The 57,671-nt window shown below is 39.4% G+C and carries 48 protein-coding genes, 1 pseudogene and 1 CRISPR repeat array (1 of these 50 running past the window's edge); of the genes and pseudogenes, 21 read left to right on the top strand and 28 right to left on the bottom strand.

Annotated elements, in window-relative coordinates; all coding sequences use genetic code 11:
- The 6 genes from FBQ94_RS00720 to FBQ94_RS17405 form a co-directional block, all read left to right on the top strand.
- Window positions 1–783: the 3' portion of an acetyl ornithine aminotransferase family protein gene (locus FBQ94_RS00720; RefSeq protein WP_007220864.1), read on the top strand. It extends 558 nt beyond the left edge of the window; the window shows 783 of its 1,341 coding nt (coding positions 559–1,341); the start codon falls outside the window, past its left edge; its stop codon occupies window positions 781–783.
- A gap of 247 nt (window positions 784–1,030) precedes the next feature.
- On the top strand, window positions 1,031–1,672 hold the full coding sequence (locus FBQ94_RS00715; protein ID WP_007220863.1) for a TrkA C-terminal domain-containing protein: 642 nt from the start codon (window positions 1,031–1,033) through the stop codon (window positions 1,670–1,672).
- Window position 1,673: 1 nt separating this feature from the next.
- A complete protein-coding gene (locus FBQ94_RS00710; protein ID WP_007220862.1) occupies window positions 1,674–2,360 on the top strand; it encodes a response regulator in 687 nt (228 codons plus the stop codon).
- A gap of 2 nt (window positions 2,361–2,362) precedes the next feature.
- Window positions 2,363–4,132: a two-component system histidine kinase PnpS gene (pnpS, locus tag FBQ94_RS00705; protein WP_007220861.1), complete on the top strand. Its 1,770-nt coding sequence runs from the start codon at window positions 2,363–2,365 to the stop codon at window positions 4,130–4,132.
- A 155-nt stretch (window positions 4,133–4,287) separates the two neighbouring features.
- A complete protein-coding gene (locus FBQ94_RS00700; RefSeq protein WP_007220860.1) occupies window positions 4,288–4,974 on the top strand; it encodes a hypothetical protein in 687 nt (228 codons plus the stop codon).
- 77 nt (window positions 4,975–5,051) lie between these two features.
- Window positions 5,052–5,573: a PH domain-containing protein gene (locus tag FBQ94_RS17405; RefSeq protein WP_007220859.1), complete on the top strand. Its 522-nt coding sequence runs from the start codon at window positions 5,052–5,054 to the stop codon at window positions 5,571–5,573.
- Between the two features lie 23 nt (window positions 5,574–5,596).
- Here FBQ94_RS17405 and FBQ94_RS00695 read toward each other — a convergent pair whose 3' ends face one another.
- The gene (locus FBQ94_RS00695) at window positions 5,597–6,988 is read right to left on the bottom strand and encodes a sugar transferase (RefSeq protein ID WP_007220858.1); all 1,392 of its coding nucleotides are present in this window, start codon (window positions 6,986–6,988) and stop codon (window positions 5,597–5,599) included.
- Between the two features lie 105 nt (window positions 6,989–7,093).
- A complete protein-coding gene (locus FBQ94_RS00690) occupies window positions 7,094–8,608 on the bottom strand; it encodes a B12-binding domain-containing radical SAM protein (RefSeq protein WP_040543555.1) in 1,515 nt (504 codons plus the stop codon).
- Window positions 8,609–8,882: 274 nt separating this feature from the next.
- Here FBQ94_RS00690 and FBQ94_RS00685 point away from each other — a divergent pair, with 274 nt between their 5' ends.
- The 3 genes from FBQ94_RS00685 to FBQ94_RS00675 all read left to right on the top strand — a co-directional run bounded on the left by FBQ94_RS00685 (window position 8,883) and on the right by FBQ94_RS00675 (window position 11,396).
- Complete coding sequence (locus FBQ94_RS00685) at window positions 8,883–10,442, top strand: YifB family Mg chelatase-like AAA ATPase (RefSeq protein ID WP_007220856.1); 1,560 nt, start codon at window positions 8,883–8,885, stop codon at window positions 10,440–10,442.
- Window positions 10,443–10,692: 250 nt separating this feature from the next.
- Window positions 10,693–10,962 carry a type II toxin-antitoxin system Phd/YefM family antitoxin gene (locus tag FBQ94_RS00680; protein ID WP_007220855.1) on the top strand — a complete coding sequence of 90 codons (270 nt, stop codon included), beginning with the start codon at window positions 10,693–10,695 and terminating at the stop codon, window positions 10,960–10,962.
- Window positions 10,959–11,396: a type II toxin-antitoxin system VapC family toxin gene (locus tag FBQ94_RS00675; protein ID WP_007220854.1), complete on the top strand. Its 438-nt coding sequence runs from the start codon at window positions 10,959–10,961 to the stop codon at window positions 11,394–11,396. The genes FBQ94_RS00680 and FBQ94_RS00675 overlap by 4 nt, the downstream gene beginning before the upstream one ends.
- A gap of 565 nt (window positions 11,397–11,961) precedes the next feature.
- Here the strand turns inward: FBQ94_RS00675 and cas1 are convergent.
- The 9 genes from cas1 to csx29 all read right to left on the bottom strand — a co-directional run bounded on the left by cas1 (window position 11,962) and on the right by csx29 (window position 28,997).
- Window positions 11,962–14,277, bottom strand: coding sequence for a CRISPR-associated endonuclease Cas1 (gene cas1, locus FBQ94_RS00670; protein WP_007220853.1), 2,316 nt, complete (start codon window positions 14,275–14,277; stop codon window positions 11,962–11,964).
- Window positions 14,278–14,719: 442 nt separating this feature from the next.
- Window positions 14,720–14,887, bottom strand: a complete 168-nt coding sequence (locus FBQ94_RS00665) for a DUF5615 family PIN-like protein (protein WP_007220852.1) — start codon at window positions 14,885–14,887, stop codon at window positions 14,720–14,722.
- Window positions 14,888–14,892: 5 nt separating this feature from the next.
- A complete protein-coding gene (locus FBQ94_RS00660; RefSeq protein WP_007220851.1) occupies window positions 14,893–15,135 on the bottom strand; it encodes a DUF433 domain-containing protein in 243 nt (80 codons plus the stop codon).
- Between the two features lie 342 nt (window positions 15,136–15,477).
- A CRISPR array of direct repeats spans window positions 15,478–16,683; the repeat unit is 36 nt; unit sequence GTACCGTGACATTAATTCCTTCCTTTAGTCTTCAAG.
- 647 nt (window positions 16,684–17,330) lie between these two features.
- On the bottom strand, window positions 17,331–17,555 hold the full coding sequence (locus FBQ94_RS00655; protein ID WP_285441923.1) for a hypothetical protein: 225 nt from the start codon (window positions 17,553–17,555) through the stop codon (window positions 17,331–17,333).
- Window positions 17,556–17,607: 52 nt separating this feature from the next.
- Entirely contained in the window at window positions 17,608–23,046 is a 5,439-nt protein-coding gene (cas7-11e, locus tag FBQ94_RS00650) for a type III-E CRISPR-associated gRAMP effector Cas7-11e (protein ID WP_007220849.1), read from the bottom strand.
- A 9-nt stretch (window positions 23,047–23,055) separates the two neighbouring features.
- The gene (gene csx30 / locus FBQ94_RS00645; RefSeq protein ID WP_007220848.1) at window positions 23,056–24,792 is read right to left on the bottom strand and encodes a type III-E CRISPR-associated protein Csx30; all 1,737 of its coding nucleotides are present in this window, start codon (window positions 24,790–24,792) and stop codon (window positions 23,056–23,058) included.
- Window positions 24,783–26,072: a type III-E CRISPR-associated protein Csx31 gene (csx31, locus tag FBQ94_RS00640; RefSeq protein ID WP_007220847.1), complete on the bottom strand. Its 1,290-nt coding sequence runs from the start codon at window positions 26,070–26,072 to the stop codon at window positions 24,783–24,785. Before csx31 ends, csx30 begins: the two co-directional genes overlap by 10 nt.
- Before the next feature lies 1 nt (window position 26,073).
- Window positions 26,074–26,718 (bottom strand): type III-E CRISPR-associated RpoE-like sigma factor, encoded by a 645-nt coding sequence (locus tag FBQ94_RS00635; RefSeq protein ID WP_007220846.1) that lies wholly within the window; start codon window positions 26,716–26,718, stop codon window positions 26,074–26,076.
- Window positions 26,715–28,997 carry a type III-E CRISPR-associated TPR-CHAT protein Csx29 gene (gene csx29, locus FBQ94_RS00630; protein ID WP_007220845.1) on the bottom strand — a complete coding sequence of 761 codons (2,283 nt, stop codon included), beginning with the start codon at window positions 28,995–28,997 and terminating at the stop codon, window positions 26,715–26,717. Before csx29 ends, FBQ94_RS00635 begins: the two co-directional genes overlap by 4 nt.
- A gap of 311 nt (window positions 28,998–29,308) precedes the next feature.
- On the opposite strand from csx29, the gene FBQ94_RS00625 reads away from it, so the two are divergent.
- From FBQ94_RS00625 to FBQ94_RS00615, 3 genes are all read left to right on the top strand, one after another.
- A complete protein-coding gene (locus tag FBQ94_RS00625) occupies window positions 29,309–29,788 on the top strand; it encodes a GreA/GreB family elongation factor (protein ID WP_007220844.1) in 480 nt (159 codons plus the stop codon).
- A 39-nt stretch (window positions 29,789–29,827) separates the two neighbouring features.
- On the top strand, window positions 29,828–30,829 hold the full coding sequence (locus FBQ94_RS00620; protein ID WP_007220843.1) for a radical SAM protein: 1,002 nt from the start codon (window positions 29,828–29,830) through the stop codon (window positions 30,827–30,829).
- Between the two features lie 219 nt (window positions 30,830–31,048).
- The gene (locus tag FBQ94_RS00615) at window positions 31,049–31,336 is read left to right on the top strand and encodes a hypothetical protein (RefSeq protein WP_007220842.1); all 288 of its coding nucleotides are present in this window, start codon (window positions 31,049–31,051) and stop codon (window positions 31,334–31,336) included.
- Between the two features lie 325 nt (window positions 31,337–31,661).
- Here the strand turns inward: FBQ94_RS00615 and argJ are convergent, their stop codons facing one another.
- Together argJ and FBQ94_RS00600 are read right to left on the bottom strand one after the other, a co-directional pair.
- Window positions 31,662–32,900, bottom strand: coding sequence for a bifunctional glutamate N-acetyltransferase/amino-acid acetyltransferase ArgJ (argJ, locus tag FBQ94_RS00610; RefSeq protein ID WP_007220841.1), 1,239 nt, complete (start codon window positions 32,898–32,900; stop codon window positions 31,662–31,664).
- Between the two features lie 208 nt (window positions 32,901–33,108).
- Window positions 33,109–33,628: pseudogene (locus tag FBQ94_RS00600) on the bottom strand (pyruvoyl-dependent arginine decarboxylase).
- A 688-nt stretch (window positions 33,629–34,316) separates the two neighbouring features.
- On the opposite strand from FBQ94_RS00600, the gene FBQ94_RS00595 reads away from it, so the two are divergent.
- Complete coding sequence (locus FBQ94_RS00595; protein WP_007220838.1) at window positions 34,317–35,735, top strand: type III PLP-dependent enzyme domain-containing protein; 1,419 nt, start codon at window positions 34,317–34,319, stop codon at window positions 35,733–35,735.
- A gap of 328 nt (window positions 35,736–36,063) precedes the next feature.
- A complete protein-coding gene (locus FBQ94_RS00590; RefSeq protein WP_007220837.1) occupies window positions 36,064–37,380 on the top strand; it encodes a phosphoribosylglycinamide synthetase C domain-containing protein in 1,317 nt (438 codons plus the stop codon).
- 277 nt (window positions 37,381–37,657) lie between these two features.
- On the opposite strand, the gene FBQ94_RS00585 is transcribed toward FBQ94_RS00590, so the two are convergent.
- From FBQ94_RS00585 to trpD, 4 genes are all read right to left on the bottom strand, one after another.
- Entirely contained in the window at window positions 37,658–38,374 is a 717-nt protein-coding gene (locus FBQ94_RS00585; protein ID WP_285441921.1) for a hypothetical protein, read from the bottom strand.
- Between the two features lie 322 nt (window positions 38,375–38,696).
- On the bottom strand, window positions 38,697–38,891 hold the full coding sequence (locus tag FBQ94_RS00580; protein ID WP_007220835.1) for a hypothetical protein: 195 nt from the start codon (window positions 38,889–38,891) through the stop codon (window positions 38,697–38,699).
- Window positions 38,864–42,070, bottom strand: coding sequence for an HAD-IC family P-type ATPase (locus FBQ94_RS00575; RefSeq protein ID WP_007220834.1), 3,207 nt, complete (start codon window positions 42,068–42,070; stop codon window positions 38,864–38,866). The genes FBQ94_RS00580 and FBQ94_RS00575 overlap by 28 nt, the downstream gene beginning before the upstream one ends.
- Before the next feature lie 49 nt (window positions 42,071–42,119).
- The gene (gene trpD / locus FBQ94_RS00570; protein WP_040543552.1) at window positions 42,120–43,139 is read right to left on the bottom strand and encodes an anthranilate phosphoribosyltransferase; all 1,020 of its coding nucleotides are present in this window, start codon (window positions 43,137–43,139) and stop codon (window positions 42,120–42,122) included.
- A 113-nt stretch (window positions 43,140–43,252) separates the two neighbouring features.
- Here trpD and rpsU point away from each other — a divergent pair, with 113 nt between their 5' ends.
- Entirely contained in the window at window positions 43,253–43,489 is a 237-nt protein-coding gene (gene rpsU, locus FBQ94_RS00565; protein WP_007220832.1) for a 30S ribosomal protein S21, read from the top strand.
- Window positions 43,490–43,494: 5 nt separating this feature from the next.
- Here rpsU and rsfS read toward each other — a convergent pair whose 3' ends face one another.
- From rsfS to FBQ94_RS00520, 9 genes are all read right to left on the bottom strand, one after another.
- A complete protein-coding gene (gene rsfS / locus FBQ94_RS00560) occupies window positions 43,495–43,845 on the bottom strand; it encodes a ribosome silencing factor (protein ID WP_040543551.1) in 351 nt (116 codons plus the stop codon).
- A gap of 21 nt (window positions 43,846–43,866) precedes the next feature.
- Entirely contained in the window at window positions 43,867–44,124 is a 258-nt protein-coding gene (locus tag FBQ94_RS00555; protein ID WP_007220830.1) for a zinc ribbon domain-containing protein, read from the bottom strand.
- A 124-nt stretch (window positions 44,125–44,248) separates the two neighbouring features.
- Complete coding sequence (locus FBQ94_RS00550) at window positions 44,249–46,675, bottom strand: sodium-translocating pyrophosphatase (RefSeq protein ID WP_007220829.1); 2,427 nt, start codon at window positions 46,673–46,675, stop codon at window positions 44,249–44,251.
- A 21-nt stretch (window positions 46,676–46,696) separates the two neighbouring features.
- On the bottom strand, window positions 46,697–47,497 hold the full coding sequence (locus FBQ94_RS00545) for a hypothetical protein (protein WP_007220828.1): 801 nt from the start codon (window positions 47,495–47,497) through the stop codon (window positions 46,697–46,699).
- 9 nt (window positions 47,498–47,506) lie between these two features.
- A complete protein-coding gene (locus FBQ94_RS00540; protein WP_007220827.1) occupies window positions 47,507–48,796 on the bottom strand; it encodes an ABC transporter permease in 1,290 nt (429 codons plus the stop codon).
- Between the two features lie 26 nt (window positions 48,797–48,822).
- On the bottom strand, window positions 48,823–49,671 hold the full coding sequence (locus tag FBQ94_RS00535) for an ABC transporter ATP-binding protein (protein ID WP_007220826.1): 849 nt from the start codon (window positions 49,669–49,671) through the stop codon (window positions 48,823–48,825).
- 294 nt (window positions 49,672–49,965) lie between these two features.
- The gene (locus FBQ94_RS00530) at window positions 49,966–50,298 is read right to left on the bottom strand and encodes a carboxypeptidase regulatory-like domain-containing protein (RefSeq protein WP_007220825.1); all 333 of its coding nucleotides are present in this window, start codon (window positions 50,296–50,298) and stop codon (window positions 49,966–49,968) included.
- Between the two features lie 365 nt (window positions 50,299–50,663).
- Window positions 50,664–51,161 carry a MogA/MoaB family molybdenum cofactor biosynthesis protein gene (locus tag FBQ94_RS00525; protein ID WP_007220824.1) on the bottom strand — a complete coding sequence of 166 codons (498 nt, stop codon included), beginning with the start codon at window positions 51,159–51,161 and terminating at the stop codon, window positions 50,664–50,666.
- On the bottom strand, window positions 51,158–51,613 hold the full coding sequence (locus FBQ94_RS00520; RefSeq protein WP_007220823.1) for an MOSC domain-containing protein: 456 nt from the start codon (window positions 51,611–51,613) through the stop codon (window positions 51,158–51,160). The genes FBQ94_RS00525 and FBQ94_RS00520 overlap by 4 nt, the downstream gene beginning before the upstream one ends.
- A gap of 436 nt (window positions 51,614–52,049) precedes the next feature.
- Between FBQ94_RS00520 and FBQ94_RS00515 the strand changes: the two genes are divergently transcribed.
- From FBQ94_RS00515 to FBQ94_RS00490, 6 genes are all read left to right on the top strand, one after another.
- Window positions 52,050–53,396, top strand: a complete 1,347-nt coding sequence (locus FBQ94_RS00515; protein WP_007220822.1) for a glutamine synthetase family protein — start codon at window positions 52,050–52,052, stop codon at window positions 53,394–53,396.
- A gap of 174 nt (window positions 53,397–53,570) precedes the next feature.
- Complete coding sequence (locus FBQ94_RS00510; RefSeq protein ID WP_007220821.1) at window positions 53,571–54,362, top strand: carbonic anhydrase; 792 nt, start codon at window positions 53,571–53,573, stop codon at window positions 54,360–54,362.
- 13 nt (window positions 54,363–54,375) lie between these two features.
- Entirely contained in the window at window positions 54,376–55,185 is an 810-nt protein-coding gene (locus FBQ94_RS00505; RefSeq protein ID WP_285441920.1) for a hypothetical protein, read from the top strand.
- A complete protein-coding gene (locus FBQ94_RS00500; RefSeq protein WP_007220819.1) occupies window positions 55,136–55,564 on the top strand; it encodes a CBS domain-containing protein in 429 nt (142 codons plus the stop codon). Before FBQ94_RS00505 ends, FBQ94_RS00500 begins: the two co-directional genes overlap by 50 nt.
- Window positions 55,565–55,586: 22 nt before the next feature.
- On the top strand, window positions 55,587–55,811 hold the full coding sequence (locus FBQ94_RS00495) for a hypothetical protein (RefSeq protein ID WP_007220818.1): 225 nt from the start codon (window positions 55,587–55,589) through the stop codon (window positions 55,809–55,811).
- A 292-nt stretch (window positions 55,812–56,103) separates the two neighbouring features.
- Window positions 56,104–56,934, top strand: a complete 831-nt coding sequence (locus FBQ94_RS00490; protein WP_007220817.1) for a metallophosphoesterase — start codon at window positions 56,104–56,106, stop codon at window positions 56,932–56,934.
- Between the two features lie 161 nt (window positions 56,935–57,095).
- On the opposite strand, the gene FBQ94_RS00485 is transcribed toward FBQ94_RS00490, so the two are convergent.
- Together FBQ94_RS00485 and FBQ94_RS00480 are read right to left on the bottom strand one after the other, a co-directional pair.
- Entirely contained in the window at window positions 57,096–57,380 is a 285-nt protein-coding gene (locus FBQ94_RS00485; protein ID WP_007220816.1) for a SemiSWEET family sugar transporter, read from the bottom strand.
- A gap of 21 nt (window positions 57,381–57,401) precedes the next feature.
- A partial coding sequence (locus FBQ94_RS00480) for a PAS domain-containing protein (RefSeq protein WP_285441919.1) occupies window positions 57,402–57,671 on the bottom strand: 270 nt, incomplete at its 5' end.

The following is a 57,671-nucleotide window of genomic DNA, read 5'->3' as shown; positions in this document are numbered from 1 at the left end:
TATTGCTATAGATGTCACTATGGTTTAACCCCCAATAATTGTCATATGGCATGCGTAACATGGATACGAGAGGAGTTATTCAAAACAAAGGTATCTCCGGATGATGTGGCAGCAATCTTTGTTGAAATTATCCAGGGAGAAGGCGGATATATTGTGCCTCCAAAAGAATTTCATACGGCATTGTATCAACTAACACGCGATTATGATATCCTCTATGTTGCTGATGAAGTACAATCAGGTATGGGCAGAACAGGTAAAATGTTTGCCTCTGAGCATTTTGACATAATTCCCGACATCATTACCCTTGCTAAGGGTATAGCTTCAGGGCTTCCCTTATCTGCCACCGTTGCATCAGAAAAAATAATGGATTGGATACCGGGCAGTCATGCAAGTACGTTCGGAGGTAATCCCGTTAGCTGCCAGGCCGCGCTTACTACTATCAAGCTTCTCGAAGAAGGATTGATAGATAATGCTGCCAGACAAGGCGCCTACATCATAAATGAATTAAAGAGATTGGAGCGCACATATCCTATAATCGGCGACGTAAGGGGCTTGGGATTAATGCTGGCAATTGAAATTGTAAAAGATAAGGAGACCAAAGAATATGCTATCGAAGAACGGGATCGTATCGTCCAGAAGGCATTCTTAAAAGGACTTTTATTACTGACCTGCGGCCGCAGCGCAATCCGCTTCTGCCCACCCTTAATCCTCTCGAAAAATGATGCAGATATTGCATTATCTCTCTTTGAAGAATGTTTGAAAGAGACGATAGAAAGCAGATAATGCGAAAATAGAACGAGAAAAATTCTTCGATGTCGGGAAAACATCGGAAAATTAATAACTATACGGTAATGCTTTATCTAGAATCATTTCACCTCTTCGGGGTTGAATGTGGTATGTTCGGTTTCATACAGCGGGTACTATAGTCGCTGTCCCTATTAAGCATATATTATATGTTTGACTTGATTGTAGTTCTCGGTCGGCACGGTTTATTTTTGATTGTGCTGCATTTCATTAGTTAGGAGTTGTCGTGTTTCTTCTCATCGCATTATTACTGATTATCGCAACATACGCTACCAAGATAACATCAAAACTGGGCATTCCAGTATTACTGCTTTTCTTAGGAATTGGAATGCTAATCGGTAGTGACGCACTTAACTTCATTTATTTTGATGATGCGGTACTTACCCAAAAAATAGCCAATAAGGAAAATTTGTTCATCATGTGGGGAGGAATAAAGGGGGCTGTTCCCATCGTGTTGGCTACATATCCAGCCGTCTATGGTCTTGATGATAATCACTTTATCTTTAATATTGTATTTTTCGCAGTGTTTTTATCGTGTTTATTGCAGGGTACTACCATTGGTTGGGTAGCGGAGAGGCTAAAGTTATCCATTCCTTCTCTTCCCAAATCAAGACATTCTATTGAGTTAATTACTACGCAAAAAAGCGATATCGATGTCTTTGAGATACAAATTCCGGAAATATCAAGTATCGATGGTACGAGACTACGAGAATTAAACTTACCTCCCGATTCATTGATAACTTCAATAATGCGGGAAAATTATATTATTATCCCAAAAGAAGATACCATCCTAAAAAAGCATGATATACTATTTGTAATTGCACCATATAAAGAAACAGATCTTATTAGATCAGAGCTAAGTAAATAATATGCCAAAAGAAAAAATCCTTATTGTTGATGATGAGCAAGACCTTGTGAAACTCATACGCTATCACCTTGAAAAAGACGGATATAAAGTACTATCCGCCTCGAATGGAGAAGACGCACTCTTCATGGCCCGAAGAGAAAGACCGGAACTTATCGTATTAGACCTTATGTTACCAGGAATTGATGGTCTTGAGGTATGTAAAAAATTAAAAACAACCCCGGAGCTGGCTACCATTGCGATTGTTATGTTAACGGCAAAGGGTGAAGAATCCGATATAACAGTTGGTTTAAGATTGGGCGCAGATGATTATATAACAAAACCCTTCAGTCCAAAAGAACTCATAGCACGCATACAAGCAGTGCTCAGGCGAATAAAAACTTCTCTGGTAACACGAGATTATATTGAGATAGGCGATCTTGCAATTGATGTATACAAACATGAGGTATCCATACAAGGAGAATCTATTCCATTGACCCTCACAGAATTCAAGCTTCTTCACCAGCTTGCCAATAAGCCAGGGCGTGTATTTACCCGAGAGCAATTACTCGATGTGGTATCCGGATCCGAGATAACCGTTATTGACCGGACAATAGACGTACATATCGCTTCTTTGAGAAAAAAACTAAAGTCTTTTGCAAATTTCATCGTTACCATACGGGGAATTGGTTATAAATTTAAAGAGTACTAAGAATGATGAGAAATACATTGTTTTGGAAGATTTTTACAAGCTATATTATACTTTTGTGTCTATGCCTGATCTTTACAGGATATTTTGTAAGCAGGGTTATTAAGAAATATCAGGTAAATCTATTCACAAAAAACCTGGAATCTGATGCAACATTCATTCATCACTCTATCAAAGCATTATTATCAAAGAATGATACAGAAGAGATTACCCGCGTTTGTAAAACATTGAGCCGGCGTTTAAACCTTAACATCGTTATCACAACTTATACAGGAGAGATCATCAGCCAATCGGAAATTATGGAATCTATGAAATCTGGCCATAAAGACCGTATTGGTAATGTATTAAAAAACAAGACAGATACCATATATCACGATAGTCGCTCTGGATTAATCTATGCTGTTACACCGATAAAAGTGTCCGAAGACAGGAAGTTCTTTCTGATTACATCAGCCTCTTTTATAGCCGATACAGCAAGCCTAACTGCTGCTACAAAAACCGTTATACTTTATTTACTCCTCACATTTGCAATAACATTAGCTATGGGCTTTATCGTTATTAGAATAAATACATCCCCTCTCCTAAACATTACCCAAATAGCACAAAATTTTGCACAGGGCAATTTTGCCCGAAAAGTAGAAATTGTTTCTTCAGATGAAATGGGCGATCTGGCAAATGCCATCAATACTATGGGCGTTGAACTCCAATCCCAAATGCAAACTATTCTGGATGATAAAAATAAATTGGACGCTATTATGGTTAATATGAACGATGCGATAATCACAACAGACTTACAGGAACGAATTATTCTTATCAACCATGCAGCTAAAGTCTTATTTGGAATACCAAAGATTACCTTGCATATAGATTATCTATGGGAAAAGATACGAAATGAGAAATTATGTAATCTGGTGAGGGAAACCATTCAGACTCAAACGGCCAGGATATCAGAAATTGAGCTTCTTTCACCTGAAAAGAAATTGTTACAAGCTCACCTTTCCCTTATCCAGATTGATAAAAATACCCGGGGAGTTCTTCTTGTGTTCCATGATATTACAGAATTGAGGAAACTCGAAAACACACGGAAAGAATTTGTCGCCAATGTATCTCATGAATTAAGAACACCTCTCGCTTCCATCAAGGGATATGTGGAAACATTACTCGATAATACGGTAATAGATCAGGAACATTTACGAGAATTTCTCACGATTATCATGAAACATACCCAGAGGCTCGATAACCTGATTAAAGATATTCTGGAGTTATCCAAATTAGATTCCCATGATTTAAAAATAGAACTTCGGAGTTTAGACATACATCCTTGTATAGAAGGTCTGTTTTCACATTACAAGGAACACTGCATACAAAGAGATCAAACTTTTGAACTCAATATACCTCATCGTATACCCATGATTGAAACAAATGAATATATCTTGCGCCAATTGTTAACCAACTTGCTTGATAATGCTATCAAATATACACCAAAAGGTGGTCGGATAGGTCTGAAGATTGAACCGGTCAATTCATCTGTACTGTTTGAAGTATCAGATACAGGTATCGGTATTCCCAAAGAACATATCCCGCGCATATTTGAGAGATTCTACCGGGTTGATCCGGCTCGGTCCCGCGAAATGGGAGGAACAGGATTAGGTCTTCCTATAGTTAAACATATTGTTAATCTCCACCATGGACTTATTAAAGTCGAAAGTACTCCAGGTGTTGGAAGCAGATTCATAATCACACTACCGAAACAGCAGCCCAAACGTACAACGTAACTCAATCACACCTTGATCACCGATAAATACAGATTAACTAAAAATGATTATTCTCATTAATTATTTTATTTAAAGTGGAACAATTTCACCTTATAATTATGGAATGGTTTATGCGAATCTTATCTATGATCTCATAAAGATTTGGATTTAATAGTATGGAACTTATACTTGATAGTATAGAAGGACTGATTTATATATACGAAGAGATATTTTGGCTTAAAGAATGCCTCACCGTATTTAAGTCTATAATTGTTTTTGCTTTAGTTAAATGGATGCTCAAGTTTAGTTATGGGGCAGAATTTTTTTTATATCTGGGCACCCTCATCGGCGTTGCATGTATTTTCTTTGGCGATATTGGTTATTTGAGTGATAACGATGTGCTTAAACTCATTGCTCCAACTTGCTTATGCTTGCTCATATACAACAAAAACGGAAACATTGATACCATCCTGTTTGCTTTTCTTATCCCCTATTTTATTACCTCTTTTGAATTCTACCGAAGTTTCTATATCGCAATAGAATCTATAGGATCACATCTACTGATTATTTTTTGTATCATGATTGTTAAAGAAAATATTTATCTTTCTTTATTTATCAGCATCGTAATTGGCTTACTTATTAATTTCATTGGCTATAACAGTCCTCCGGGCACGAATGATCTCCTGTTAAATCCAGCGTTAATTACCTTATCGGTAAAAGGGCTTGAATTTTATACAAAAAATACCCGGTATACGGAATTTTTAAAGTCTTTCTGGGCGACACTTTTATGTTTTGCTTATTTCGGAAGCTGGATCTTTCATTGTATAAAACCAATATGTCCCCTTGAGTACAATCTTAAATGATTTATTTTTATATACCTTTACCTTGACATATAAAATTCTCTTTCTTATAATTAAAAGTAGAATCTATTAAAGCAGGAATGTTAAACATAGGGGTTCTGTTAACCGCAAAAATCGTGAATAAAAAACATATTCGCAAAAAAAACACAAAAACTGAAATTATTCAATCCTTAAGGCCTAGTATTCTCCAATACTGGCTCGCATCTATTTTTCTTGCATTTTCAATTTTCTTATCATTTCGAAGATTTGGTGTAAACACTATCACAGGAATAAGCATATTATCTGTTAGCAGTTCTCTTGCTGCTTATATTATTATTTCAGTTTGCACTACGAGATATTTAATTACACATCGGGGACTTTTGGTCAGACAAGGCCCTTTCTCAATAAAATTTAAAGAAATAAGCTATTGTGATATTAATAATATTATGATCAAACAAGGGTCTGTGCAAAAGCGTTTTAAAATTGGCAGTCTCACCATAAATACTGAGTGTATTAGCCGTATATTGAGAGGAATTAAAAATCCCCATAAAATAAAAGAGCTCATTAACAAACAAAAGGCATCTGAATATGAAAGGCGTACATTATTGAGGAGAATGTTATAATTATTCGCGGAAAAATCCCTGTTTCATTTTCCCTTTCCGAATAATACTACATTTATAGTCTTGAGCAATATTACAAAATCCAGAAGGAACGACATATTTTTTATGTAATAGAGGTCGTATTGTAATTTTTCTTCGGTTTGCTCAATTGATGATGCATAAGGGTATTTTATTTGCGCCCAGCCTGTTAAGCCTGGTCTTACAGTAAGTCGCTGGTTATAAAAAGGTATTTTTTCCTCAAACTCTTTTATGAAGACTTGTCTTTCCGGACGAGGTCCGGTTAAACCCATATTCCCATTCATAATATTTAACAGTTGAGGAATCTCATCCAACCTCCACTTTCTGAGGAATTTTCCAACCCCTGTAATACGGGGATCATTATCTGTAGTATAAACTGCGCCCGTATTTAATTCTGCATCCTCTAACATGGTGCGAAATTTTACCATGGTAAACCTTCTCTTGTCTTTTCCCATACGTTCCTGGGTGTAAAAAATACTGCCCTGCGAGGTAGCTTTAATGAGTATCGCTATAATGAGCATACCAGGTGTTAACAGGATGAAAAGCATGAACGCAATGAATACTTCAAAAACGGGTTTAACTAATTTGCCGTATAATTTCGGTTTGCCGATAAGGATATGTAACATCCATGTATCATTAATGTGATGAAAGGGGATTTTACCGGTAAGTTGCTCATAAATGGCTGGCATATCAATAATATCAATCCCACTCCATGAACAGCGAATCAATGCCTTAATCAAATCGGCATGCTTCTCATGGGTAATAGCGACAATAATGAGATTAATAGCATAGGTATGAATAATAGTGGGTAAGGCATATCTATTACCAATCACGGGAATTCCACCAATACGTGTATCCCTCTTCAGCTTATCGTCATCAATAAAGCCAATAACTTTTAACCCTGTTTTTTTTGACTTTTTTATCTCGTCCAAAATCGACTTCCCTGCCCAGCCGGCGCCAATAATTAATGTATTTCGGTGAAAAATCGGATGATCGAGTAAATAGCTATACAAAATCCTCCAACCTATGATAAAAAGCGTAATAAGCACACCTAATATTATGAATACGCCACGTCCTATTCTCAGTGACCAACTCATATAAAACAGAAACGTTGTAATAATAAATGCACTGGTGGATGCAGAAATGATAGTTATGATATTACTTACAGACTTAAAGTCTTTCCGCATATCATAAAGTTCGGTAAGAAAGAACGTGAAAACAAAGATTAACCCGGTCAATAGAAACGACACGAGATTATCTCTTATATAGTCCCATCCGGTACTTAGACCTAAACGAAGTATCGCTGATAAAAAGATAGCGCCATTTACAATAATCACATCCCCTGCACTAAGGATTATCTGGCGTTTTGAGAATGGATAGTTAAAAATCTTAATTGGCATAAGAGAAATGGATTTCTTTATCCAGAGGAAATTACTGTTGCATTAGCGCTCTCAACAGGAGGTTCACATGATAAATTTGAACCTGCAAAGAGATAAGCAATCATGCTAAATCCAACCAAAGAATTTTTCGATATCATTGAAGAAAATCCCGGGATTATTTACATAAAGATAGCTTCTGGCCTTTACCCTTTCAAAGATGCGTATAAAGCCTTTATTATAATGGTGAAAGGCATTCTTTAGCTCGTTTTCCAATACTGCAAAATCCTCGTGACTCATAGTATCAATCCTTCGATTTACATCCTTCAGATAATAGCCGCTCGGTATGCGGGTAAAGAAATCCTCATATGACATTTCTTTATTTAAAAGTCCGGATTCAACACCGATATCAAAAAGTCTTGTACCGGGGAAAGGCTCATAGACGCCGATCGAGGCAAAACCAGGCTTTATCTCATAGAGTAAATCAAGAGTATGCTTAGTATCTTCTTTCGTCTCCGTAGGTATACCCATCATAAAATAAGCTGTCCAATGAATACCTGCTTCACGGAAGAGTCTTGATGATTCTTTTATCCGTTCCAGGGTAATACCTTTATCTATTAACTTTAATATTCTTTCACTGCCCGATTCAATTCCAACCTTTATGCTATTACAGCCGGCCTTTTTCATAGCTTTCAGGAGCTCTGAATCCACTAAATCTACCCGTGTATTGCAATCCCAATTGATCTTTATCCCTGCATCTGACAGGCAATCGCAAAATTCCAAAACCCTCTTTCTGTGAATAGTAAAAGAATCATCCTTAAAGGTAAATTGACGGGTTCCATAGCGTTGGTATACATACTTGATTTCTTCTAAAATATTTGTTAAAGAGCGGTACCTCACTTTTTTTGTCCATATCTGTGTTGCACAATAGGAACAATTATACGGGCAACCCCGGCTTCCCATGAGTAAGCCCATATCTTCTGAAGTATAGGTATGCAATCCTAAAAGTGATTCCCGGTCCGGAAATGGAAGGCAATCTAAATTATCGATAAACCTTCCTGTCGCATTATGGATATTTTTATTACCATCCCGATAAGAGAGTCCGTATACGTTACTGAGGGCAGGAGAAATATCTGTTTTACCATTGCCGGCATGGGAGCCGGTGTCTGCCGTGCTTAATATGTTTACCAATTCAAGCATTGATGTTTCACCCTCTCCGTTTATAACAAAATCAACATCTCGCGTGTTTTTAAGAATTTCATCTGCCTTTAACGTTGCATGGGGACCGCCAAAAATAACGTAACAATTTTTATTATATCTTTTTACTAAAGAAGCAACAAGGAATGCAGATGCTGCTTTAGGAGTCATAACGGTTATCCCAACGGCGTCAGGTTGGAATTTCTCAAAGACCCGGGGAATTTCTTTGATAATCGGATTTTCCGGATTCTTCAACTCCTTTACATAGGTATGATATTTATCAGGCAATCTCGTATAATCTATACCCTTTGGACTTACATTACAGTCAGCATCATACAGGGTTACCTGATGTCCGGCCTTTTTAAGTGTTGAGGATAGATAACTTAGTCCTAAAGGAAAATAACGGTTATAGTAATTAAAAAATCTATAAAAGGGAGGATCTATCAAAAGAATTTTCATTTTTGATATACAATTTTGGATTTGATGTGGTGTATGAGGCTCTCTCCACACATTAGTATAACACACATAGACATATGCCGTTCCGGGTATACAACATATTACCTGATAATTTTAACATAAAAAAATATCCAGGCAATGGTAAAACCCTAGAAAACTGAGAAGCAAAGGTATATAATATCCGAAATTATCGAAGAGCAGGGAAAATACCCTATGCATATTCTTAATTAGTTAGAATTACAAAATAAAGTTATCACAACTATCTATGCTGGCAAAAGTTAAAAGTGTTGCCGTTTTCGGAATTGACGCATATTTATTAGATATTGAGATTTATATCGCCACAGGCGATATGCCTTATGTCGCCATCGTTGGGTTGCCTGACACTGCGGTTAAGGAGAGTCGCGACAGAGTAAAGGCAGCAATCAATACCAGCGGTTACCGATTTCCCCACAAGCCGATGACTATAAACCTGGCGCCTGCGGACCGCAAGAAAGAGGGGCCTGCTTTCGAATTACCCATAGCGATCGGAATCCTTATAGCAACTGGCCAAATCGGAATACAAGACGTCCGGGAATATGCTATTGTAGGCGAGCTATCGTTAGATGGCAGGTTACGTCCTGTTAAGGGATGCCTATCAATGGCGCTGAAATGCAAAGAACTGGGTATAAAGAAATTGCTGGCTCCCTCCGAGAATGTATCTGAGGCGGCTATTGTTGCCGGGATTGATGCTATCCCTGTTAAAACCCTTGCAGATACTGTAGGAATACTCACCGGATCTATCCCAGCCATTCCTCACAAGGTTACGGTAGAAGAGATATTTAAGGAATCCGGCAGCTATGATGTGGATTATGCCGATGTAAAAGGCCAGGAACATGCTAAGCGGGCGCTGACAGTTGCGGTAGCCGGAAATCATAATCTCATTATGGTAGGGCCGCCAGGGTCAGGCAAGACAATGCTTGCACAACGGATACCTACTATCATGCCATCTCTTACCCTGGAAGAAGCTTTAGATACAACCAGGATTTATAGCATAGCAGGCCTTCTTAATCCTGGACAATCGTTGATTGCAACAAGACCTTTTCGTGCCCCGCATCATACCATTAGCACTGCCGGGCTAGTTGGAGGTGGTTCATTTCCAAGGCCAGGAGAGATCAGCCTTTCACATCACGGGGTACTTTTTTTAGATGAGCTTCCGGAATTCGACCGAAAGACACTGGAAGTGCTTCGGCAGCCTCTGGAGACAGGCAGTATAACAATTTCACGGGCTATGAGCTCGGTTACTTACCCGGCAAGCTCAGTCCTCGTAGCTTCTTGCAATCCATGTCCCTGTGGATTCTATACAGATAAACAACGCCCTTGCCGCTGTACGCCTCACCAAATTCAAAACTACATGTCAAAAGTTTCCGGGCCTCTGTTAGATAGAATTGATATACAACTGGAGGTTCCGGCTGTGCGCTACGGTGAGCTTGTTGCAGACAGAGAGGCACAGTCTTCAGATGATATGAGGAAAAAAGTACTGGCAGCCCGTATAATGCAAAAAGAACGCTTTAAAGACCTGCTCGCCAATCATGGCCAAGAACAGGGAATTATGGTGAATGCCCGTATGTCCTCTAAACAAGTCAAAAAGTATTGTATCCTTGATAAACCCGCAGAAACACTACTACACCAGGCAATGACGGATTTAGGAATTTCTGCGCGTGGACATAGCAAGGTACTCAAAGTAGCGCGCACTATTGCGGATATTGATGAAAGTCAAATCATAAAGATAGACCATATATCAGAGGCAATACAGTACAGAAGCCTGGACAGGACTTTGTGGAAGTAACGGCTCATCTTTTTCCTTGCTGATTTAAGCTTGCACATGGTAAAGATTGGTCTGAAATTCGAGAGGTTTTCTTTGTTTGTTTTTGCATAATTTTATGGCCTCCTCTGCTTTTATCGGTTATCAAAGATTTCTACTTTCTTGATTATCGCATAAAATTATGCACTGTAAAGATTGGCAAAAGGCCAATCGCGTATGTCTCATCTTTTTAAAACTATTGACAAAGGTAGCTACTTGCTATTAAAACGTAGCTATGATTACTGTCGGTATTAAAGAGTTAAAAAACAGATTAAGCCATTATCTCCGCGAAATAAAGAAAGGCGAAAAGATAGTAATTACCGAAAGGGAAAAGGTAATAGCCACCATTGTTCCTGTGGAAAGAGCAAACGAAGACCCCCAACTCCTTTCTCTTGTTAAAGAAGGTTTTGCTGTGTGGAAAGGCGGTAAACCCGTGGGAAGTGAATATCCTGTTAAAATCAAAGGGAAGACCGTTTCTGAGATTGTCATTGAGGAGAGAAGGTGATCCTTTATCTTGATACCAGCGACCTGGTAAAATTGTACGTTGAGGAAATTGGCTCTAAAAGAACGAAGGATATGGTCCGCACTGCAACAGTTGTTTCTACTTCAAAAGTAGCTTATGCCGAAGCAAGGGCTGCCTTTGCAAGGAAACAGAAAGACGATGGGATTTCTAAGGAGATACTGCAAAAAATTGCAGAAGATTTTACCAGAGACTGGGAAAGTTGTTTTATACTTGAGGTAACAGATGGTTTAATACGGCTTGCCGGTGATATTGCCCAAAAGTATCTTCTCAGGGGTTTTGATGCCGTTCATCTGGCATCAGCCATCAATTTAAAGCACAAAATCAGATCAGAGGTGTATTTTTCAAGTAATGATGCAAAACTAAACCATGCTGCGGAAAAAGAAGGAATGGTTTTCATTCAATATTTTTCGCCATAACTTATGGTGATTCTGTCTATGACAAAGTCTTTGTCATGCGCCCTCTTTTCATTGATGAGTTCAACCTCCTTGTACACACATAATACCTGTGCCATTTTCTCGTCAAACACAGAATCCCTTTTTTCAAGGTAATACCGAACCTTGTGCGGTCTTATCTCAGCCTCGTTAGGTATCACCCATAATTTCGACCTCGAAAGTTTTATCAATCGGTCTCGCTTGCTCTACAGAATGATATACCAGAAGCTATCCCAAAACCTATTTTTGTACGGAAACCTCTTTCTCTCTTCAAATGATTCTTGATACTAACAGTGAGGTTTTTAGATAACTCCAGACCGGGTGGCACGGACAAACCATGTCCCCGTACGTCTTGAACGGGAATCTTTTGTTCGTGCTTATTTACACATAGATTATGGATTACAAAGCACTGACAAACAAAGCTTGTCAGCGCCACCCCAGGAACCAGCTTGCGGAGTATGAAGATTTCTATACTTATAAATACTTATATCTCAAATAATTATAGTTACTAAATTACTGTTTTGGGATGGCCTCTATTACAAACGAAAAACTACCAACGTCCCAGAAAAGGATGGTATTGGGCTTTATCAGAGAGATGTCTTTTAATATTGTAAGCCTGTTCCTGAATAACCTCCCGAAGAGTAAGCCTGCGGCCGTGAAACCAGACCTCGTTTGAAAGGCGGCTTATGACCGATTTTGAAATCTTTTTCCTGGTTTCCGTGGCAAGCATGCCGTCATCCCCTTGCTCCAGCCTTTCTCCCCTGTTCAGCATCGTGAATATCCCCCTATCAACGGCAAACGGACGGAACTCTTCAATAAGGTCATAAATAAGGGTTGGTTTTCCCGTCTGATAGCTGTGAAGAAAACCCGCCATAGGATTAAGTCCTGTCCTGATAACTGCATTTAAACAATCTCCATAGAGGATGCCATAGCCGTAGTTCAAAGCCGAATTTACCAGGTCAGTAGCGCCGTGCCTTACCCGTCCGGAGAACTGTACCCCATTACGAAACAGATGTCCCACGATCTCCCAATATGCAGCCCCGAATGCCCCTTCCCATCCCATCATCTGCTGCCGGAATGTTTCCGGATCAGAAAGAACTGTGGCGTTTTTAATCTTCTCAATACCATCGCTCAGAAATTGTCGCCTTTCTACAAAAATCTTTCCAAAGCCGTTTTCACGGTTCAACGGGTATTTGAAATAATATTTCAGGAGCGCAAACTGGTTTTTGACCTTTCCAAGAATAAACATCTTTGCAAGGGTGAGACCTTTTTCTTTATCTCTTTCAGTTATCTGTAACAAAGAAACCTCACCGGAACTTCCGCCCGGCGGACCAACTACCGCAATAATCTTGCCCAGGTTATCTACGAAATGGATGTAGACGTCCTTCTTCATACAAAGTTCTACCACATCACCGGAGATGGAAACACCCCTTCCGCTTAAAGTCAGTCCTGACAGCCGTACCACCGGTAGTTCGCTTACAATCCTCTGTTTGCTCATAACCACAATCCGTTCCCCTCTTTTCCCGACAAAATGTCCGGGCGTTGTAACAATCAGATTCCCGCTTTCACCGGATTCCTTCCTGCACTTTTGTCTTTTTCTTGAGATCTTTTTCTCAACAGAGTGATTTATCCTGGCAGTATCATGGTTGACATCATCTGTCTCCACCGTTTTTATGGCTTGTGCCCAGAGGCCTTCCCATTTTTTAAAACCGTCTCTTTTCCCATCCGCAATCAAAGACGGAAAGGAAAGTCCCTGGGGAGGAATACGATCCCACTTTCCCGTCTGAATCTTCGAAGTAGCCAGAGTCAGGAACTCTTTTTCTATGAAACAATCAATCTCAGAAAACTGCCGGGTGGGGTTAAGGAAACTATAATATCGTTGCCAACTCTCTACCTGGTTGGTCAATTTCGATATAACCTCTTCCGGAGTTTTTACCATTTTTTGTGCCAGAAGCCATCGTATCTTCTTTTTCATCTTTTTTATCTTTTTTGTATCAATCGCCCTCTCTTTTCCGCAAAAACGGACTCCCAGAAAGGTGAAGCCTTCATCAATGTGTTTTGGAGAAGATTCATCACGATTCAGCATCAAACCGAGGGAATCCTTTAAAAATTCCACAATTTGGACATCAGATGAAACAACCTCTTCCTGGCTCTCACCCAATATCACATAGTCATCGGCATAACGTATCCAATCAACTCCCAATTTTGTGGCAAACACATCCAGGGGGTGGAGGTAGAGGTTTGCCAGAAGCGGAGAGATAACACCCCCCTGACGTATACCTGCCTGCACGTTCCGCCAGCGTCCATTTTTTTCTACCAGACCCATCCTGCACCACAAGGCCACCAGCTCGACCATTGTGGGTTCTCCCTGCACCAGGGCAGAAAACTGTTCCATGAGACGGTTATGGTCTACGGTATCGAAGAAATTATCAATATCCCTCTGCACTACCCACGTCTTTTTTCTATTGTTCAGGCTGTTTTCAACACGCCGTATAGCCTTATAGTGACCCGTGCCGGGCCGATAGGCATAGCTGCAATCTAAAAACATCTTCTCGGCAAGAGGTTCTACCACCTCCAGCATGGCGGCCTGAACTACCTTATCGGCAACGGAGGGAAGTCCTAACTCTCTCCACTCATTTTCCTCATTAAATTTTGGAATATATGTTACTGCGGCAGGTTGAGGAATATAACGGCGTTCTCGTATATCCTTCTGCAGTTTGGTGATATGTTGATCAAGACGGTGACCAAACTCCTCTACGGTAATACCATCAAGCCCACCGGCGGCCTTTTTTGAGGCAATGCGGCGATATGCGGTAAGGAAGTTAGACGTGCTTAAGAACTGTTCGAGAAGGTTTTCTGCTATCATACTAACGAATTAATCGCACGTTTTGTGAAAAAGGTGACAACGAAAAACCTAAATTCAGATAACCAGTATACCTAAAATACAATGTATATGGCAGAAAGCCCTTCAATTATTTTTTATCTTCGCCTAAGCATAATATTAGATCCTTTCCTTAGTTTTCAATTTTGCTTTTTTAAACAATCTGTGTAAACGTATCTATGTAGTTGCCTGCCCCCCTGATATGAAAAATACGTAGTCATTGATCTTCTACAGGAATTTTTTTTACACGATACCCGTATTCGTCTATTGATACAATAGCCCCTTTAGCAATAAAAACTTCTACGGAAGGTAGCACATTCAAAAGAATTCTCGTAATTATATCCGGTTTGACATCGGCAACTCGCAAGGAAACAACACTTGGGCTGTTAAGTCCGCTTTGAACAATAATTGCGGAAAAATCTAAATCTTAAGTAATAATTACAGCCTGCTCTTTGCTTGCTAATTGAATAATCTCACTGTCGGAAGACGTAGAAGGAAGATTGTCTGTAACACGGGTAACCGTATACCCTGCTTTTTGTAATTCTTTAACAGTAAGTGGTGAAATGTGTACGTCTGCTATAAACTTTAATCTCATAGCCTCTACTCATGAGTGACTTGAAGGGGATAATAGTATTCTCCGGCAAGCCATGCTGCATATTCTATCGCTTGAAGGATGTCTTTCTCTTCAAGTTCCGGGTATGCCTTCAATATTTCTCCATGACTCATACCTGAAGCAAGTAATTTAAGTACGAAGGCAACGGTAATTCGCATTCCCCGTATAGTAGCTTGTCCCATACAAACTTCCGGCTTGACTGTTATACGATCAAATAATTTCTTTCTCATTCTTGCCTTCCTTTCCCGGTATTTATTCTACTTGTACCTCTCATGTAGGTCAGGGCATTTCCCGCTATAATAAACCCAGTTGTTCCGAATTTCAATGGCTACTCATCATCGGATTGATCAATTTATTGGTAGGCGATGCCTACCCTACATGGCTGTAAAACTTTATGGTCCAAAATCTGTGTAATCCGTGAAATCTGTTGTTTCAATCTCCTTTTATCGGTCTGAGATTTCACCTCGTTAGATTATACCATATTTACTGTATTTCTTCAGGTTAAACCTCAGATTGTGATATAAAAGCTTCCCTTAAACTCTAACCTGCACGTACCGGACAACACGCCGGTATGGCCGCAACATTAAGTCCTTCCTTTAGTCTTCAAGTACGTTGAGGAAGACAAGAAAAAAGTCGTGATTAAACCTCTCGTACCGTGACATTAGTTCCTTCCTTTAGTCTTCAAGACATCGCAGAAGGAACATTAGATGAATATGAATACATGTACCGTGACATTAATTCCTTCCTTTAGTCTTCAAGAAATTGATTGACGGGACTTGGGTTGAAGCAAAAAATTATGTACCGTGACATTAATTCCTTCCTTTAGTCTTCAAGGGATTTATACTAGGGCGTAAGATCGCGGAGCTGGCGGTACCGTGACATTAATTCCTTCCTTTAGTCTTCAAGCTTGCGATTGATATACTGGTTTCTCCCAACGTCCTTGGTACCGTGACATTAATTCCTTCCTTTAGTCTTCAAGTTGTTTAATTTTTAATTTAAGAAGTGGTAGTTTTTGTACCGTGACATTAATTCCTTCCTTTAGTCTTCAAGTGATTAAAAAAAATAGGACTTTCTGCGTTTTCTTGTACCGTGACATTAATTCCTTCCTTTAGTCTTCAAGTGCTAATTGTTAAAATCAGACGAAAGGAGCTAATACCGTACCGTGACATTAATTCCTTCCTTTAGTCTTCAAGAAAATGATAGTAATCTAACAGGGCTGCTGGTTGTGTACCGTGACATTAATTCCTTCCTTTAGTCTTCAAGTCAAGTATGGGGCTCTTACCACAAACAAAGCCCCGTTGTACCGTGACATTAATTCCTTCCTTTAGTCTTCAAGCAAATGGTTTTTCTGCAAAATGCGGACCTTGCGCTGTACCGTGACATTAATTCCTTCCTTTAGTCTTCAAGAGGTTCTGTGGCGCGAAACAATAAAAAAAAAGAGGAAAGTGTACCGTGACATTAATTCCTTCCTTTAGTCTTCAAGAAATCGCGGAGCTAGCAGGGAAAAACCTTGCGCTAGAAGGTACCGTGACATTAATTCCTTCCTTTAGTCTTCAAGCTCGTCGGACAACTATGAGGACATCCTCGATCTCCGTACCGTGACATTAATTCCTTCCTTTAGTCTTCAAGCTCACGAGGGCGGTGTGCCTCATGTGGTTAAACAAACGTACCGTGACATTAATTCCTTCCTTTAGTCTTCAAGAAGGAACTTAGAAGGCAACAATTAGTGGTGCCATTTAGTCGTACCGTGACATTAATTCCTTCCTTTAGTCTTCAAGACCTCTCAAACATTGAGGTTATATACTGGCAGGAAGGGTGCCGTGTTGTAAACCATTGAAATTGCCGTAAATAAAAAGTTGGAAAAAAGTTCGCAAACCTCCTTTCTAAAAGCATGAAAAGGTTGAAATTTGCATAACGCAAAAGTGTTAACCCATTGATTTTCAAACTACTTACCTCATCTAAAAATTTCGCAAACCTCATGACCGGATTATCGAGAACCGGGATTTTCGAAAAAACCGCCTTTCGTCTCTACGCTCTCGCCTCCACAAGACTGAAAAAGCTCCTGAAGTATATATCTCTAAAGTTCTTTACTGATCAGGGCTTATAATCTAAATCAAAACACCCTGTTTCTTTATACAAGATTAAACTTCTTGCGGATATTTCCGGATCATATACCGGTCTTTCGCAAACCTGCGGAGATAGGAACTACACAAACGAGGTTTGCGAACTTTTTTCGAATAACACACTGAGACAGATTTCACGCTAACTACGCCCCGTCACTTTTGTTATCCCACGTTGATAGAGAAATACCGACATTCGCAAAACGTCAACCCGTTTTGTGCTCGTCCATTGCAAATCTCAACGTTCCATAGCAGCGAACTTGGTCACTCATGCAGCCAGTTGCTCACGAATTTGTATAGTAATATCAATTTTTTCCATCAATCCTCTTTATTTCCGTAGTTAACTCTGCCCTGAGTAATTTTAATTTATCATCTAAAGAATCAATGCGTACACTTAGTTTATCATCTAAAGAATCAATGCGTGCACTTAATTTATCATCCAGGAAGGCAATGCGCGCATGCAATGTCTTGTCTAAGGAGTCAATCTTCGTACTTAACTTTTCGTCTATAGAACTTATCCTCTCGTCCAAACGCTTTATTTCCGCACGCAATTCCTTATATATTCCAATAAATATACCGTATTTACTTCGCTATTTCTATATCTTCAGCCTTTGGTATCAACCCCTGTACAATGTGGAACGTCACCTTTTGACCTTTTTTTAGCAAGATATTTCCCCGGATAGAATTCTTGCTTATCGATACCTCTTTGCCGTCATCCATAATAAGAATACCGAAACCCTTACCTTCATCAAACCATTTAACCTTACCAATTGATTTCACAGAAGGTAGAGATTTAGGTTTTGTGCGTATAGTTTCACGACCCTTTTCATCACTTTTTTCTGAAGGAGAATACTCTGCTTCCTTCACAAAGGCATTCCATGGACTCCACGGGGTTCTCAGGTATTCTACCCGTTTATCATGAGGCAGCAGCTTTGTATCAGAGAGCCGCTCATACGTATAGTCAGATATTGCTCCCTCAGCGTCCTTGTTAAGGGTGGGATATTTTACGGTGGGTTTGTCGCCGGGTATGCTGAGTAAAGAACGGAGGTCTTTGATGTGTTTTACCCCGTTCCATTCCATATTTTTGTGCGGAGCCGAAGGGGTAAACCACTCAACCAGCTTTTCTCTTCCTTTCTGCACATAAACCCCAATTTCATTTTCGGAGGGCTTCCAGTTTATACCATCCTGATGAACAGTAAAGGTCTGTAACCTTTCTATTGCTATTTTTACGCTACCAAAGCCCATTGGCTTACCCATGCCAAGTTTATGCCCCATTCCCGGCTCAAGTTCAAGGCAATAGCAGAGAAGCCCTAATTCCCACTCCCTCAGATTCTCAAAATAGACATCAAAGGTAAATCTATTGTCCGCAGCTAATGGTTCTACGGTACGATTATTTTCAGTCTTTGGTGTTATATCGTTGTTTCTTAGCACCTCCTGCCAGCCATTATGATGGATATAAAATTTTCTCCCTGGTACGTCACATTTATCGGAGGGTACTGACCATGTCAGGCGTGGTCTTTCAAGGAGTGGAAGGGTCACATACCCACCACAACCATTTTCCCTCTCGGTCAGCCATTTGGGTTTGTTCATAAGGTTTGCAAACCCGAAACGAACCCGTCCTTTGTAATATGTCGTACCAAAAAGCCGGCATGTAGGGCAAAGGCCTTCCGGGTGGATGGAAAGGAGTTTTTTATCAAGAGAATCTAATATGCCGGATAAAAGACCTTCATTAACCTCGTGAACGCAAGGCAAGAGGTTTTTGTGGGGTAATCGTTCTCCCAGTGTTCTGCTGTCGGTTATCCGTGAAAGAGGCACAGGCATGATAGCCTGTACGGTTTTGTCTGCGCCTTCATTGGGAATAAAATAGACCAAATCACCGTCGGTAAGTTCTCTCTTTTGGATTTTTGTGGTAAATATCTTGTTAATATGCCCAAAATTTTTCTCATAATCGCTCAGTACATCTTTGTATTGTTTACAGACTTTTGAAGATACTTTGTATTCGATTGTATTTTTTACCGGAATACAAAATATACGCTCGCACCGCTTGGGAATGGTGTATTCAACCCGATCTTTTATAAATTTTAAGACAGGTCTTGGATATCCCTGTTTAAGACTATTTCGCTTCTCGTGTGCATTATGGAAGATATTGAGCTTTTCCCAATCCCAGGTATCATTAAAATCTTTATCTTCCTCATTTACATTTTTTATATTCACCATGTTAAGCCCGGTAAACTTTATCAATCCACGCTCGGTTCCGTTTTCATGTAATTCCGCCAAATAATCATTGGGATTTTTTCCTGACTTAAGACTAAATTTTACCAGTATTTCACCCTGTAAAACCTTTTTCAATTCTTCCGGCGTTAAGGACCTGAGGAATATCAAATTTTTTCGGGCAACTTCTGCAATTACTTCATTCCGTTTTATTGCAGCCCGAATCTTTGCATTCCTTTTTTCATTTTTTTCTCCATACTGCTCAAATTGAATAGATGCTATAACTGCTTCACTATCATAGAGAGGAAGGCGGTAAACTTTATCAACTAACTTTGTCCCGCCCTTGGTTTTCATGGAATATCTTTCAACTTCGATGATTGAAAACCCTTCGTCGGTTTTTTTCACTAAACCTTTCCGTATTTTTTGAGATGCATCATCTTGAGACTTATTCTTGTCGTTTGATTCATCTTTTTTTTCAGGCGATAACCGGCGTGTTATATATTTCGTTTCATCATAAACGCGAAAACACGAATTGGTAATCGCCTCATAAACAGAACTTATCATACCCCGAATCTCTGAGCCGGGGACCATAATTTCATCGTTTATATGAAAAAACTGGTAATTTTTATGTCCGGAATATGTGTTTTGAAGACCAAAGGCGTCCTCATTTTCTGTATCCGGGATGATAAGGGGTGTTACGGTCTTCAGGGTGCACACAATCTTGCCTGAAACAAGCAATTCCCCTTTCTGTTCTTTGTGAAACTGCTCATGGCCGATCATCTCTTGTTCACGATGCACCGTATTTGCCGGCGCTAAGAAATAGTGCGGGTAATAAATATGGCCTTTATTAAGGGATGGGGTACTGTGGGATGGATAAGTAGAATACGTTCCTGGTTCTGGGGAAATATCTTTTTTTACCGGAATTTGAAATCCGCTCTGGGGATTCAGGATGGTAAGGTCTGTAACCCACCCATACCCAATGCCTGTTTTCCCGCCTATTGGATACAACCCGTCCCGTATATCAACCATGGCGTCTTCGATTTTTTTCTTATAGTCCTTTACAATGTCCTTTTTTATCCAGAATCTACCTTTCAGGATAATGGGCTTTTCAAAGCTTCCCGCAAGCGGCAAGGTATTAAACTTCATCTTATCTTCCGCACCGCCATGGAAACGATCAATTGCCACGTGGTCAATGAGTTTCTTCTTATAGCTCTTCACCGCAGTCACACACTCCTTCTCCCGGTTACCATCGCCATCCTGAACTGGGCCGAATGGTATTTTATTGCTATCAGAATTCTGTTCAGACGGTAATTTTTCCTCTACGACTTCCAAATCCTCAAACCGCAGCTTGCCAGCCTCATGCTCATTGCCAAAGATCGTACACAGGGTACAGGAACAGTCTTCATGATCATCCATTCCCAGATCACCGCTTCTCTTTCCAACGGCCATCCTCACAATACCCCGTATAGTCTCGCCCTTGATGGTTGGAACAAATTTTATTCCACCGTTTTCCCATTTCCTCTTCTCATATGCTATACAATCAATATTATCCTTGTTCAGCAAGGCCGATATGGTATCGGAGGATAATAAAGGTGAGGCAATCTTGATTTCGTATTTGACCTCTGTCCACAGGGGACCGAGATATTCATAATAAGACCTAAGTCCCCACAAAAAGGATATTTGGTTTATAATGCATTCGTGACACAATTGTTTAATATGTTTACTGTATGATTCAAAGAATTTGACTTCTTCTGTTTTAAATAAATTAGTAATTTCTGCTATCGTTTTATTCTCAAGCAATACTTCTTTTTCGATGCCTCTTAATCCTCTTGAACAAATGTATGCTTTAAGCCCTTCTTCATTACACAAATCCCATTCAAACACTTTTATATCGATAAGAGCAAAACGTCCTTTACCCGTAGATCCGGAACCACCAAGCCAGGCCATGCCATCCATCCAATAGCGAATTACGCTCCACAATTCACGCGGTAGCGCATCTTCCCCACGATAACGGAAAACAAACGGAAAAGTAATCCCTTCCGGTCCTATCTCCATATCAAACAACGCCCCCTCGTCTACCGTAGCGGTGTAAGGGTTTAGCCTGATTCTATAACGAATATCGGGTAATTCGATATTCTCACTCCTGGAATCCATTACAGTAATTTTTCGCATAATAGCACAGACCTTACAATCGCATGGAATCATTCTGCCTAATTCCACAATGCAACCACTCCCGCCAAATGCCGTTCTCAAATCTCTGCGGAGGACGCCTCTTATGAGTGAGCGAGGGATACGGTAACGCCCTTTCTTATCCATCAGTATCCTGAAGCTGGTTTGTTCATTTGCTTCAAGTTTTTCATCAGTATTGACAATATCAGGAACCAAGTCCAGGTCATCCTGTGTAGAATCAAAGGATGACTGCACACCAAAATAAAACGGCGTCTCCGCTTTTAATCTCCCGATAATAATCCATTCTTTAACACCTCCAAGTGGTGTAATTGGTATAGAATTATCTGAGATTAGGCATGGCTCTGTTTTCTCCGGTTCCGGATAGTACTCCGTCTCGCCAAGTGTCCTGAACCGTAACACAATTCCACCCGTCTTTTCCTTATAACACCGGTAGAGTTCATTCCCCAGAACTTCACAGAATGTCCTCCATGCGTTCCTCTTGTTCATGAGCCGCCATAATTCCTCTAATATATTCCTTAACTTCTTGCCGTTCACTTCTCTATCCCACAGGTGGTGTTTATCATTTATGCCTTTTGGCAATTTTTCCCAAATATCCGGTTTCTGTAGCCGCATAGCCCTTATCACATCTGCCAGTGTCCTTGCCTTCTCTATCTTGCCGGATTCACGAAAAGCCCCGACAATTTCTTTAGCTTTCATTGACAGGAGCGTAATCGTATCGTTATCCAGGGAACTGTCATTGTCATGAACAGGAGGTTCATCGTTATCATGAGCGGAGCCGGATAATGGTACGGCATCTTGATGAATTGTGGAATTGTTCTGGTATTTTAAATTTAGGGATGTAATAATACCGGTATCTGGATGCGCATACTCTTTATTCTCATCCTGGCTATTATTTCCAGTCACTTCAATCCTGCAAAGCGCCCCACAGAGCTTGTCAACAAAACACAGAGAAGCCAGGAGCAACCCTTTCGCCTTTGAGCAATCATCATGCATCGTTATTGTACCGGTAAATTGCCACCATTGATCATCATCCACCTCCCATACCTTAAAATAATCATGCGCCTTGCCAGTGGTGTAATCAACACGGTTGAGGATTCGCTCCGATGCAATATCATCAGGATGGGAGAATTTTTTGTCGGTTATAAGGTTCAGGTTATCGAAGTGGATGTCATAATCATGTTTATCGTATTTATTATCCCTGTGTCTCTTGCCCGCCTTATCAAATCTGCCCAGGAGCATACAGAGGGGACATGCGTCTTTCTTCTCCTGTTTTTCAGGGTCACATATTGCCGGTCTTCCGGTTTTCCACTGGATTGTTGGCCTCTTTCTGAGGACAGCCGGCTTATCTTTCTCTGTCTCAAACTTGCCGTTGCAGCAAGGTTCTTTAGCCCACATTCCCTGATTCAGACTAATAAGCTCTTCCGCTGCATTTAGGACTGCCGACCTCAAAAGCGTACCTGTGATATAAGGTTTCCCTATGCCATCCTTATCCTTATGCCACTGGGCAAAGCTCATGCCTCTTAAGTATCTCTTATTTTTCTTTCTATCAGCTTTTGCATGCCACTCAGCAAGGCGGTAGGGTTCGAGGAAGGTAAGATGGATAGGCAATATTGTATGCAAGATAACACCTCATTCAAGTGAAATAACCAATATGATAACCTTCTTAACTAAAGAATCCTTTAACGGGCCTTTTCCTTCAAATATCACAGCCGGCAATTCCTGAATGAATTCTTCTAAAACGATTTTTTCAGGAGATACACCAATAATTGCTTTTTTATAATCTCTCGTTTTTTTTGCCAAAATTCGATTCTCTATTTGTTGTACAGAAGCTACATCAGGTTTGTCATCATTTGTAATAAAACAGCCGCACCAGTAATCATTTTTGGTATGCTCAAGATAGTTCCATATCTTCTCATAATCCTCAACACCTTCACCAAGAACTACCCTTTTTAATGCCAGCGATGATAAAATAATATATTCTCCTTTAGGGTTCGGCTTCAACGAAAGAAGAATTGGATTATTATTGAGTTCTAACTTTCTTGGTTGCACAGACTTTTCAGATGATGCAGCAATAGCCCGAGCACCATACAATACCGATGGTTCATCAACGGTCGATTTGAAAATTTGCCATACTTGTCGGCACCCATTAACAAAATCGTTTATATATTTTTCAACAGAATTTGAAGCGCCCATTCTCCCTTTTTGAAGTTCCATTATGGCATTCCACAACTTTTCTGGCGATTCGTCAAACTCTACAGCATGCATGTTGATTGCTTTTTCTTCCATCATTTTAATCCAAGTGTCAAAAGAAATCTTAATAAGTTTTGCATTATCGCAATTTCCCTCAAACCAAGATTTTAGTGTTTTCAGGATATTTTCATTTTCTGAAATTTTATGTATATCAATTTTCTTTATCCTTTCCTCCACTTTATCAAGCAGGGAGAGGCGTTGTTTATCATCCAAATTTGGCCCACAAAAAGCAGCAAGGAATTTCCAACAAATCTCATCTGCCTCAAAAGCAATCTTTGCATCTTCTATCAATTTTAAACTAACTCGCACTGCACCAGATTTTTTTACCCCACCAGGAAGAAAGTAATCCAATGCCGCTTCATCTCCCAATCGCCATAACTTAAGAGATGAGGGTTTTGATACCGCAGCGAGTAATCTTTTATGATAAGATGCCTCTTGTTTTATTCGAGAAAGTAATAGTTTATCTCTTTTTAATTCAAGCGATATTTCATGCAGGTACTCTTGGGGTATCTCCCTCGTTAATTTTTCCCATTTTCCCGACAAAAAAGTGTCGAAGTTTTCAATAATTATTTCCAGGGTATTTTCACTATAATCCGAATATAATTCATACCAAGGGAACCTGTATCGTTCATCTTCTGGTATTTGTTCAAGATGATAACGGCGGGATTCATTAAGTACTACTAACCTTAATGGTGAAAACTCACTTTCTTCAAGCCAGCCTATTGTTTTTTCAAATATGGTATCTAACGCCTTCATAGCTTTTTCAGCAATTTCCTTTTTGCGGGGTACAATTAAAAACTGTAATACCTCCATCAAATAGTTTACTCGATCGAAGGCAATAAAAGACACCTCTGCATCATGCCATAGAGAATCTTCATCAGTTGCAGTAACTAGCTCTATATTGGTAAACAAGGAAATTGCAAATTCTACTTGCCGCCTGATTTTTTCCACTGAATTTAATAAAAAGTTTGTAAATTCATCACTTTTTATAAAAGGCTCGCAGTTCTCCTCGATCTCAGAGATATCTTGAACAATTTCTGGCGAAAGCATGTGTGACTTACCCCATTCAAGGAGAGCGCTAAACAATTCGTTTCTACTTTTGTCTGTTAATTGCATTGCTTTATCTCACACAAACTTCCAGAAAAAATAGATTTATCCTTTGTGCGCATATGAAATAATTTATTATTTTTATCTAAGTACATAGTAACAGGCGTCAAATGAAATACAAAATGGGAATTATTACTATCCCAATTATAACATACTCCACGAAATATCGCCTTCTGGTAGATACCCTTATTTTGACAAACACAAATCAATTCGATTTTATTACAGGAGTGTCTGTCTTTAAATATTGCTACATTATTAATCGTATTTGACTTAAGTAAAGTGACAAATTGTTCTAAATACAACCTGCAATAATCTTTTATCTGGGGGTGTATATCTTTAAATAACGATAATGAAACACAATGTTCTTCATCACAGGAGCTGTTATCCTGATTTGGTTTGCAAAATTTAAAAGTTTTCTCTGGAAAGAAGCTATACCTCAACATTTTTTCCCATAATGCGGTTTCATCTTCGTTCGCGCCTGGCAATAAGGAAAACATATGCTTCCATATGCCAAAGTGCCACTTTGCTGGATACGTAAAACCGTGCAAAAAAACACGAACATCTTTGAGGGCACCACTATTTTTAATTTTAGCTGTGAATTGCATGGGGAAATTATTCAAACCATCTGTTCTATAAACACTCCTCTCAGAATTACCATTTGTATCGATAATATCAGGATAAAATAATAGTTTCCCCATTAACGTGGAAAGATATTTAAAACCAAATACAGGAAAAACGTAATCTTTTCCCCTTACTATATATACATTTAAAAATGGGATATCAACATTGTAAACTTCATCTTCCACTTTGAAGTTGTTTTTAAACTGTTCTCCACAATCCTCTCTCAATTTATTAGACCACAATTTCCAATTGGATTTTTTTGGTTTATAAATAACTTTACTTCTAGAAAGAGGAGCTTCAATAGGAATGCCAAGTAGGGTTTTAATGGATTCGTTAAGCAGATATTTAAAATAGAAATGATCTCTCAGGATTTTACTGTATCCTTTTAGTGCAACGTATGCTTTGTTCTGTTCTTTTTTTATTACTACAAGAATTTTTACTATTTCTGTTTCTTTAATTTCTACGCCAGGTGGTACATACTTATCAGCCAAGATAAGTTTGGTTTCTTGTAAAATTTCATTAAAGCCACTTATTTTCGACTTTAGCTTTACAGTATCTTTTTTTTCATTGTTATCTGTAACCACTTTAAGTATCCATCGTTTATTATAAATATCTCTGTCTATTACTAAAGCTTCTGGAAAAACATGGCCTATTGGTATGTTCGTCATGTTAATCATTCCTGCAATATTCCTCTCTTTCAGCCTTCAATTTTTTTCTCAGGCGGCTTAAGTTTTGATTGAGAGTATTTGGTTTTAAAGATAGGCTCTTTGCTATTTCTTCCTGAGATAAGCCTTCCTTAAAACCATCATAACAGGCTTGTACTAAATCAAGATCATTTTTTTCAATTTCACCCTCAATTACCTTTTTCCTTAAACTCTGTAAAATTTTTTCCACATCATGCTCATTTTCAATGCGTTTAAATTCGTCTGCCTGAGTTGCATCTGGTTTATCAAATAAGATAATCTCGTGTTTCTCATCATCCATTGGAATGGGGAGTGCATTCTCATGTTCTTTTCTTTTATATTTATTTCTAAAATAATCATTCTTCTTGTTTTGTATTATTCTTCGTACCCATACCCTAAACTGGATATGGGTGGTTCCTTTAAAGTTGCCAAGCTGAATAGCTTCAATTGATTCTGAGATTATATCCCGGATATCATCTTTGGGTAATTTTAATGCATCTTTGACTTTCAGTATTTCATGCATCAATATTTGACACGTTCCTTTTTTGAGAACTGAGCATTCAACACAAAGTTTTCCAGACCCTCTCATTTCGAGGCAGGAATGAAGTATTTCTTCTGCATTTTTACTCATATTGATAATCCAATAACACGAAAAACAACGGTGTTATAAAATGCTGGTGTATCACCATTTTCACGATAATTTTCTACCCCAACTTTTTGCCATTCCCACAATTGCTTCATCATACTACTATAATGTTCTTGCCTATATATCTTTTGAATGATGCTTGATATGCGTACATCAAGTGCCTCGTACATCGTTCCCAAAATCTCCCTGGCGTCGTTTGTAAGAAATGCTGTAGTAATAGACAGATGTTCATCCATAATATCTGATAGTGGCGGTACGAGGTCTGTTTCACAAGCGCCCAGGATTATTTTACTGCCTTTTAAAATCATCTTTGTACTTTGTAATATCTCGAGATGCGATATGCCGTTTCCTGTTAACTTAAGCCTGGCATTGAAAGGGTTTACAGCATCTGCTTCTCCATGACAAAGAATAACAAGCATTTCCGGTGAAGCGATAATTGTTTTGAGGTCATCAGGACTCGCCGGGTCTTTTACCGGAGAAGTCCATAGTGTTGAATTGGAAACTAACTCCTCATATGAATATTCAGGGAAATTCTTGAGCAAGATGCTTCCCTGTACTACCGCATTATTTTCTTTCGCAGCAAATGACCACGCAGGAAGGTAACAGCATGGATGATTTTCTAAAAATACACCGTTGTTTTTTTCATGTATTGCCCCATGAAGCGGCAATCGATGCAGGAAATCGTGGGGAATGAATAAAACATTTTTATCTTGTGGAATAATACATTCATCAAAGAGAAAGGGCATGGCATTCCCAATCTCTTTGCAGAGTTGCACAAGGGAATCCGCAGCCCTCTCTTTACATCGGTTATAGTTTGTCTGCCAAGTCAAAAAGACATGAAACAATCTTTGGTATTCTTTAACAAATTCACACTTCCAGGTATTTTCATCCTTGTTATAAATAAGGGCATAGCACTTGTTTTCTAATTGATTTACATAAAAATGGATGACTATCCAGTCTTTTGGTATGGAACGTTGCTCATCAGGTAAAGGTCTTCTCCTCTTTTTTAAGATCTTCCGTGCACCCTTGATATATCCTCCAAGCATCGCTACTGCTTCGGCTTCAAGGATTCTGCTTATTTCTTCTTTTTCCCGTTTATTTTTTGATTTTTTACCCGTCTCTTCTAATGCTGACCAACGAAGCGAGAGGCGACTTTTCAATGAATCGGCAATTTTTGCCTTTTCTTCTTCTTTATCTGCTGCAATGAATGCCAGGTCGTAAAGCCTTCTCTGTCTTGACCAGTACCAACGCAAATGGAGAGACGCAGTTTCCGCCTCTTGTTCTCGGCAAACCTTATACATATCTAACGATAGTTCCTTCCAGCAATTCTTATTGTCGGATTTAAGTTTATTGATAAACTCAACTGCATCTTCCCATAATGGGTCAGAAAAACCCGATAAATACTCTTCAATAACAACCTTCATGCTTTTTCTTATTTCATCTTCATTTTCATTTTCAAGTTCAAGGAGTTTGTATGCCCTGGCCTTCTCAAATTCTATACCTTCCAGGTGAGAGGAAATAATTTGTTCCAAATATTCTCTACTACTCTCTAATTCACAGTAGCGGATAGCAATCTGTACGTCTTCGATATTTTTGTCAAATTTATCACATCCCGATATTAGGGAATTTTCGAGAACTTCTTTTAATGTATTTTTGTCACATTCATCCTTGTTAACCCGATAATACTCAAGATACAACTGACTTTTGATCCTCCATGCCTTCTCAAGCAAATCTATATCAGAAGAATGAGATAAAATATTTTCGGAGGATTGGATTTTTTTAATGGCACTTTCAACAAAGCCAATCCCTTTTTTCAGCGCCTCTTTTTTCTTTTCGGGTATCGTTATACCTTTTGGACGAGTAATAAGGCTTCTCAGAAGGTATGCCTTTGCGATGAGGACAAAGGTTCTCGGCTGAAGTTTTTCATGTCTATCCTTATAAAGACCCATAAGTAGTCTCAAGGCAGATTCAATCGTTTCTTTGCGTTTCTTATGTATATCTTCGGAGGAAAAATTCTCTATATTCTTTTCTGCCATTTCGAAAATAGCGTTTTCACAAGCGACATGATTAGTTTCATTCTCTGCAAGCACCGATGATGATTCTTTCGCGGGGATTATGCCAAATTGGTACAAAGAAGCGCTCTTATGGATCTTCCTGTATTCGTCATAAGCAATGATGTTCTCTGATAGTTTGTTCGTCTTAGAGTCTCTTGCAGCGCCTTGAAGATTTCTTATGATTGCTTCAATCTGTACTCTATTTTTCATTTGGCAGGTATTGATAGTATTTGGAATTTGAAGATTAGGATTAGAGGTAGCATGATATTCATTTTATTTTTATCTGTCAATAGTTTTTTAGCTTATAGACTAAACCAGTAATTTATATCACTTCCATCGTAATAAAACGACTTAATAAGTAACACTAGTACCAAAGTAAGATGCATTCAGAAAAAAACAAATCTCAAACAGAATTCGGGAATAAGCAAGAATATAAAAAACATTGTCACTCCTAAAAGAAATTGCACGACTTATTAAGGAGTAAATTTGAAAAAATCAAATTCTCAGGGAAAGGATGTTGTATGGTAGACAAAACCAATCTTAAAGAACAATTCATCAGGATGGTTAAAACTGATATTGAAAAGCAACGACAGTCGTTTGAGTCGGCAAGGCAGGCATCTATTGATGCGCCGGGAAAGATGCAGAGCAGATATGATACGATGGGAATAGAATCGGCCTGGGTTGCAGACGGATTGGGAAGGGCGCTCCGTGAAAAGGAATTGAATTTAAAATATCTTGAGACTTTTCAATGGACTGAATTTCGTATCTGTGTAGGCATAGGAAGTATCGTAAAAATACTATCTAGTGATACGCCTGATCCAGAATATTTTTTTGTCCTCCCTGTATTAAGCGGCTATGAATTGTGTGAGAACGATATGACAATAACAACACTATCTCCGGAAACACCACTTGGCAAGGTCTTGCTGGGAAAAAAAACGGGAGAAAAAATACCGGTGAACTTTCCCACACATCGAACGATTACCATTGAAGAATTAATATAAATTTTACCAGAACACACTTTAATTGGAGAACGAAATAGTATGTACAACGCAACCAACACCTTAAAATGTACAGAGAGAAACTCCGATATTTTTTCATGCTTTGAAAATACTCTTTGGCAGTTTGACAGGATACAGGTGTTGAAAAATGATACGCTCAGGATTAAAGTTACCAACAATTGTCCCCTGACCTGCAATTTTTGCCACCATGAGGGAAACCTGAAAAGCAAGAATCTTGTACTGAATCAAGACTTAATTCATGGACTCAAGAGATTGCATACAGAATTAAAATTAATGCAGGCGCATTTAACCGGTGGAGAGCCTACATCCTATCCTCATTGCAGAGAACTTATCAGTGAATTAAAGTCAATTGGCTATCGGGTTAAAATGACTTCTAATGGTCAGTTCGACTCGGATTTGATCATGCAACTAAAGGATGCCGGTTTGGATGGTGTAAATTTCAGCGTACATACATTAGACCCACAGAAACTCTGTAGTCTTCAAATACAGCAGAAAAACAACGTGTGGGGTTTACATGCACTGAATCGGCAGCTTCGTAATATACAAAAGGCATTGGAATCTGGTTTAGAGGTAAAAATTAATACGGTAGTTCAAAACGATTCGGATATTCATGACACACTCAAGATAAAAGACCACTGCAAGAACATGGGAGTTAGTTTTCGAATATTAAACGACCTGAAGCAAGGATCATTCTCTATCAAACGGATTGATGAAGTCTTAAAATCAATGAGCGCAAGACTGGAATGTATAAATCTTGTCGATAAGTCTTCCAGCTATTCTCTTATTATGATATCTCAGGATGGATTTAAATTTAAGATAAAGTGCATCAGAAAAAACATTCTGGAAACCTTGTGCGAAGGTTGCAAGGAAAGAAACAACTGTATGGAATGGTTTTACGGAATTCGGATAGAACAAGCAGATGATACGGCAGTGGTACGTTTATGCATGCAACGCCAGGACTATCCAGCTATACAAACGTTTGAAGAATTTTTCACATCAAAACAGTTCTGGGAAATTTTATAAACCGATGTTCGTAAAACTCTCGGAATAAGAATCGATAAAAGATATTCACCATGATATCGAAGTTAAAACAAAAATAAAAAACCATGAATAAATTTTTGAGAATTATTGTCACCTTTACGATGAATACACAGACTTAATATGTAGAAATTATATCAATAAATACTTATTTATATTACACGTAAAAAACCAAAAAAATTACATTATCAAGGAGATAAAGACATGTTAAAAATAACCGACATTGAAAAGGATTCTCAGAAAAAGTTACGGAAAGAGTTGCTCAAGAGAGGTGTAGATCCAGATGCAATCAAAGATCTGCCGGTGGGAGTAAAGGAGAGCAATCAGTTTATATTTAGATATGGCAATACAACCGTAAGTATTCCCGCACCATCTCAAGATGTTATGAATTCCTTATTTAAAAAATATTCCGGGGTCTTTGTTGGCGCATCAATTGTTCTTTTAACCATGGCGGTAGTTAACCTTACTAGTAGACCATCTGGAGAAGATTAAAGAAACAGGAAAAATTGTCCAACATTGATGACTATACAATAGAGCCTGCAGATATGAATCAAAGTCAGATAAGTTTTTACCGATTGTTCATAACGAATAATCTATCGTTTGAAATTCTGCAGTCAGGTAGTAACTCCCTCCGCTAGCCATTATCTTCTGTGTTGGCGCAATTTCTCTCCATCTTGACCCCAACAATTCATAATGAGACAATTCAATCAAAAGGAAACAAAATTATGAGGAATCACTACGATACCTACAAAATGCCAATAGAAGACAACTAATTAAGAACAACTCAAAACAAATCGTCTTATTTGCGTTGAGAAAGCTATGTATGATATTCTGCGTTGATTGTGACATACTCATGGGATAAGTCGCAGGTCCATACCGTATCTGAGTAATTCCCCAATCCAAGTTCCAGGCGGATCTGAATATCTGTGCTTTTCATGGATATACTTAGTGTAGTAAGATCACATTGTGCCGGCATTCCTTTAGCGAAAATCAGGATATCGTTGATGTAGAGAGTGGTCTTTGATTCATCCAATTCCACACCTGCATAACCAGCGGCAGAGACGATACGCCCCCAATTGGGGTCTTCGCCGTTGATTGCTGTCTTTACCAGCGGAGAATCTGCAATTGATCGGGCAATCCGTGCAGCCTCGCCTCGCGACCTTGCGCCAATCACATCGATCTGGATAAATTTCGTAGCGCCTTCTCCATCCTTCACAATAGCTTTTGCCAGATAACTGGCTACGTAATCCAGACCCTGTTGAAAAATCTGTAAAGGCGAGCCGCCGGTATTTTCCTTACTGGAGGAGATATGTACCCCGGAGGCGCCATTTGCGATAATGGCAACGGTATCGTTTGTGCTCGTATGACCATCGATGGTAATGCGATTAAAAGAGGATTCTACGGATTTCCTGAGACATTCATCGAGAAGAGAGGCTGGCAAGGAGACATCTGTTGTAATAAAACATAACATGGTGGCAAGGTTAGGGGCAATCATTCCTGCGCCTTTGGTAATACCGCCAAGGATTACATCCTTATTCTGTATCTTTAATCTGACGGCAATATCTTTCTGCCGGGTATCTGTTGTCATAATAGCCCGTGCCATGGCATTACCATGCGACGGGGTGTTTCCCAGAGATGCCGTTGCTGCCTGAATGCCAGCACGAACTTTATCCATAGGGAGAGGTCTTCCAATGATCCCGGTAGAGGCAACAAGTATCTCATCCTCAGAAATTTTAAGACATTCTGCTGTAAGCCGTACCATCTCTTCAGCATCTTTATCACCTTGTTCTCCTGTACATGCATTAGCATTTCCGCTATTGATAACAATAGCCCGCGTACGTCCCTTTTGAACAGCCTTTCTGCTAAGCTTTACGGGCGCTGCATAAATTTGGTTCGTTGTAAATAACGCCGCACCGGTTGAAGGATATTCTGAAAAAATGATCCCTAAATCAAGATTATCTTTTACTGTTTTTATTCCACAGGCGACAGTCCCTGCCGAGAACCCCTTAGGTGCAACGATGCATCCAGTATTCATAACTTCTCTGGTATAAGACATTCTTTCTTCTTGCATGGTATATCAGTCAAACACGGACAGACCATCCCTGTTCAATGCATACAGGGACATGGTTTGTTCATGTCACCCTTTCATGGTAAAATTCTCACTGTTAAAATAGAAAAATACTCATTAGTTCAATACTGTTTGATGTGTTATACTGTAGATATTTTAGGAAGGTAATCATTTTTTTAGATCGCATAAAACAGGATTATAAAATAAACACGGCTGCAGCGACTACCGTAGTCCACAAACCATTCTTATCTCCCCGTGCAGCTTGTGTAATATTCCTTGTTTTTACGATTTTGCCACTCATTCTATAGATCTCTTTACGCTCATCGTAGTTCTTTGCCGGATCAAATTCGATACCTAAGGTCCTCTGCATAATCACCCGATTTCCCTTCAGTCTCACCAAATGCATGGTGCTCACTGAGATATCCGTAGTGCGCATGCTCAGAGGGTACAGCCATGCCAACAGATGATGAGATCATACGGTTGGGCTCACTGGTGGAGTTTTCACTCATAACACAAAAAATCACTTGTCCTGCTTTTAGCATTGTAACGCCCTGTTCTCTTGTAACAATTTTGCAATTTGGCGGAAAGATACTCGAAACCCTTACCAAGTTGCATTTCTCAATCCCTGCTTTCCTCAGGGCAAGTTCAAACGACTGCAATTTGTCTTTATGCTTTCCTACCCCTTTGGTAAAGAACACCAACCTTGGTATCATCATAATAGATTGGCTCCTTTCAATAGTTTATGCAGTATAGATACAGAACCTAATGAAACCCGATTTAGTGAAACAAATTTCTCCACGAAATGCAATAAAATTTCCAGGGATTGAAAATGCCTTTTTACGGTAAAATCCTTATATTTCCTAGTTCGCCGTTTTCCATGAAACACTACAAAAGAGAAACGATATATCTATCATTGAGTCTTTATTCATTCTTGTTGAATTGAGGTTATGAGATTCAATCTATCTTTAAAGATAGAAATAATTTCAGAAAAATAGAGAAAAGTGGGTTATTTCCTTGTAAAAATTTGAAAAATATATTGTATTTATTAAAATTTTGTGTTATTTAATTCCTTAAATTTGTTACAATACATACTTATAATTATTTTTTATAACTTCTTGTTTTAACGTGAGATGATATTGATGAGCTTCTCTATGCAAGACCAAATAACTCCTTTGATAAAGAAGAGCTTCGTCTATACAATATCATAGAATAACTAATATTACTACCTCGGTCGAAATACAACTGAATTCTCTTTCAGAGAGTTCTTCATGGGAATGGAGAAGTTCTTGACTCAACGTCCATGTCACAAATATACCCGGCCGTTCAGTTCACCTATAAGCACGTTTTCAAAGGTTTCAATAAACATTATCCCTATCAAAAGAATCATTACCCTTTTTAACATCCATGAATAAAAAAGATAAAGTAAAGAAGAAAAAAGACAAAACGAAAACGAAAAAACATAATATACGGCATAAGTGGAAATTGGGTATTGAGGAGCTTGCCACAAAACATTTCGATGTCTCCTCAAATGCAGAGCTCATCGTACGTGAGGGTAATTATCAGTATAATATACACGATCTTGTAAAGCGATTTGGTACCCCGCTTGAGGTCGTATTTCCTTTTGTGATTGAGGAACGTTTAAACGAACTCATCAACACCTTCAAATATTATATCCGGCTCAACAAATACCGCGGCAAATTCTATTTTCATTATCCCATGAAGGTGAATCAGAATAAGGAATTTGTCTTACCTATTATCTCCGAAGGTGCGCATATCGAGGTGGGATCGGTTAATGAGCTATGGATAGTCAAAAGAATGTGGGAACAGGAACAGTTTTCCCGGCAAATAAAGGTTATCTGCAACGGCCCCAAGACCAATAAGTACCTTGGTCTCATTTACGAATTGAAACAAAAAGGACTTGATATTGTCCCTATCATTGAAGACCGTTATGAGCTTGATTCTCTGAAGGAATACCGGGGAGAACTCGGCATCCGTGTAGATCCGGAGATCAAAGTACAATCACACTGGGATAAACGGATTGATCGCTTCGGCTTTCCCGGACGGGAACTCTTAGAACTTGGACGCATCCGTAACCTGAAAATACTCCATTACCATATTGGGTCACAGATCATTAAGTTAGAAGATATGATTTCTCCCTTAAAAAAAGTAATGGATGTTTACATTAAACTTAAGGCTATGAACCCCACGCTCGACACCATTAATCTCGGCGGCGGCTTTGCCGTTCCCTATATAAAGCGCAAAATGTATTCAGCCGATAGTATTGTCAAACGATTGCTAAGAACCCTGAAGGAAATAGCAGACCGGCGTGGAATTCCACACCCAAACATTATCGTTGAATGGGGAAGGTATCTCGTGGCGCCTGCACAAATCACTATCTACAGAATCATCTCTCAAAAACCCATACCAAAATCTACAGCTTCATGGTGGTACATTATTGATGGCAGTTTTATCAATGACCTACCCGATACGTGGGCAATTCACCAGAAATGGCATGTCGTTCCGGTAAACTACCTGAACGCCGAACGTTTATCCCGCGTATGGCTTGCCGGGTCTTCGTGCGATTCGGATGACAAGTATACCGGCAACAGTAATTATGTATCTTTACCCAGATTGGAGGATTTAGAGCAGAACGATAAATCACTGTACATCACATTCTTCGATACAGGGGCTTACCAGGATTCACTAGCCTCACACCACTGCCTGCTCTCGTCACCAGCCAAGATTATAGCTCAAAATGGCGTTATCACCGTTGCGCGAAAACGCGAGACAGCGGAGGAGGTTGGTAAACAATTCGGATGGTAAGCTTCACGGAGCAACGAAATCTATCTAGGATTTTTCCAGGAAACAATCATAACCAAAATTGCATTCCCGCGAGATAAAAAACCACATGCCTAAGAGAATATGAGGATATTATACATATCAGCAAAATTCCCATCGGCACGCAGCCTCCCCGGAATATTCATGTCATTATTGAAATTCCACACATCTGAAAAGATATGTCTTCTTCCATTTTCACCACATCAAAAGAATTAAATACCTTGCAATTTTCTTCAGGTTTATCTTATTATATCTATATCCACAAAGGAAAAAGCAATTTCTGTTCATCTTTTTATCATATGGCGAGGCACTATTGAACGAACAAAAAACCCTTACTCCGACTCCGAAAAATTTTCTTTTCGTTACTATCGACGCTTTGATTGCCGACGTCGCATGGCATGTCGCCAGGGAAGGACACTCTGTTAAGTTTTACACTGAAAGTGAAGATGAAAAAGAAGTCGGCGACGGATTTATACAAAAAGTAGACAATTGGGAAACAGAAGTCGCCTGGGCAGATGTAATCATCTTTGACGACGTGCTTGGCCAAGGAGCAAAAGCACAACGATTACGACAACAAGGAAAAAATGTAATCGGAGGAACACCCTACACGGACAAGCTCGAAGATGACCGCACCTTCGGACAAGAAGAACTTAAAAAGCACGGCATACCCATCATCCTCTACAAAGAGTTCACAAATTTCGAAGATGCCATAACCTACGTTTACCAAAACCCCGGACGCTATGTCATTAAGCCAAGCGGAGAATCACAAAACACAAAAGGACTCCTTTTTGTCGGAGAAGAAGAAGACGGAAAAGACGTCATACAAGTGCTCGAAGATTACAAAAAAGCGCTCGCGAAAAAAATACCGGTCTTCCAGCTCCAAAAACGCATCACAGGAGTAGAAATCGCAGTCGGAGCATTCTTCAACGGGAAAGAATTCGTCTACCCTATCAACATCAACTTTGAACACAAAAAACTCTTTCCCGGAAACCTGGGACCGTCAACAGGAGAAATGGGAACTTCGATGTTCTGGTCAGGACCGAACAAGATCTTTAATGCAACACTCAAAAAGTTCGAACAAAAACTCGCGGAAGAACGTTACGCAGGTTATATCGACATCAACTGCATTGTGAATAACAACGGTATCTATCCGCTCGAGTGGACATCTCGCTTCGGCTACCCAACCATCAGTATACAACAGGAAGGGATGCTCACACCCATCGGAGAATTCCTCCACGGCATTGCGACAGGAAAGCTCAAAGAGTTCAAAACTAAAAAAGGATTTCAAATAGGCGTACGGCTCGTCGTACCACCATTCCCCTTTAATGACAAAGAAACATTCAAGATCAAATCAAAAGACTCAATCATACACTTCAAGAAAAAACCAGCGGAAGGAGTGCACATCGAAGATGTTAAACTCGTCAATGATAAATGGATTGTTACAGGAAACACAGGAGTTGTGCTCATCGTATGCGGAACAGGACAAACAATGAAAGAAGCACAAGCACAAGTCTACAAAAGAATCAAAAACATCATCATACCACACGTCTACTACAGAGACGACATTGGAGAGAGATGGTTTGAGGACTCAGACAAACTCCACACCTGGGGATATTTGAGAGAGATATGAGCAGCGTAATGTGGTACTTTTCTGTGACTATCATAAGACCGATACTGGACACGACCGCATCTTAATTATTTTCTGTATGCCCTGAGCAGGAATGGTTTGTCCGTGTCTGTTTGAATGTACAAAGGGAATAGAAAACACTGACAAACGGAGTTTGTCAGTGCCGCCTACAATTCTCATTTTAATGCGATTGCCCTGCCCTTTGTGGCAAAAAATGCGGGTAAGAGTAAATCTTTCTCGAGGAAAAAAGTGGACACATTCCTCTCAGAGAACGGCACCCTTAGCCTGATGCAGATGGCACTTCACCTTCTTCTGCTAGTAGCGGAACGATATCGATTAGCGCACTCTTCCGCTCCGGATCAATCGCGTTCAGGGTCAGGTAAAATAGCTGAACGGAGCGTGTATTACGAACCGTCATGTACTGGGACGGATATAGTTTAATTTTTAAGCTTTCTGGAATACGGGAACCAGCCATTATATACCCAATACTGAACTCGGTCTCTCCATCCTCAGTCACATTTATCGTAGAAACTGAGATGGTGATGGTTGGATACTTTATCTGAGTCGTATGCGCTCGTCTGATTACAATTCGCGTTGGGGATGAAGTGTCTTTCTTCGCAATAACCCGGATTCCATCGAATTCCTTGAGAGAATCGGGGTCATCCCGGAGAAATCCGACTCCTCCCGATGCGGATGGCAACGCACGCAGTTCCATAATTGCGCTTACTAAGTTCTCCCGCAACTCATCAGCGCCGCGTAGTGTGTGTTTATAGATAATCGCCCGAAAATGGCGAAGGTCAAAAGGCAAGTCCTCAATAGATTGGGCAATCATGACGACCTTCTTCCAGAGCGCATGACAAAGGCCAAGCTCGTAAAGCACGTTTGGGTTTCTCCCAGTTAAATCGGCAATAACAATCTCAGCCTTCTGAATGAACTCCCAGACATCACCCATTATTGGCTTGTCCGTATATACTTCATCACCACGAATACAGCGCATGAGAAGGGGCTCGCTCGTAACCGATGGTTTGAGCACTCTTTCGTAAATCTCGCTTAGATTTTCTGAAAATGGCATTACGACGAAGCATAATCCCTCTTGTGTTTCGTAGGTCTTTGCAAAAATATCGCTAATCGACTTCATCTAAAATCCCTCAGTTAGATAGTCATCTCTATAGAAGCTTCATGAGAATTATGGTATATCCTCATTGCTCACGGCAAGGCTAAAGCCTTGCCCTACACCAACTCCGTTTTTTTATAAGAAGAAATCGTAAGATTTTACGCTCCTCATGCCAGAGGTACAGGAGTATTTCTCTGTAAATTGCCTATACCGGCCGGACGCTTGACAAGTTATTATATCCATACAGTTTCTGTTTTTTATCAGAGCCAAACCCGGAAATCAAGCCGAAAACAATAAAATATTGACAATAATAGGAATTTGATACCTTTCCCAGATTACCTGATTTAAAAATACTGGCAGGAACGAAAATGTTTACTGCCGCCACTTTCTCATTATCCACTTCCTCCCTTCTTCTATTAAGAGGAGGGTTGGAGCAAAAACAGAAAGAAATCCCCATTCCTTTAACCCTATCGGTGCAAGGCCAAATATCCTTTCCAGGAATGGAATATACACCAGAGCCGAAATAATTATTAACTCTGATGCTATTCCCAATAGCACTAATTTATTGCTAAAGAAGCCAACCTTAAAGATCGATTCCCTATCGGTTCTGCATGCAAAGACATTTCCTATTTGGGTTACTATGATCGCAGCAAGGGTCATGGTAGTGGCTGTAAGGTAAATAGGTCCTGCGTCCGGCATTTCTACGCCTGGCCTCCAGCCATGTTGGAAGTAGATAAAGAAGAATCCTGCCATACAGGCGACGGCCTCCATAGGGCCCAGAAAGCAATAGGCCCTTAAGAGTAAAGGTATATCTAAAAGCCTCTTATTCTTAGGTCTCGGAGGTTTATCCATAATTCCACGCTCAGGTGACTCTGTCCCCAATGCAAGCGCAGGAACCATATCCGTGCCTAAGTCAACAGCCAGTATTTGCATGACCGTTAAAGGAAGAGGTATCTTGAATAAGACAAAGACTATGAAGGGTACTATTTCAGGAATATTACTGGCAAAGATATAGGTAACAAATTTTTTTATATTGGCAAAGACTGCTCTTCCTTCTTCGATAGCAGCAACAATTGAAGCAAAGTTGTCATCGGTCAGAATTATAGCCGATGCCTCTTTCGCCACATCAGAACCCCTTATTCCCATAGCAACACCTATATCAGCCTTCTTAAGGGCCGGGGCATCGTTCACCCCATCGCCAGTCACGGCTACAACCTCATCCATATCCTTGAAGGCTGTAACCACTTTCATCTTATGCTCTGGTGATACCCGGGCAAATATAACCTCTTCATCCCGCAATACTTTTTTAAGAGCTTCGTCATCCATCCTGGCAAGTTCTAAGCCTGTTATAACCCTGGGATTTTGGGTCTTTACAAGACCTATCTTCTTCGCTATCGAAAGGGCCGTAAGACCGTAGTCCCCGGTAATCATAACTACCTTTATTCCCGCCCTGTGGCATAGTTTTATGACCTCCGGTACCTCAGGCCTTGGAGGATCTGCCATGCCTGCCAGCCCCAAAAATATAAGCTCCTTTTCTGTATTTTGAATGGTAAATCCTTCTGAAAAATTGAGTGGCCTGTATGCAATACCTAACACCCGAAGCCCTTCTTTTGACATGGAATCATTCCCTGCTATAATGGCCTCGCGCATGGAGTCTGCCAGTGCTTCCGCTTTTCCATGTATTACTATACCGGTACAGAGGCTCAAAATTTCCTTAGGCGCTCCTTTCACATAAGCTACAGGTTTTTTGTTATCTGACAGATTAATAGAGGTCATTCTCTTCCTTACAGACTCGAAGGAGAGTTGACCAATCCGTGGAAAAGTCTTTCTCCTCTCCTCAACATCGACTCCTCCCTTAGCAGCCATAACAAGCAAGGCGGCTTCAGTAGGGTCTCCCATAATACCCCACCTTTCACCATCTCTTTCCGGAGGAAGCATACCTGCATTGTTACATAACACACAACTATCAAAGAAAAGATACATTCCATTCTTTCTTATTTCTTCCCTGGAAAGACTTATCCCCCTAAAATAAAAATTTCCTGCCGGCTCATATCTGGCACCACTAACGTTAATAAGCTTTCCATTAACAAATATCCTTATTACACTCATCTCGTTGGTAGTAAGGGTGCCTGTCTTATCTGTACAGATTACGGTAGTCGAACCAAGAGTTTCTACAGATGAAAGCTTCTTTATGAGGGCATTTCTTTTGGCCATCCTCTGAACGGCTATAGCTAATGATAAGGTTACCGTAGGGAGTAATCCCTCCGGAACATTGGCAACGATAATACCGATGGCAAAAATAAATGCAGCGGTAATACTGAGACCGCCTATATACGTGCCAAGGAAAAAGAAGGCAACACCCATCGCTACAGCAAGCATGGTAACAATCTTTGTAACCTTCTCAAGCTCTCGCTGGAGAGGACTTTTCTCTTCTTTAAGTTCCTGAGTAAGAGATGCAATCCGTCCTATCTCAGTATACATCCCCGTTGCAATTACTGATGCCTTACCTGTTCCGGAAGTCACGGTAGCCCCTGCAAATACCATATTGGGAAATTCAGTCCACATAAATTCCCTTTCTTCCGGCACAGCATCCGATGTTTTGTAGATAGGTTTTGACTCGCCAGTAAGGGCAGAATTATCAACTCTCATATTAAAGGCCTCTATGAGCCTTGCATCAGCCGATATATTATCACCCTCCTCCAAAATGATAATATCACCAGGAACAATCTCTTCAATGGGAATTTCCCTGTTTTTACTATCCCTCAATACCTTTGCTTTCCGGGGCAATAATTTCTTCAGAGCTTCCAAAGCCCTTTCTGCCTTATATTCCTGCCAAAAGCTAAAAACAGCATTAATACATATCACTGCAAATATGGCATATCCTAACTGAGGCATATCAGCAACAAAGGCAAGGGATCCGCCAATCCATAGAAGAATGGCAAGGAGATTATAGAGATTTTCTATAAATCTCAGAATGAGACTCTTCCTCTTCACCTCTCTGAGAATATTTTGACCATAACTTTCAAGTCGTCTTTTTGCCTCTGATTCAGACAGTCCTAAAGGATTTGTTCCAAGTTCCCTGTATATTTCATCTATAGAAAGAGGAAAAAAGACCTCTTTTCCACCCTTCTCATAATTAAGAATAATACTGAAGGCATCGCTTGATGTCTTGGCATGCTGAAGTGAGCGACGAAATTGTTTATCTTTAAAAATCGCTAATGTCTTTGAGAGTATCTGAAGATGGAGTGATGTTTCCTCTGTAGGAGTTAAAAAGAGAAAAAAGAGATAGACGAGTTCTGCATCCCTTGCATTGAAATCGACACCCAATTGCGATAGAGCGACCAGGACTACGGGATCCTTAAGTCCATAAATTCTCGCATGGGGAAAAGCCATCCCTTGCCCAATACCCGTGGTACCAGTTGCTTCACGTTCCAAAAGTGCCTTTATTATTGTATCAGAGTCTTTTATCTTCCCAGCTTTTTTGAGAATTTCCACCATCTCACTTAACGCAGCTCCCCTGTGCCTTGCTTTGAGATTTATGGTAATGACTTTATTATCTAAAAAATCGGAAAGTTTCATGACATACCCTCCAGACAAGAGGCTTGCATTTTTTTCGCTACCCTCACGCTTACAGGGATTGCCAACTGATTTCCTGTAATTTCCTTAGCTTATCTTTTGCACTCCCGGAATCGATAGATTGTGCTGCAATTTTTAACCCTTCCATAAAATCTTTTGCCAGTCCCCCCGCAATAATCGCTGCTGCTGCATTTAAAAGCACCACATCCCTTTTTGGACTTTGAATACCATCCAATACTTCTTTAATTGCCTGAGAACTTTCATCCGGTGTATTTACGAGTAACTCAGAAAGCTTTGATTTTTTTATACCAAAGTCTTCCGGATTGAGATAATAACTTTTTATCGTATTTCCTACAAGTTCACACACCTTGGTCTTATCTGCAATCGTTATCTCATCCATACCATCTAATCCATGTACGACAAAGGCATGCTGGTCCCCAAGCCGCTGCAGGGTCTCTGCCATAATAATAGTTAAGTGCTCACTATACACACCAAGAATACGATGGGTAGCATCGGCTGGATTTGCTAAGGGCCCAAGAATATTAAATACCGTACGAATTCCAATTTCCTTTCGGGGACCGATGGCATATTTCATTGCCTGGTGCAACAGGGGAGCAAAGAGAAATCCAATATTAGCTTCCCTGATACATCTTTCTACTATCTTAACATCAGCTTCAATATTGATACCTAACTGTTTTAATACATCTGCACTCCCACACTGGCTGGATGATGCTTTATTACCATGTTTTGCCACTCTCAGACCGGTGCCTGCTACGACGAAGGCAGCAGCAGTAGAGATATTAAAGGTATTTTTAGCATCCCCGCCTGTCCCGCATGTATCGATTATAACACCATCTTCCGCCCTGATCTTAATAGCCTTTTTTCTCATGGCTAAAGCACATCCGGTAATTTCTTCGACAGTTTCTCCCTTCATACGTAAAGCGGTAATAAAAGATGCAATTTGTGCATCAGTAACATTTCCTTCCATTATTTCTGTCATCACCGCCATACTATCTTCAAGACTTAAATTTTGGTTACTTACCAGCTTTGATATAGTCGCTTTTATAAACATACTCGTATTTTAAATAAGATTTTTTACTTGACGTAGAATATTATATAAATTAAAATATTTATTCAAAAAATTTAACCAGATAACAATTTAAAGAAAGGAATATTAGATTATTTATGGCGAAAATACAAATAACGCAGGATGAAAATATAAGAGATGCATTAAGAAGATTCAAGAAAATGTGCGATAAAGAAGGTATCATTAATCAATCGAAACGTATTGCTTATTTTGAAAAACCATCGGAAAAGAAGCGCCGCGAGGAAAGCCGCAGAATTAAAAATATTAAAAGGGCACAAAAATTAGGTATATCAGGAATAACGAGTTTTAGTCGTCCCCAAAAGAGCAGCTATTAATACTTTTAAGCATTGGATTTCCAATGTATTTTTGGAGCGTCGCCCCATAAAAGTTCTAAATCGTAAAAACGACGCTTTTCCTTATCAAAAAGGTGAATTATAACATCTCCATAGTCCATCAGTATCCATAAGGCATCTTCGTATCCTTCCATACCTACCATATGAATACCGTAACTATGGAGTTTTAATTCTATATCGCGTGCAATGCTTTGTAATTGCCGTTTATTAGATCCACTACAAATAACAAAGAAATCGGTAATAAAGGTTACTTCCCGCACATCAAAGATCAGAATATCTTCAGCCTTCTTATCTTCAGCAATTTTAGCACAGATAGTTGCAGTTTCCTTTGAGTTTATCGTTTCAGTCTCTCCTTAAATTTATCTCTGCTGTGTACCTATATTTCCACCAAAATCAGCCTCATATTGAGCAGAAGGCTTAACATCTGTTATACTGCTTCCACAATAGTAACAAAATCTCGCATAACGCGGGTTCACATCGACACAATTTTCGCATCTATGGTAAAGAAGCGTGCCGCAGAGAATGCAAAAATTTGCTCCCTTTACATGATTATCATACTGACAATTTGTATTAGGACATATTCTATCATCCTTTTCTGTAATCATACCACCCTGCATAACTACCTCCGGTTTTAAATAGTATTATCTAAATTTTAACGCACGGTCCACAGATCCTCCCTTCCCTCTGTTTGTCAGGGAAGGGAAGTGTATTTTATACCTTTTTCTGCGGCTAGTGTTCTTCTCAATGGAGATGCAATAGGGCGCCTATCTTTGGTGAGAATTTGATAATAATCCCCGCAAATACTACCGATACAATCGACATTAATTTCAACAAAATATTCAAGGATGGCCCTGATGTATCTTTGAATGGGTCGCCTACCGTATCGCCAACGACAGCAGCCTTATGCGCAGAAGAGCCTTTTCCTCCAAAAGCTCCACCCTCAATATACTTTTTTGCGTTATCCCATGCTCCACCCGCATTTGCCATAAAGACCGCCAGCAGGAAACCCACACTTAAACTGCCGGCTAAAAGTCCTACGACACCAGGAACACCCAGTATCAAACCAGAAACAATAGGTACCAATAATGCGAGAATAGAAGGAACGAGCATCTCCCGCTGTGCCCCTTTCGTACTGATAGCAACGCATGCCGCATAGTCAGGCTTTCCTGTTCCGTCCATAATACCCGCAATCTCCCGAAATTGCCTTCTCACCTCTTCTACCATACTTCCGGCAGCACGGCCTACAGCCTTCATCGTCATAGCGCTGAAGATAAACGCTGATAGACCACCGACAAACAGACCTACCAACACCATGGGATTAATCAAAGTAATATCCAGGTAATGCATAAGATCCGATAATTTTGCATTGGCCAGATCCATAGAAACTCCGGCAATCTGGATAACATGCACCCCTGATTTTTCTAATCCTACTTTTATTTGCTCCACAAAGGAAGCAATTAATGCCATGGCAGTTAGTGCGGCAGAGCCAATAGCAAAGCCCTTTCCTGTGGCTGCTGTTGTGTTTCCTAATGCATCGAGTGCATCAGTTCTTTCTCTGACATAGGGTTCCAGACCACTCATCTCCGCATTACCACCGGCATTATCCGCAATAGGCCCATAAGCATCGGTAGCTAATGTTAATCCCAACGTTGAAAGCATGCCAACTGCTGCAATAGCAATCCCGTACAATCCAAGTGAGATATTTGAAAAGCCACCCGCAAAGGCATAGCTTAATAAGATTGCTATGGAAATCGTAATGACCGGTATAATGGTAGACATCATCCCCGTAGCAATACCATCAATAATTACGGTAGCCGGACCGGTCTTTGCCTGTCCAGCAATACCTTTTGTCGGTGAATAATTAGAAGAGGTATAGAATTCCGTGCCTTTACCGATAATAACACCGGCTATTAAACCGGTTACAATCGATCCCCAAACACCGAAATTTTCAGGTAATAAATATTTGATAACCACCGCTGAAAGAATCAGGATCAGGATTGAGCTCAGATTGATCCCTTTTCCCAATGCCTTTAGAAGCTCTTTCTGTGAGGCCTCTTCCTTTGTCTTAACAGCATAGATACCAATGATAGAGAGGAGGATTCCTATTCCCGATAAGACCATCGGTACGATCATCCCTGTAATGCCTAAACCGGCAGTTACTCCTAGTGCTGCGCAAGCCAGCATCGAATTATAATACGATTCATATAAATCCGCACCCATACCAGCCACATCACCAACATTGTCCCCAACGTTATCCGCAATAGTAGCAGGATTTCTCGGGTCATCCTCTGGAATACCAGCTTCTACTTTACCAACTAAATCAGCTCCTACATCGGCTGCCTTAGTGAATATCCCGCCACCCACTCTTGCAAATAAGGCTTGAGAACTAGCACCGATACCAAAACACGGTAACATCATAGCCATATCAAGCAGGGAAATATTGGTAAATTTGCGAAATACAAAAAACCATAAGGAAACATCCAAAAGACCCATACCCACGACAATGAGCCCCATTACAGCACCACTTCTGAATGCAACCTGCAGTCCCTGGTTCAGGGATTTCCTTGCGCCTTCCGCTGTCCTTGAACTGGCGCTTGTGGCTGTTTTCATACCCAGGAAGCCTGCAAGACCAGACAAGAAACCGCTGGACAGGAATGCAAAAGGCACTACCTTGGACTGGAGATGTAGTCCGAAGGAAATAAAAAGGAGGACAAGGAAAGCGCCAAGAAAGAATATGCTTACTACTTTGTATTGTTGTTTCAGATAGGCATAAGCCCCTACTCTCACATGATGGGCTATCGAAACCATTTTTTCATTCCCTTCAGGCGCCTTCATAACTTCTTTGTAGAATTTTCTTGCATAAAAAAGAGCACATAATGCACCAATCGGTGCAACCCACCACAATCTTGGTATTGTATGCGATGTTTCTTCTGTTACCTTATGAACAGACCCTTCTAACTCGAATAATGGCCTTTCTGTTTGCGTGGATTCCCCAATATCGAATACGGGTTTTTCTCCACCCGCCTTTAACGCAGCCTGAGCGCTACGGGGAAATACACCCGACTTCGATACCCCAACGATCAGAATGGTTAGCATTAAAAGTATCATCACAATACTAACACGGTTATTCTTAAAAACAGGTTTAAACTTATGCCTAAAATTATTCATTGATTTAGATTTTTCTCCTTTCTATTTTAATAAAGTTTGCAAAAATACCCTTTTCATCTCAAGTGTATTTATGAAATCATCCACATAAGTCAAAGCATCCTCCGGATGATTTATCCGATAGGTATTCCATTCCCGTATAGCTGATTCTGTATACTGTAGTGCCTTATCAAAATTCCCTTCTTTCTCTGCGCATGCCGAAGCATACCCTAACGCGTGGCAAATAGTTCTTTCTATGGCTAAAATATTATACAGCTTCGGGGTATTCAAAAGAGACCTTCTCAACCAATAAAGCGATGATTCATAATTATCCTCTCCGTCCTCTTTCTTCAACTGTTCCCGGTAATAAGCTGCATAGGTAAAAAACCTCTGATCGAACAGATGTAAATACATGTATCCAAGCTCAAAGAAAAGATCGCCACTCTTCGGATTTTTTACTGCACCCCTTTTTGCAAAATCTAATCCAGCGTGAATCCATTTCCATTTGTTTTGTGGCGCATCCCACTCATGGGCAATGTTATATGCCATATTCCATGCCTGGAAAATCCAAACCGCAGGGAAATTAGGCTGCAATTTTGATATAAGGTTGTTAATGGTTAATAATTCGTAATATTTTTTCTCCTCATGCCGAGCAATGGCTCTTGCCCAGAGAAAATCAACTGCAATTCCCCGAAAGCTTCCCAAAAGAAGTACGGGGATATTTTCGGTCAGATCATAGTGAATAATACCCGGCTTTGACGAGTCCTGAAGAGAAACAATCCCCATGTTAACAAGGAAAATAGCGCCTAGTAATATCCCTAAAAGAAAAACCCTCTTTCGACGCATCAAAAGTGCTTAGAAAAATTCCCTCTTCTTAAATAGTATGGAGGATATAATGAGGCAAATACCTGCATACAAAGCAGTATATCCTAAAGAAATCCCAACGGTTTCTAAAGGAATATTTATGCCTTTCAGAAGAAATTGCAAACTATCATATTTCTTAAAATCCGGCAAAATAACCGAAAACCATTCCAAGACCTTTTCCATAACACTATCGAGGTAAATCAAGAAAATATTAGGTTCTCCAGATACCGCTTGAGAAGAATGTCCGTGGAGATCATGGTTTTGAATAAGAAAAGAGAAATCTTTGATAAAATCTAACACGTGCCCACACAAAAAAATAATTAAAGATGATAGTATATTAACAGGAGCGGATAGATACGTAGATCCCATGACAGCGATCACTACGATTAAAAAAAATTTCAAAAAGGTTATAAAAACAGCCTTTGTATAATTAGAGACAAAACCTTTTTGCACACTAAATACTCTGACATCAGCAGGGGTTACACCGATATAATCCGTCTTATGTACAGGGAAAACAGTAATCGTTACGGCACTGTTGTCCTGAACAATATCAGGATCTATTTTCACGTTAAATGGCTCGTCAGCCTTTCCTGATAAAACCTCGGTCTTACCCTGTCCTGAAACGGTATTTTCTATCCTTACAACTAACGGAATCGTATCAATAAAATCTCCACTACTCTCAATCTTTACATGGAACTCCGCTTCAAGGGAAAATTTACTATTCAGCTTTTTGTATACATCGGAAAAATTCCATACAGCAATCCCTGTCCTTCCACCTTCAATCCATACGATTCCTTCACTAATATGATGCGGCTTACCCTGAATGAAAAACCGTGATACCTTACATTCATTCCTTGCCTTTACTATATCTTGGCATTTGCCTGGTAATTGTGTTGTAATTCGCTGAACGGCAACTATATTGAAAAAACTTAAAATCACCAACACAAAGGCTGATACTAAGGTAAAACCTAGTATTTTTCCTGCAATGACCTTTAATCTCGAAATAGGTTTTGATAAAATACCATAAATTGTTCTGTCTTCTATTTCATGAGGTAATGAGGTAGCAGAGAGAAGAATTATCCCTACCATACAGAGAACCACTACTACCTGAAAAAATACCACAAGCATTATTTTGATCCTGGCATCTGGTTCATCTGTTGTCGGAACGATAGATACAACAGCCATAATAAGAATGCCAAGTCCAATCAATACATGCAGTATTTTCTTTCGAATCGCTTCCCGAAAGGTATGACTAGCAATAGTTAGTAGTATTGTAAACACGCGAAAGAACTATATAAAGAACTATATTATGACTGGTTTTGTATGGTCTTTACAAATAACTCTTCCAAAGTTGAGGACGGGTGACCGATAGAGAGTACACTACCGTTTTTATTCTTAATAAAATTCTCTATTGCCTGAATATCGCCCTGTGAGAGATTCCTTACCAGAAATTGTATAACATCTTTCTGAGAAAGTAATTCCCGAACACTACCTGTTACTTGCAAAATACCTTTACTCAGAATAGCAATTCGGTTACAAATATCCTGAACATCAGCCAGAAGATGGGAACTAAGAACAACTGTCTTCCCCTGTTTTTTAAATTCCAGGATGAGATTCTTAATCTCATAACTACCAATAGGATCTAACCCACTTGTAGGTTCATCCAATAGTATCAACTCCGGGTTGTTTATCATGGATTGCGCCAGTCCAATTCTCCGGAGCATACCTTTTGAATATTGGCTTAATGGACGTTTCCGATGCAGCCATAGTCCTACATCGTGAATTAGCTTATCAATCCGTCCTCTTCTTTCTCTTCTTGGAATACTAAAAAGTTTTCCGTAAAAATCTAAAATTTCTTCTGCATTAAGAAATTTATATAAATAAGACTCCTCCGGTAAAAACCCTATCTTGCTTTTAATCTTTAAATCGCTTGAAGGGTATCCTAATAACCAGGATTTACCAGAGGTGGGAAACAGAAGACCAAGTAATAATTTTACTGTAGTCGTTTTGCCCGATCCGTTAGGACCGAGCAGACCAAATATCTCTCCACGTTCAATATTGAGATTGAGATCCGTCAGGGCTAAGGTACTTTTACGTCTCCAGAAATCCCTGTAAATCTTTGTAAGCCCTTCTGTCCTAACTGCGAGATTATCCAAATATTTTTAATTTTCCTATCCTGAATAACATATTTTGTGATATGGATTAAAGTAGATTAAATTTTTAATACTTTAATCAAAAATATTCGATAAGTCAAATAATATTTGAGGGTTAAAGTCTATCTAACATTACCTGATATCTTACCCTTGAATTGCTTTTGCTTTGCAACATGTTCATTATTTGGCGGTTTTGCCATGTTGCGTACGTTAACGTCCTAAGTAAAATTATCAGGGAGGCTTCAAGGTTACAATTCTCAGGAACTACCCTATCCCTTTTACGATTACTTACAAAATTTAGTCAGCCGGAATAGGGTTTGCCACCATAACAACCATTTCTAAGCATTTTTTTTCATTCTTTAGTAAACTTATATCATTCATTTGAGTTTGATAACCTTCTTTTTTATATTTGATTGTATAAGCTCCTACCTTTAAAGAAAGATAATAAAGACCACTACCGGATGTTTCTTTACTATAAACGTTATGATTGTCTTTTGTAGATATTTCAACACCAGGTATAGCTTTATCATTAGTATCGTATACATACCCATAAATATCGCCTGCGATCGTTACCTTTGTAAGGCCACATATAAACAAACACAAAACCACCAACACAATCAATTTCTTCATGAATTGCTCCTCCTTTATAAAATTGTGCCTCAAACCAAGACTATAATACTTTAATTTTAATCACAGCCGATATGCTTTTAATTTGAGACTATCCACAGAAGGTAAGCCAAATAAGATTTCAAGTCAATATAAATCCATGAAAATCATGAGAACTATTCGTCCCAAGCTATCTTATGCCAGCCTTTTAGGCTTTAGCTTTCCTAAATTGATAGTATTGTGTTCATAAGAGGGAAATGATCTTATTTCCCTTATAAAGAAAACATGTGGATAATGATGTTTTGAAAGAGGAAATAGGATTGATTTGGACTGTTGCCCCCAGGAATGATACTGATACTATTATTTATTCTGAGAATATATCTTAATTGTTAGTGCTTCTCGCGGTCTTTTGCGCAATCGCTGACATTGCCTTTGATAAGACCAATGGTATGTTGAATAACAGGTAAAACAACGGCCAGGTTTTCAGCTACACCTTTAGGACTGCCGGGAAGATTAATAATAAGTGTCTGTTTATAAATTCCGGCAATAGCCCTTGAACCCATAGCCCTGGGAGTATGCCTGAGTCCTTCCATTCGCATAGCTTCAGCAAAACCTGGTAACTCCTTTTCTATGATTGCCCGTGTTGCCTCAGGTGTAACGTCTCTGGGTCCCACACCGGTGCCACCTGTAGTGATAATGAGATCGGATTTTTCAGCAAATTCGAGGAGTTTTTTTGTAATAAGTTCCTTCTCGTCAGGAATAATCTCATAGGCGGCAACAACAGCATCAATACCCATGAGCATATTACGAATAACCTCACCGCTCTTGTCCTCTCGCTCTCCTCTGAACCCCTTATCACTTAATGTCAAGATAGCTGCCTGAATCATATCTTTATTGCTGCATCCTTCTCAAGTACGGTAATTTCATCGTTTACTTTAATAGTGCCCCCGGTAATAATTTCAGCAAAAATGCCTTCTCTTGGCATAATACAATCACCAGCCTTGTAGTAAATAGCGCAACGATCATGGCATAATTTGCCAATCTGAGTCACCCGAATAAGTATACCTTCGCCAATTTTTAACAAAGTCCCTATAGGAAGGGATTTTAGTTCGATACCCTCTGTTACAATGTTTTCTCCAAAATCACCATCTTTGATATTCAATCCTTTCTCGCGCATACTATTTGCGCTTTCTTTTGCCAGTAAACTTACCTGGCGATGCCATTTTCCAGCATGGGCATCTCCTTCCAGACCAAACTGTTCAATAAGTTTACATGAGCGGATATCCCTTTTTTGGGTGCCCTTCTTTTCGCTTATACAAACTGCAATAATTTTCCCCATAATCTTCTCAATAGAAATATTTTATTCTTACCTTAAATTCTCTGAGTAAAAGATGTAGTATTCTGAATACTAAATTATAACGTAAACTGAAGTTTAGCACGATACGTTTAGAGTGTCAAGCAGGAACCCAATACCAGTTGATCATAAATTACTTGTTTTTTTACAATAATATGATTAGAATTAACAAACTTTTTTGTAGAAAAGAAAATACCCTGGTTGCAGTATATTTTTTTAATAAATTCAATGGATCTTACACTATGGGTTAAGTTTAAACAACTCTACAATAATCATGCCATAGTAGTGGTATCTAGCATCATAGGTTATATTCATAGATACTGATAATCATCTTATTATTTTAATGAGGATGATATACAGACCATGCTATAAGCTATTTTTTAGATAAATAATGAATAATGTATAGAAAGGTGAGATTTACATGACTAGCGAGCATGCAGATTTAGCAATAATCAATCGCGCAAAAGAAGACAATGTGAAATTTATCCAGTTGCAGTTCACAGATATCAATGGAAATATCAAAGCCGTTATTATACCGGTAGAAAAATTCCCGGAATCCTTAGAGAAAGGTATTTGGTTTGATGGCTCTTCAATTGATGGTTTCACAAGGATTTGCGAAAGCGATATGTTTTTAAAACCCGATACAAATACCTATGCACTGCTTCCCTGGGAAACAGAAGAAGCAACCGCCAGATTATTCTGCGATGTATACATGCCTGATGGATCCCCTTTTGAGGGTGACCCTCGATATATCCTAAAAAGAGCAATTAAAAATGCTGAGGCCATGAACTTTGGATATAACGTAGGACCTGAATTAGAATTTTTCTTGTTCAAACCAAAAAGCAATGGACAAGTAGAGCCTACCCCGCATGATGTAGGAAGTTATTTCGATTTCTCACCAAGAGACCTTGCCGGGAATGTAAGGAGAGATATTATTTTCACGTTAGAGAAAATGGGACTTAACGTTGAAATGAGCCATCATGAGGTAGCTCCTGGCCAGCATGAGATTGATTTTAAATACGCAGAAGCATTGAAGACGGCGGAAAATGCATTAACCTTTAAACAGGTGGTAAAGTCTATTGCGCATAAACATGATTTATATGCTACTTTCATGCCAAAACCAATTTTTGGGGTATGTGGCAGTGGGATGCATTGCCATCAGAGCTTCTTTGATCTCAATACACGAAAGAATATCTTTTTCGATGAAAAGGATGAATATAAACTGAGTAAGGTAGCAAAACAATTTGTTGCAGGACAGCTACAGCATGTAAGGGCAATGAGTGCTATTCTATCTCCGACAGTAAATTCTTATAAGAGATTGGTACCGGGATATGAAGCTCCCGTATATATTTGTTGGGGACAAAAGAATCGATCTGCCCTGATACGGATTCCAAGATATTCTCCCGGAAGAGAGCAAGCGACCAGAGTAGAATTAAGATGTCCAGACCCCAGCAATAACCCTTACCTTACCCTTGCAGTTATGCTGGAATCAGGACTCGATGGGATTCGAAAAGGTATGACACCCCCTAATCCTGTAGAAGAAAATGTATATGAATTTAATAAGGATGAGTTAGCGTACAGAAATATTGCTACCTTACCCGGCTCTTTAGGAGAAGCAATCGAAGAGTTGAAAAAAAGTAAATTGATGGAACAAACCTTGGGCACACACACGTACCAAATTTATATACATTCAAAAATAGCTGAATGGGATGAATACAGAATACAGGTAACAGAATGGGAACATAAAAAATATTTCGAGACAACGTAACAGAGAACCGGAACAAAACATCTATCCAGCTCTACATCCTTTTAACTTTAGATATGGTATTTTAAAAACCGCTCATTAGAGGGATAAAGTTTTCTCTATTTTGTAGAACCATAATGTGGTTAAGATGAGAAACTTTACTATATATAAAAAGTTTAAATATATTAAGGAGGATGTATGGAAGTTGGAAATATTTTTCGGCACTTGCTAGTCCATAACGAGGCCTTTGTTAAAAAGACAGATGAGACAAAATTTCTGGCATATGCAACACATCAAAATCCGTATATTACCTTGCTTACCTGTGCTGATTCCCGGGTACAGGGTGAGATTCTGGGAATAGATATTTTCAATAAAGTATTTATCATTCGAAATGCCGGCAATCAGGTAGCCATCAATAGAGGGTCTATAGAGTATTCAATTCTCGTCCTTAATACCCCTGTTATGCTTGTCCTTGGTCATACGGATTGTGGCGCCGTAAAGTTTGCCACACATGCCTGCATAACACAATCCGAAGAAATTGTTAATCTGGCAAAATCTTTTGATAAACTCATAAAAACAGATTATTCAAAAATTAGTCATGAGGTAAAAAGCGAAATGCTTCCCTTGACAATCCCTATTGAAAGAGGAATACCACAACTAGAAAAAATCAGGAATGAGAAGAAAGAGCTTGCTTATCTGAGTCAAATAAATGTAGATTATCAAGTAGAAAAGGCATTAAAATATTATGGTAATAGGGTAAAAGAGAACAAATTGACTATTATTGGGGGGATTTATGATTTTGTGGGCGCCTACTCAAAAGAACTGGGAAGAATCCTGATTACTAATATTAATGGTGTTTTTAACACGGGAGAACTCCAGGAAATGGCCAGGAAAATCATTAAGAGGATACCTAGCTATAATGAATCGAGCGAAGGATACAAGCTGGTTTGTCAATTGATTGAGGAAAAAGTAACACGCATTGAATCCTGAATATAAGGCTCGTATGAATAATAATTGCACAACACACGGAAATTCCTGTACTATGACCTTTGTGGAAAGCGAGTGCTCAGATGGAATGTGCTGCTTTACCTGCGTCATTCCGCCCAATAACGGACATATCGGTTTTTTCAAATCACTATGGAGAAAGGGTACGGGTTCACCATATGTTAAATTATTAGTAATGAGCAAAGGATATAAAAACGAATTATATGACTCATGCAAATTTCTGGATTTTACGATCTCAAAGGCATCGCCGGATGCCAATCTAAAAATGGACTTACGCTGCAGTATTTATAAATCCAGGCCTAGCCAATGTATGGGATATCCGGACATGGCAGGAGAATCCGTATATCACAAGATTAGCGGCCCATGTATCTTTAACGAATATACGGCTTCCCGTACATACAAGAAACTTGTATACAAGAGAGAGTGGCAGGCCTTTTATGCAATTCAAGACCGGGCAGAAGCAATGCGAAATATATTTCTCAGTGAGGATGCTATGACTGCAAGAAAAACAATATTAAAAGCACAAGATACTCATTGTGTAACCATATGTGAAGGGAAAAAAGAACAAGACTATATCCTGATTCCTCTTCCAAAACAAGTACATAAAGTTCTCTATATATCAGAAAAACATCAGCCAATTACTACAATAAGACAAGCATATGATAGATGGGAAGCGAAGATACAAAAAAATCTTCAAAATCATTATGGGTCAGAATGGGAAATAAGGCTTAAAGATGCCATAGAAATGGAGGAGAAAGATGCTAGTAAAAGAGATGATGAAAACACAACTGGTAACATTGAATGCTGACGCAAAACTTGGTTTTGCCAACGATATCATGTATCTGGGAAGAATCAGACATTTACCTGTTATGAAAGGAGAAGATATTGTAGGCATCTTATCCCAGAGAGACCTCTACCGTGCTTCGCTAACTTCTATTCTTACAAATTGGAGAGAGAATAAGGAATTTCTGGACTCCGTTAAGGTTTCAGAAGTAATGACAAAGAATGTAATTACTGTTTCACCAGATACTACAGTCGAAGAAGCTGCAAAGATCATGATCGATAAAAAGGTAGGATGCCTGCCAGTAGTAAAAGATAGAAATAAATTAATTGGTTTGATTACTGAGACTGATGTATTACAATACTTCATAGACGAGTATCAAAACAAAAAAAAGCTTAACGCTTAACATAAATTAAAAGGAGTACAAAATGTGTGACGTAGGTGGCCATATAAGCAGTGATATGATTACCTGGCAATGCGCATGCTGTGGAGCTGCAATAAATGATGCAAGCAACGCAGTTGAAGGGCTTTGTGATCTTGGAATATGTTTGTCCTGCCGAAACTCCCCGGAAGACTGGATATCATTTGTTAAAGAAGAGTGGGAAGAAGGAATTTGTGCAGATTGTGCATCCCCCTGTGATCTTAAAAGATGATGATTTTCTTGATACAAGACAGATAAAATACATTAGATTATCCCTGGTAGCACTCATGAAAAAACAGAAGTGACGTAGGGCGAGCTTGAGCCTTGCCAGGTAACTCTAGGGGGCGCCTTACATAATTAAACTCCCTATATGTTCAATTAGATCTTCGATTACCTTCGATTGAGTTAAAACATTTCACATGATTCTGTTTCACTGTATGCATGTAAATCCCGGAGTCCAGTTCAAAGCGTACAGTTTAATCTATACGTATGTTCAAATATAATCCATGCAACGAGGATGAAGAATGATTTCCCGACGTACTTTCATGCAAAGCGCGTTTGGTCATATAGTTGTAACTGCATCCCTTGGGGGTTATAGCCGCCTGTTAGAACCTCGCTGGGTTGAAATAAACGCTATCACCATAAAGATTAATGCCCTGCCAAAACGATTTGAGGGAATGACGATTGCGCAACTCTCTGATATTCATCATGGCAAATATGTTCCCCGGGAATTTATCCGAAGATGTGTCCGGAAGGTAAATGCATTAGCTCCTGACATTATTGTTTTGACAGGCGACTATATCCATAATTCCGATAATTTTCTCCTGCCCGTCACAAAAGAATTGGCAGAATTACAGGCAAAAGAAGGTATTTTTGCCGTAGTAGGAAATCATGATAATAAAGGAAGCGCTTTCGATACACTCCGTAAGGAAGGTATCCATGTATTAATCAACAGACATATCCCCCTATATAGAAAAAAGGATTATATTTTTATTGCAGGTATAGATGATTTATGGGAAGGGAAAGTTAATTTAGAAGCTACCCTGAAGGGCATGGATAATAAACCAAAAATCTTATTGTCCCATAATCCAGACATTATGGAAATGATTCAGTATAGAGATATTGATTTTGTCATAGCAGGCCATACTCATGGCGGGCAGGTCAATCTGCCTTTTTATGGGTCTCTGGTTACATCTTCTAAATTTTGTATCCGCTATGCATCAGGATTGTTTCGGGAAGGAAAAACAATTATGTATGTAAATAAAGGCATTGGAACTTCTTGTTTACCGATAAGATTCTGTGCACGACCAGAAATAACCTTATTCACCTTGAGAAATAGTAGTCAGATTGTTTAAATTTACTCTGATGACACATCTTTAGCATACTTCCTCTCGTGTAAAATCATAAGGCAATAATACATCTCACCTTGTATCGTTTTGCAAACTCAATTTGAAAAAACTTATTTTTTGTAAACTTTCTATTTTTCTATCTTATGAAAATGACACCGAAAGAATAATCAGGTCTTTTCAGTACCAAGATCCTGCGCTGATTTTTTAAATAAAATACGTAATAAAATAATAGTAGTAACAAATGAAAGGGTAAACCCATTCGCAAGTGCAATAATAAGATTTTTTAAATGAATCCCATAAACCATCCACAGACTGCATCCTACAAATAAAAGAGTCATCATCATCGGCGAAACATCAGATAATGACTTCGTTTTTAAGCCGCGAATAATTTGCGGTATAAATCCTACCGTTGTACAAATTGCAGCAATCGTCCCCATTATAGACCATAACATAATCTTTTCCTCAAATATTATTTATCTTTCCGTTATATCTCTGAGTATCCCATCAATTCTTACCGGCTTACCAGCCTCATCACGTACAAGGTTACAAGTACTTTCGGAAATAAACCGCTCACCATTTTTCCTCCTGCAATATAAAATAAAACTTCTCCATATACCATCCTTTTCCAGGGTATCAATTAATTCTTTCCGGTCATCCGGATTTACATAAACATCCTTTACCTTAAGTCCAATCACTTCTTCCGGAGACTTATAGCCAAGGATCTCTGCCCCTGCCTGATTGAT

The organism is Candidatus Jettenia sp. AMX1 (assembly GCF_030263775.1).
GTDB classification, from domain to species: Bacteria; Planctomycetota; Brocadiia; order Brocadiales; family Brocadiaceae; genus Jettenia; species Jettenia caeni.
This window is presented reverse-complemented; position numbering and strand designations above follow the sequence as displayed.

Bases quoted from the DNA above. Each gene is read 5' to 3' on its own strand.
- FBQ94_RS00710 (WP_007220862.1), top strand. From the start codon at position 1,674: ATGCCAAAAGAAAAAATCCTTATTGTTGATGATGAGCAAGACCTTGTG.
- pnpS (WP_007220861.1), top strand. From the start codon at position 2,363: ATGATGAGAAATACATTGTTTTGGAAGATTTTTACAAGCTATATTATA.
- FBQ94_RS00700 (WP_007220860.1), top strand. From the start codon at position 4,288: ATGGAACTTATACTTGATAGTATAGAAGGACTGATTTATATATACGAA.
- FBQ94_RS17405 (WP_007220859.1), top strand. From the start codon at position 5,052: ATGTTAAACATAGGGGTTCTGTTAACCGCAAAAATCGTGAATAAAAAA.
- FBQ94_RS00695 (WP_007220858.1), bottom strand. From the start codon at position 6,988: ATGCCAATTAAGATTTTTAACTATCCATTCTCAAAACGCCAGATAATC.
- FBQ94_RS00685 (WP_007220856.1), top strand. From the start codon at position 8,883: ATGCTGGCAAAAGTTAAAAGTGTTGCCGTTTTCGGAATTGACGCATAT.
- FBQ94_RS00680 (WP_007220855.1), top strand. From the start codon at position 10,693: ATGATTACTGTCGGTATTAAAGAGTTAAAAAACAGATTAAGCCATTAT.
- cas1 (WP_007220853.1), bottom strand. From the start codon at position 14,277: ATGATAGCAGAAAACCTTCTCGAACAGTTCTTAAGCACGTCTAACTTC.
- FBQ94_RS00665 (WP_007220852.1), bottom strand. From the start codon at position 14,887: ATGAGATTAAAGTTTATAGCAGACGTACACATTTCACCACTTACTGTT.
- FBQ94_RS00660 (WP_007220851.1), bottom strand. From the start codon at position 15,135: ATGAGAAAGAAATTATTTGATCGTATAACAGTCAAGCCGGAAGTTTGT.
- csx30 (WP_007220848.1), bottom strand. From the start codon at position 24,792: ATGCAATTAACAGACAAAAGTAGAAACGAATTGTTTAGCGCTCTCCTT.
- csx31 (WP_007220847.1), bottom strand. From the start codon at position 26,072: ATGACGAACATACCAATAGGCCATGTTTTTCCAGAAGCTTTAGTAATA.
- FBQ94_RS00635 (WP_007220846.1), bottom strand. From the start codon at position 26,718: ATGAGTAAAAATGCAGAAGAAATACTTCATTCCTGCCTCGAAATGAGA.
- csx29 (WP_007220845.1), bottom strand. From the start codon at position 28,997: ATGAAAAATAGAGTACAGATTGAAGCAATCATAAGAAATCTTCAAGGC.
- FBQ94_RS00625 (WP_007220844.1), top strand. From the start codon at position 29,309: ATGGTAGACAAAACCAATCTTAAAGAACAATTCATCAGGATGGTTAAA.
- FBQ94_RS00620 (WP_007220843.1), top strand. From the start codon at position 29,828: ATGTACAACGCAACCAACACCTTAAAATGTACAGAGAGAAACTCCGAT.
- FBQ94_RS00615 (WP_007220842.1), top strand. From the start codon at position 31,049: ATGTTAAAAATAACCGACATTGAAAAGGATTCTCAGAAAAAGTTACGG.
- argJ (WP_007220841.1), bottom strand. From the start codon at position 32,900: ATGTCTTATACCAGAGAAGTTATGAATACTGGATGCATCGTTGCACCT.
- FBQ94_RS00595 (WP_007220838.1), top strand. From the start codon at position 34,317: ATGAATAAAAAAGATAAAGTAAAGAAGAAAAAAGACAAAACGAAAACG.
- FBQ94_RS00585 (WP_285441921.1), bottom strand. From the start codon at position 38,374: ATGCGCTGTATTCGTGGTGATGAAGTATATACGGACAAGCCAATAATG.
- FBQ94_RS00575 (WP_007220834.1), bottom strand. From the start codon at position 42,070: ATGAAACTTTCCGATTTTTTAGATAATAAAGTCATTACCATAAATCTC.
- trpD (WP_040543552.1), bottom strand. From the start codon at position 43,139: ATGTTTATAAAAGCGACTATATCAAAGCTGGTAAGTAACCAAAATTTA.
- rpsU (WP_007220832.1), top strand. From the start codon at position 43,253: ATGGCGAAAATACAAATAACGCAGGATGAAAATATAAGAGATGCATTA.
- FBQ94_RS00555 (WP_007220830.1), bottom strand. From the start codon at position 44,124: ATGCAGGGTGGTATGATTACAGAAAAGGATGATAGAATATGTCCTAAT.
- FBQ94_RS00550 (WP_007220829.1), bottom strand. From the start codon at position 46,675: ATGAATAATTTTAGGCATAAGTTTAAACCTGTTTTTAAGAATAACCGT.
- FBQ94_RS00545 (WP_007220828.1), bottom strand. From the start codon at position 47,497: ATGCGTCGAAAGAGGGTTTTTCTTTTAGGGATATTACTAGGCGCTATT.
- FBQ94_RS00530 (WP_007220825.1), bottom strand. From the start codon at position 50,298: ATGAAGAAATTGATTGTGTTGGTGGTTTTGTGTTTGTTTATATGTGGC.
- FBQ94_RS00525 (WP_007220824.1), bottom strand. From the start codon at position 51,161: ATGATTCAGGCAGCTATCTTGACATTAAGTGATAAGGGGTTCAGAGGA.
- FBQ94_RS00520 (WP_007220823.1), bottom strand. From the start codon at position 51,613: ATGGGGAAAATTATTGCAGTTTGTATAAGCGAAAAGAAGGGCACCCAA.
- FBQ94_RS00515 (WP_007220822.1), top strand. From the start codon at position 52,050: ATGACTAGCGAGCATGCAGATTTAGCAATAATCAATCGCGCAAAAGAA.
- FBQ94_RS00510 (WP_007220821.1), top strand. From the start codon at position 53,571: ATGGAAGTTGGAAATATTTTTCGGCACTTGCTAGTCCATAACGAGGCC.
- FBQ94_RS00505 (WP_285441920.1), top strand. From the start codon at position 54,376: ATGAATAATAATTGCACAACACACGGAAATTCCTGTACTATGACCTTT.
- FBQ94_RS00500 (WP_007220819.1), top strand. From the start codon at position 55,136: ATGCTAGTAAAAGAGATGATGAAAACACAACTGGTAACATTGAATGCT.
- FBQ94_RS00495 (WP_007220818.1), top strand. From the start codon at position 55,587: ATGTGTGACGTAGGTGGCCATATAAGCAGTGATATGATTACCTGGCAA.
- FBQ94_RS00490 (WP_007220817.1), top strand. From the start codon at position 56,104: ATGATTTCCCGACGTACTTTCATGCAAAGCGCGTTTGGTCATATAGTT.
- FBQ94_RS00485 (WP_007220816.1), bottom strand. From the start codon at position 57,380: ATGTTATGGTCTATAATGGGGACGATTGCTGCAATTTGTACAACGGTA.